Here is a 57,671-nt window from a genome sequence, read left to right on the forward strand (position 1 = left end):
ACGGAAATGCGCAAGGTGCGCACCAAGGCTGAAGACCAGGCCGAAGACCGCATCCTCGAGATCCTGCTGCCAAGCGCGCGGCCGGTCGGATTCGGCGCCAGTTCGAGCCCCGCCGACACCGTCGACGAAGGCAGCACGACCCGCCAGACCTTCCGCAAGCGCCTGCGCGAAGGCCTGCTCGACGACAAGGAAATCGAGCTCGACGTCGAGCAGCCGCAAGCGGGCATGGACATCATGGGTCCTCCGGGCATGGAAGACATGACCGAGCAGATCCGGTCGATGTTCGCCAATCTCGGCGGCGGCAAGAAGACCCGCCGCAAGCTCAAGGTGAAGGAAGCGTTGAAGCTGCTGACCGACGAGGAAGCGTCGAAGATGCTCAACGACGAGGAAGTGAAAACCAAGGCGGTGCAGAACGTCGAGCAGAACGGCATCGTGTTTCTCGATGAAATCGACAAGATCGCCTCGCGCAGCGAAGCCGGCGGCGGCGAGGTCTCACGTCAGGGAGTGCAGCGCGATTTGCTGCCGCTCGTCGAAGGCACGACGATCAATACCAAGTACGGGATGGTCAAGACCGATCACATCCTGTTTATCGCCAGCGGGGCGTTTCATCTCGCGAAGCCGAGCGATCTGATCCCCGAGTTGCAGGGCCGTTTCCCGATTCGCGTCGAGCTGGATTCGCTGTCCGTGAACGACTTCGAATCGATCCTCGTCTCCACCGACGCGAGCCTCGTGAAGCAATACCAGGCTTTGCTCGCCACGGAAGACGTGCATCTCGACTTCGCCGAAGACGGCATTCGCCGCCTGGCGGAGATCGCCTTCTCGGTGAACGAGAAGACCGAGAATATCGGTGCACGCCGGCTGTACACGGTGATCGAAAAGCTGCTCGAAGAGGTGTCGTTTGCGGCCGGCAATCATGCCGGCACCAACGTGCGGATCGATGCGGCCTATGTCGACCGCGCGCTGAACGAAGTCGCGGATGACGAAGATCTGTCGCGCTACGTGCTGTAACGCCGCAGCGCTTGCAGGACGGCTTTGCGCATGATGTGCCTGGCGGACCTCCGCTCCGGCAAAAGCGCAACGCAATAAAAGACGGGCGGTCTCTCGCGAGGCCGCCCGTTTTTCATTGAAGCGGTGTGACCACGGGCGACGCATCGCCCATGGCTGCACTGACTGACTACTCGCGCGGCAACGCCTACTGCTTCACCGGCCGTTTCGCCAGCTTGCGTTGCAACGTGCGCCGGTGCATGTTCAACGCACGAGCGGTTGCGGAAATATTGCCGCCATGCTCGGCCAGCACCCGCTGGATGTGCTCCCATTCGAGGCGCGCCACCGAAAGCGGCGTGGGATGCTCGATTGCCTCCTCCGCCTGCAGCGCACTCGCTTCGCTTTGGAGTGCCGAGAGAATTGTCTCCACGTTGGCCGGCTTGGCCAGATAGTTATCGGCGCCGTCCTTCACCGCCTGAACAGCCGTCGCGATACTCGCATAACCGGTCAGCACCAGCATCCGCGCGTCCGGTTGCAGTTCGCGCAGCGGCGCCACCAGCGTGAGGCCCGAATCGTTGCCCAGGTGCAAGTCCACCGTGATCTGGCCGAACTTCTGCTGATTCGCGAGCTTGATCGCTTCCTCGGCGTTATGCGCTTCGGCCACCGTAAAACCGCGCCGCGTCAGACCGCGCGCGAGGATGCCGGAGAACACTTCGTCGTCGTCGATCACCAGAAAATTCATGTCGCTCATGCCTGTTTCTCCGTATTGGATGGCGCGGCGCCTGTAGGGCCCACACCGGATGATTGTCGACCCGCCACGGGCAGCCGCAGCACTGCACGCGTGCCGCGCGGTCTGGTCTCCTTGACGTCGGTCAGCTCGATCGAACCGCGAAGCCGTGCCGCCGCCGAAAACGCCAGATACAGGCCCACGCCATGGCCGCCTTGGGTGCTGTCGACCGGCATCGCCCCAAGCGAGCCGCGCAACGACGCCGGAATACCCGGCCCGGCGTCGCAAACTTCAAATTCGATCCGCTCGTCCTGCTGCGACAGCGTGGCCGCCAGCGTCACGTGATCACGGCTCGCTCGCGCTGCATTGTCCAGCAGGATCGTGAGAATCTGGCTGACCGCGACCGTATCGTCAAGGTCGACTCCGGCCGGCGGCGTACCCAGGCGCTCGAATTTGACGTGCGGATGGCGCAAACGCCACTGCTGCGCGAACGACTCGAGCCATTCGCCGACCGGCTGCCGGCTCCCGGGCGTCGATGCGCGCGAGCGTAGGCGTGCCAGCGCCGACGTGCACAGCGTCATCTGCTGCTCGAGCAATTCCAGGTCGGCGCTATAGGGGGCAAGGCCCGCGTCGCTGCGCGCCGCATCGCGCAACTCTTCGGACAGCATAGCAATGGTCGACAACGGCGTACCGATCTCGTGGGCGACCGTCGCCGCCTGCACGCCGAGGGCCACCGCGCGTTCGTCGCGCAGCAGGCGTTGCTGGGCGTCGCCGAGCGCTGCGTCACGTTGACGCAGCGCTCGCGACATCCGCGCGACGAACCATGCAATCAGGCCGACACTCACCGTGAAGTTCACCCACATGCCGGCGCGGTAGTAGTCGAACAGGTTGGCGGGATTGTCGAGATTCAGCGGCACGGAATCGAAGCCGAGCACGGCATAGCAGGCCACCGCGAAGCCGGCGAGCCACAACATCAGGTGCCACGGCAGCACGGCGGCGGCGATCGCCAGCGAGGGCAGATAAAGCGAGACGAACGGATTGGTCGTGCCGCCCGAGAGAAACAGCAGTGCCGACAGCGCGCCGAGATCGACCCAGAGTTGGCCGAACAATTCGAGATTGGACTCGGGCCGTTGCTTCGAGACGCGCAGCCAGGTGAGGCCGTTGAATACCGTTTCGAGGCCGATGACGAGCAGCATGGCCGGCAGCGGCAAATGCACGCCGACAAAGGTCTGCACGACCGCGATGGTCACCAGTTGGCCGATAATCGCGAGACTGCGCAGCCAGAACAGATGTCCCAGGTTGACCCGGCCGGTGTTGGTTATACGATGCATGACGCCAGTTTACCTGTTCGGAGTTGTCCGACCCACTGCGTTGGGGTTCGACGGTACCATCGACCGCTTGACAAAAAATCGCGACAGCGCCTGGACCGATTCATGCCGCCTATGATTTCCGACTCCGGCCACCCTGCGTGGCCCGCGTTTCTCACTTTCCTGCAGCGTGCCGCGCTGGCACAGCACAACGGCCAGGCCGAAGCGCGCGCTATCTGGCTCGAAGCCGCGGCGCTCCTGCAAGCCGTCGACCACGACGCGACCGAGCGCATCACCCGCGGTTTGCTTGAGCAACGCCGGCATGAGGACGCCGTCGCATTCGCCGCCATTATTGCGCAACTGCGGCCCGATGAAGCCATCGCCAGCTTCCGCCTCGGCTACGCGCTGCAGTTGGCGAACCGGCACCGCGACGCACTCGCGCCGTATCGCCATGCGCTCGCTCTCGATCCACAACTGCCGCAACTGCGCACCAATCTGGCTGGCGCGCTCTCGCTTGCCGGAGGCGACCTCACCGAGCAGGTCGCGCTGCTGGAAAGCGCGCTCCAGGCCGACCCGCTCGACAGCAACGCCTGGACCAATCTCGCCCAGGCGAGCCGCTTCGCGATGGACTTGCCGCGCGCGCTGGAAGCGGGCGCCCGCGCCGTCGAACTGGCGCCCGACAGTCCGCTCGCGCTGAACAACTATGCGCTGGCGCTCAAGGAAGCGCAACGCTGGGACGAGGCCGTCGGGCACACGCAAGCCGCCTGCGAGCACGCCCCTGGCGACCCCACGATGCGCTCGAACCTGGCAATGCTGCAGCTCGTGCGTGGCGACTACGTCAATGGCTGGCCGGCTCACGAAGCGCGCTGGCAGGGTTCTCAGGAACTGGGCGGCAACCGGCCGGCAATGCCGGCGCCGCAATGGCAGGGCGAGCCGCTCGCCGGCAAGACACTGCTGGTGTGGGGCGAACAGGGCATGGGCGATCTCCTGCAGTGCTGCCGCTACATCCCACTGCTGGCGGCGCGCGTGCATGCGCAAGGGGGCCGTGTCGTCTGGAACTCGTTCCCGCAGATGGGGGCGCTCCTCGCGCGCAGCCTCGGCGGCCACGTGGACGATTACTCGGCGGGCGGCGGCGTCGAGACGCTGCCCGCATTCGACTACGAGATCCCGCTGATGAGCGTGCCGCTCGTGCTCGGCACGCTCGACGACACCCTTCCCGGCATGGTGCCCTACCTGCAGCCGGATGCCGCCGCCAGCGCCGCCTGGCAGGCGCGCCTCGCCGGCGAAAAGCGGCTCAAGGTGGGACTGGCGTGGACCGGCAGCCTCAATCACCAGCGCAATCCGTTCCGGGCGGTGGGCTGGGAGCGCTTTGCAACGGCCTTTCGTGGCATCGGCGGCGCGGCGTTCTATTCGCTGCAGCCGGGCGCCACGGCCGATGTGGCCGCCGCGCAAACAGCCGGCCTGCCGATGATCGATTACACCGCCGAGCTGAAAAGTTTCGACGACACCGCGGCCTTCGTCAGCGCGCTCGATCTGGTGATTACGGTCTGCACCTCGGTCGCCCATCTGGGTGGCGCGATCGGCCAGCGCACCTGGGTGCTGCTCGACGTCAATCCGCACTGGACATGGCTGCTGGAACGGCGCGACAACCCGTGGTATCCCACCGCGACGCTGTACCGCCAGCGCCAGTTCGGCGAGTGGGCGCCGGTGCTGGACGAGGTGACGCGCGATCTGGCGGCGCTCGCCGGCCAGCCTCGGTAGGGCCGAGCGGTACATGGTGCCGCGTTAGTGCCAGCAACGAAGCACGCGACGCGCCGACCGGCATAGGCAAAGCGCAGGCAAACTCACGCCGGGCCTCGCGCCCCTCAGGCCCTTCACGTCCCTTAAGCCCCTCAGCCCGCTTCACCCCCAACCACACGTCCCGCCTGCACGCGGGCAATCTCAGCCGCAAGGCACTCCGGGCACAGGCAGCGGCCGCCCGGCTCCAGCCGGTCTGCGGGCAACGCCGGCATCGCCTTGCACCAGCAGTCGAACGGCTGCCCGTGCATGGCGCAGTCGAACACACTGGCGCAACGCGGGCAGCGCGCGCTCGTCGCATGCGTCGGGTCAACGGGCGGATTCATGGCACATCCCGAATGGAGTTACCGGACATCCGGTCAGGAAATAATGCCACGTCTGGCGAGCCGCCTGAAAGCGCGGTCTCGCCGCCGGCGGCACACCCCTGCAAATACCCCGCAAATGCCCTCGGAACCGCCTCCAAAGTGGCGTGCGCGCAACGTCCATTGCGCAGTGCGGAAGCGCGGCGGCACTCGTCGCCGGAACGCATATGGAAAACCCTGTTGCAGCGCGCCAGTCCTGTACAATTCGCCGTGTTTCAACTGTTCCGTGCCTGAGCCCTGCCGCCATGTCCGAAATTCCCGACCTTTCGCAGATCGCCCCCACCCTGAAGGCTGAAATTCTGGCCGAGGCGCTGCCTTATATTCGCCAGTATCACGGCAAGACCGTGGTCATCAAATACGGCGGCAACGCAATGACCGAGGAGCGTCTGAAGCAAGGCTTCGCGCGCGACGTCATTCTGCTGAAGCTGGTCGGTATCAATCCGGTCATCGTGCACGGCGGCGGTCCCCAGATCGACCAGGCGCTCAAGAAAATCGGCAAGCAGGGCACCTTCATCCAGGGCATGCGCGTCACGGACGAAGAGACGATGGAAGTCGTCGAATGGGTGCTCGGCGGCGAAGTCCAGCAGGACATCGTCACGCTGATCAATCACTTCGGCGGTCACGCCGTGGGTCTCACCGGCAAGGACGGCGGCCTGATCCACGCCCGCAAGATGCTGATGCCGGATCGCGAGAACCCCGGCCAGTATGTCGACATCGGCCAGGTCGGCGAAGTCGAGGCGATCAACCCGGCGGTCGTGAAGGCACTGCAGGACGACGCGTTCATTCCGGTGATCTCGCCGATCGGCTTCGGCGAAGACGGCCTGTCGTACAACATCAACGCGGATCTGGTCGCGGGCAAGCTGGCGGTCGTGCTGAACGCCGAAAAGCTCGTCATGATGACCAACATCCCCGGCGTGATGGACAAGGAAGGCAATCTGCTGACCGACCTGTCCGCGCGCGAGATCGACTCGCTGTTCGCCGACGGCACCATCTCCGGCGGCATGCTGCCGAAGATCTCCTCCGCGCTTGACGCGGCGAAGAGCGGCGTGCGCTCGGTGCACATCATCGACGGCCGTATCGAACACTCGGTACTGCTGGAAATCCTGACCGAACAGCCGTTCGGCACGATGATCCGCTCGCACTAAGCATGTTTGGCCAGGCAGCGCGTCCCGTGGATGAGCTGCCTGTTTCGCCTGGCAGGCTACCGCCTGGCGCTTCGCTTGACCTCACCACAGCAGTCTCGGCATCAGGCGCCAGGCCCCGCATCCGCCGTGGCGCCCTGCCCTTCCTTTTTTCTCCCGCCGCACGCATGATGGACCGCAGGCCACCGCTCGTTCATTGCAAACCGCGGCGGCACGAACCCGGTCCGGTTTCCCGTCATCATGCGCACCTTCCCCTCGAGCCACGCTAAACGCCGCCGGCCCCACATCGCAGGCGGCAGTCCGGTGTGGCTGTTCGATCTCGACAACACGCTGCACCACGCATCGCACTCGATCTTTCCGCAGATCAACCGGGCGATGACGCAGTACATCATCGACACCCTGCAGGTGGACCGCGACGAAGCCAACCGCATGCGCGTCGGCTACACCGAACGCTACGGCGCGACGCTGCTCGGTCTCGCCCGTCACACCCCGATCGACCCGCATGACTTCCTGAAGGTCGTGCACACCTTCGCCGACCTGCCGTCGATGGTACACAGCGAACGCGGCCTCGCCCGCCTGGTCGCCGCCCTGCCCGGCCGCAAGATCGTGCTGACCAACGCCCCGGAACAATACGCGCGGGCGGTGCTGGCCGAACTGCGCGTCGAGCGGCTGTTCGAGCGCGTGATCGCCATCGAACACATGCGCGACCGGCGCGGCTGGCGCGCCAAGCCCGACGCCGGCATGCTGCGCCGGGCAATGCGCGACGCCCACGTGCCGCTGGCGGACGCCATCCTGGTCGAAGACACGCGCTCGCATCTGAAGAACTACCGCAGGCTCGGCATCCGCACCGTGTGGATCGTCGGTCATCTGCCGGGCCACACGGGCGCCAGCGGCATTCCGGGCCGCTTGCCGGGCACGGGCCGGCCGCACTATGTCGACAAGCGCATCCGTTCGTTAAAATCACTCCGATTGGGCACCCGCTCAGTGCGACTGAAGGGACGACAGACATGCAACCGATTCACAAGCATGACGAAGCCGTAACCGAAGAACCGCCAGCCACGGGCAGTACCCGCGCGGCCCGCCTGAAACCGGGCGAACGCCGCGTGCATATCCTCCAGACTCTCGCCACCATGCTGGAGGCGCCGAAGAACGAGAAGATCACCACCGCGGCGCTCGCCGCGCGGCTCGGCGTCTCGGAAGCCGCGCTGTACCGGCATTTCGCCAGCAAGGCGCAAATGTTCGAAGCCCTGATCGAATTCATCGAGCAATCCATCTTCGGGCTGATCAACCAGATCGCAACGAAAGAGCCCAATGGCGTGCTGCAGGCACGAACCATCGCCTTGATGCTGCTCAACTTTTCCGCGAAAAATCCCGGCATGACGCGCGTGCTGACCTGCGAGGCGCTGGTGGGCGAGCATGAACGGCTAACCGAGCGCGTCAACCAGATGCTCGAACGGGTCGAAGCGTCGCTCAAGCAATGCCTGCGGCTCGCCCTGATGGACGCCAATGTGCAGAGCGAGGCACACGCGCACAATCCGGCAACCGTGCCGCTGCCGGCCGACTACGACCCCGCCGTGCGGGCCAACCTGCTGCTCAGCTATATCGTCGGGCGCTGGCACCGCTATGTGCGCAGCGGCTTTGCCCGCAATCCGGCCGAACATGCCGACGCTCAGTTAAGACTGATTCTTCAGTAGTCCAAGGCAGTCGTACACATCGCGCAGGTGGCGGCACGTCGTGTCGAAACTCCGAATACCACGGTAAGCGCTGTGCGGGACGCCCTTGCGTTCGTATACGGCGTGCGCAGCGGCGGTTCACGCACCGGGCCGCGCCCCGGCGCGCCCGGCGTTGCCACGCTGAATTTTCCGCTATACTTTGCGCCTGACTGTTGTCACCAACGGTCGTAGACGCGCCGATTTGCTGACTCGATTGCGGGCGCGCGAACCTGCCGGAATTCCATCCGGCGGTTCACTATAAATGCGGCTAAAGAGGTCGTCAGCCGCGCACATCGTCCTTTTCCGTGCCTTGCCGACACCATTTAGCCGTCCCTGTTGAAGGCGGAATGAATGGATTCAATCGGTATCGTCGCTCCCCAGAAAATGCATTTCTCCGAGCCGCTGCTCATGCAGAACGGTAGCTCGTTGGCCGGTTTCGACCTGATGGTGGAAACCTACGGCACGCTCAACGCTGCGCGCAGCAATGCCGTGCTGGTCTGTCACGCGCTGAACGCCTCGCACCATGTGGCGGGCGTCTATGCGGACGACCCGAAGAATGTGGGCTGGTGGGACAATATGGTGGGCCCGGGCAAGCCGCTCGACACGAACAGGTTCTTCGTCATTGGCGTGAACAACCTCGGTTCGTGTTTCGGCTCGACCGGTCCGATGAGCCTCAATCCCGCCACGGGCGTTCCGTACGGCGCGAGCTTCCCGGTCGTCACCGTGGAAGACTGGGTGAACGCGCAGACGCGCGTCGCCGACGCGTTCGGCATCGAGCGTTTCGCCGCGGTGATGGGCGGCAGCCTCGGCGGCATGCAGGCGCTCGCGTGGAGCATGATGTATCCGGAGCGCGTCGGCCATTGCATCGTGGTGGCATCCACGCCGAAGCTGTCCGCGCAGAACATCGCGTTCAACGAGGTGGCGCGCTCGGCGATCCTCTCCGATCCCGACTTCCACGGCGGCAACTACTACGCGCATGGCGTAAAGCCGAAGCGCGGGCTGCGCGTGGCGCGCATGATCGGCCACATCACGTATCTGTCGGACGACGACATGGCGGAGAAATTCGGCCGCTCGCTGCGTCGCGCGGAAGGCGCCGTCGATGCCTACAACTTCAACTTCGACGTCGAATTCGAAGTGGAATCGTATCTGCGCTATCAGGGCGACAAGTTCGCCGATTACTTCGACGCCAACACCTATCTGCTGATCACGCGCGCGCTCGACTATTTCGATCCGGCCAAGGCCTTCGACGGCGACCTGACGAAAGCCGTCGCCCACACCACGGCGAAATACCTGATCGCCAGCTTCACGACCGACTGGCGTTTTGCGCCAGCACGCTCGCGCGAACTGGTGAAGGCGCTGCTCGATCACAAACGCACGGTGACCTACGCGGAAATCGACGCGCCGCACGGCCACGACGCCTTCCTGCTCGACGACGCGCGTTATCACAACCTGATGCGCGCCTATTACGAACGTATTGCCACCGAGGTGAACGCATGAACCAGCGCGCTCTCGATTATCTTGCGCTGCGCCCCGACTTCCGCGCCATCGCCCGCTGGGTCGAACCGCGCGCGACGGTGCTCGATCTGGGCTGCGGCGACGGCTCGCTGCTCTCGACGCTGACCGAGGAGCTCGAAGTGTCGGGCTACGGCATCGAGATCAACGACGCCGGAGTGCTGGCCGCCACGAAGAACGGCGTGAACGTGATCCAGCAGAATCTCGAAGACGGCCTGCGCCTGTTCGAAGACGGCAGTTTCGACTTCGCCATCCTCTCGCAGACACTGCAGACCATCCACCAGACCGCCGCGATCCTGCGCGAGACGGTGCGGGTCGGCAAGGAATGCATCGTCTCGTTCCCGAACTTCGGCTACTGGGCCCACCGGCTTTCGGTCTTGCGAGGCCGCATGCCGGTGTCGAAATCGCTGCCGTATCAGTGGCACAACACGCCGAACGTGCGGGTGCTGACCATCAAGGATTTCGAGGCGCTGGCGCCGGAGGTGGGCATCGAGATTCTCGACCGGGTCGTGCTGCATGGCGGCCAGGCGGTGCGGTGGGGGGTGAACTGGCGTGGTAGTCTTGCGGTCTATCGCGTCAAGAAAAGCTAACGCCACTCACCCAAATGTCGAACCCGCCGCACGAGGCGCCCGCACTTACCGCTCACGTCGAACACACCGGCTGGCGCGCGTTTCTCAACACGCATATGCTGATCTGCGTCTTTCTCGGCTTTACGTCGGGATTGCCGCTCTTCACGCTCGTCTATCTGGTGCAGGCATGGCTGCGGTCCGAAGGCGTCAATCTGAAGGAAATCGGCCTGTTTGCGCTGATCCAGTTTCCCTATACGTGGAAATTCGTCTGGGCGCCGCTGATGGACCGCTACGTGCCGCGCCTGCCGGGCTGGCGGCCGGGACGCCGGCGCGGCTGGATGCTGGTCACGCAAGTCCTGGTGGCCGGCGCGATCGCCGCGCTCGGTTTCGTGTCGCCGCGCGATTCGATCTGGACGGTCGCGGCGCTCACCGCGCTGGTGGCGTTTTTCGGCGCCAGCCAGGACATTTCCATTGATGCCTACCGGCGCGAGTTGCTCACCGATACCGAGCAGGGTCTCGGCAACGCGGTGCATGTCAACGCTTACAAGATTGCGGCGCTGGTGCCGGGCTCGCTCGCACTGATTCTGTCCGACCATTTGCCGTGGACCACCGTCTTCATGGTGACGGCCGCGTTCATGGTGCCGGGCATGATCATGACGCTCGTGGTGCGCGAACCGAAGGTGCACGGCGCGCCGCCGCGCAACCTGCGTGAAGCGATCGTCGAACCGTTCCGCGAATTCATCCTGCGCGACGGCTGGCGCGGCGCACTGTTCGTGCTCGGCTTTATCTTCCTGTACAAGCTCGGCGACACGATGGCGACCAACCTGTCGACGTCGTTCTTTCTGGACATCGGCTACTCGCGCACGCAGATCGGCGTGATCGCCAAGACCACCGCGTTCGGCGCGAGCCTCGCGGGGGGGATCGTCGGCGGACTCTGGATGATGCGCATCGGCATCGGCCGCGGGCTGTGGGTGTTCGGCGTGCTGCAGATGGTGTCGACGCTCGGCTTTGCCTGGCTTGCGCATCTCGGACCGGCGTCGCCGGGACTCACGGCCATCTACGATTTCGCCGTGTTCGCGAGCCACGCCGTGACGCGGCTGCTGTCCGTGTTCGGCATCGACTGGACGGTGCTGCTTGATCCACGCTCGGTCGCGCTTGCGCTCGTCTACGGCCTCGAAACCTTTGCGACCGGCCTGACGATGGCGGCATTCACCGCGTACATCGCCAGTACCACCGATCCGCGCTACACCGCCACCCAGTTCGCGCTCTTCACGAGTCTTGCTTCGGTGCCGCGCACGCTGGCCTCTGCGGCAAGCGGCTACGTGGTCGCGCAGATCGGCTGGTTCGACTACTTCCTCGCCTGTACCGCACTGGCGCTGCCCGGCATGCTGCTGTTGCTGCGCATCGCGCCGTGGAGGCTGCGCTCGTGAGCGGGCCTGCGGCACGGCACAAGGCCGCTGCGAAACCGCCCCACGGGATCGCGGCCGCCGCGCGTCGCGCACTGCGTGCGGCGCTCGCGTTGCTCTGCGCGGGCAGTGTGCTTGCGGCGCCATGGAGCGCCTACGCGAGCGCAATGCCTGCCGCGCAGGCGAGCAGCGCGGCCACGCCGGCGAGCGCGCCCGCCGCGAAGTCGGCACCGGCCGCGGCGCCGGCTGCAGCGCCTGCCGAAAGCCCCTCTGCCGCGACATCAGGCGCTGCGAGTGCAGCGAGCGGAGCCAGCGCCGGCAGCACGCCCGTCGCCCCCTCCAGCCCGACCGCACCGCAGAGTCCATCCGCGACCACCGGACAGCCGCCACACACCGCCAACCAGGCCGCAGCGCCGTCCGTGCCGCCGCCCTACTCGCCGCCCCCTCAGCAGCTGCATTTCGGCAGCTATGCGGTGTTCCGCAATCTGATTCCCTCACCGGCACTGGAAGCGCAGGCCGCCGACGAATTCGAACAGATCGTCTACGGCGCCCAGCACGCCGACCGCCTCTACCCCGCCAGCGACGCACGGGTGATCCGCGTGCGCTCGATCGTCGACAAGCTGATTCCGTATTCGCTGAAGTGGAACGAACGGGCGAAGAACTGGAAGTGGACCATCGCGGTGATCCGTTCGCCGGATATCCGCATGTACTGTCTGCCGGGCGGCAAGATCGTGATCTACAGCGGCATCCTCGATCGCGTGCGTCTGAACGACAACGAACTGGCCATGCTGCTCGGCCACGAGATCGCCCATGCGCTGCGCGAGCACGCCCGCGAGCGTCTCGGCGAACAGCAGGCGGCGCAACTCGATTCGTCCGGCACGATTCCGCAGTTATTCGGGTTGGCCGATCTGGGCGCGACGGTGCTCGGCATCGGCTCGCAACTGCTCGAGATGAAGTACACGCCCACCGACGAAACTGAGGCCGACGTGATCGGCAGCGACATCGCCTCACGCGCAGGTTACGATCCGCGCGCCGCGATCACGCTGTGGGACAAGCTGGCGGCGGCGACGCACAGCAATCGCAATCAGGACTACATCTACGGCCATCCGTACACGGCCGCACGCCGCCAGGACATCGTGAAACGGCTGCCGGACATGCTGCAGCTCTACGCGAAAGCTATCGGCAAGACCGTCGACGAGCTGCCCGACTATGCGGGTATCGGCCGCCCGCGGCGCGTTCCGGTTCGCGGCGACTGAAGCGCTGAAGCACCCCGCACAAGCGGGGCACCTGACGCCCGCTTACTTCTTGACCTTGTGGTCGTAGTCGACGGTCAACGGCGCGTGGTCGCTGAACTTGATGTCGCGGAACACGTCGGTGCGCTTTGCCTTGCCGGCAATGCCTGCCGTGGCGATCTGATAATCGATCCGCCACCCGACGTTCTTCGCATACGCCTGACCGCGATTGCTCCACCACGTGTACTGCTCGGGCCGTTGATCGAGCGTACGGAACACGTCGACGTAACCCACTTCGTCGAACAGCCTGGTCAGCCACGCGCGCTCTTCCGGCAGGCAACCTGAATTCTTCTGGTTGCTCTTCCAGTTCTTGATGTCGATTTCCTTATGGACGATGTTGACGTCGCCGCACACGATCACTTCGCGTTCCTGGCTCAGTTCGGCGAGATGCGGCATGAACTCGTCCATGAAGCGGAACTTGGCCTGCTGACGGTCTTCGCCGCTCGAACCGGACGGCACATACACCGACACCACCGAGAGCTTGCCGAAACGCAGTTCGACATAGCGTCCTTCGGGATCGAACTCTTCGCTGCCGAAGCCGATCACCACCTCGTCCGGCTCATGACGCGTATACACCCCCGCGCCGCTATAGCCCTTCTTCACCGCATGCTGAAAGTAGCCGGTGAAGTTGTGCGGGGCGAGAAACTCGGGGGTCATGTCGTCCTGCGAGCATTTGATTTCCTGCACGCAGAGAATGTCCGCTTTCTGTTCGCCGAACCATTCGAAAAAGCCCTTCTTGGCCGCAGAGCGGATGCCGTTCAGGTTGGCGGTAATCACACGCAACATGTCGTTCCTTTATTGTTGATCCGTTGGGGGTTCATGGCTCAGGGTTCGACTCCATCCGGAGCGGAAACCATGGCTCACGTCATTCGACTTTCACGCCCTTGAGCGATTCCTTCGCCGGCGGATACTCGAGCTTCAGGCCTTCGAAGCTGCGCAGCAGCAACTCGGCGACCATCACGTTGCGATGGGTCTTCGAGTCGGCCGGGATGATGTACCACGGCGCGTAGGGCGTCGAGGTCGCCGCCAGCGCGTCGTGATACGCCGTCTGATACTGATCCCACTGTTTGCGCGCCTCCAGATCCGAGACGTCGAACTTCCAGTGCTTGGTGGGATCGTCAATGCGAGCCTGCAGGCGCGCACGCTGCGCGTCCTTCGAAATGTGCAGCATGCATTTGATGATGGTCGTGCCGTTCTCCGCCAGCATCGCTTCGAAATCGCGAATCTGCCGGTAACGCTGCTCGCAGGTAGCCTTGTCCAGTTGACCCAATACGACCGGCACCAGCACGTCCTCATACTGACTGCGGTTGAACACCGTCAGTTCGCCGGCCGCCGGCACCTGCGAATGCACGCGCCACAGGAAGTCGTGCGCCTGTTCGACAGGCGTCGGCGCCTTGAACGGCACAATGCGCAAGCCGAGCGGATCGACGTCGTGGAACACCGCGCGCACCGTACCGTCCTTGCCGCTCGTATCCATGCCCTGCAGCACCAGCAGCACGCGCTGCAAACGCTGGGCATGCAGGCGCTCCTGCAACGCGTCCAGCTCAGCACCGATTGCCGCCAGACGGTCGCGATCGCCGTCCTTCGTGCCTGTTGAAAACGGCTTCGCGGCCGGGTCGAAATCGGCGAGCGCGAATTTTGCGATCTTCTTGCCGTCGTCGAAATACGGCACGCGGAAATCGTCGAGTTCCGGCTTTTTTGCCATACGTTGGCTCCCATGTTCGCCACGTCTGCTACAAGCGCGCTGCAGCAAAACGAAACGGGCCGCTGCCCTACTTTCGTCCGGCAACAGCCCGTTAGTACCGAAGCCGCGCACTTATACATGCACGCGCAACGGCCACTCCATCACTTCGTTCAGGACAGCTTTTTCTTCAGCAGTTCGTTGACCTGCTGCGGATTCGCTTTGCCCTTGGTGGCCTTCATCGCCTGGCCGATCAGCGCGTTAAACGCCTTTTCCTTGCCGGCGCGGAATTCCTCGACCGACTTCTGGTTGGCCGCAAGCACCTCGTCGATGATCGCTTCCAGCTCGCCCGTGTCGGAGATCTGCTTGAGCCCCTTCGCTTCGATGATACGGTCGGCCGCGGCTTCGTCGGTGGCCTTTTCGTCCCAGATCGCCACGAAGATTTCCTTCGCGATCTTGTTCGAAATCGTGCCGTCCGCGATGCGTTGCAGCAGCAGCGCCAACTGCGTTGCGGAGACCGGGCTGTCGACGATGTCGAGACCTTCGCGGTTCAACAGCGACGACACTTCGCCCATCATCCAGTTCGCCGCGACCTTCGCCTGCGCCGCGCCGAGCTTCGCCACCAGCGCTTCGTAGTACGCGGCCATCGCCTTGCTCGAGGTCAGCACGACCGCGTCATAAGGCGTGAGGCCGTACTGGTCCACGAGGCGCTGCTGGATCGCGACGGGCAGTTCGGGCATTTCGGCCTTCACGCGCTCGACCCATTCCCGCTCGATCACCAGCGGCATCAGATCCGGGTCCGGGAAATAGCGGTAATCGTGCGCGTCTTCCTTGCTGCGCATGGAACGCGTCTCGCGCTTGTCCGGATCGTAGAGACGCGTTTCCTGCACCACCGTGCCGCCGTCTTCGATCAGTTCGATCTGACGGCGCACTTCGTACTGGATCGCCTCTTCGAGGAAGCGGAACGAGTTCAGGTTCTTGATCTCGGCACGCGTGCCAAACTCCGCTTGCCCAACCGGCCGCACCGACACGTTCGCATCGCAGCGGAACGAGCCTTCCTGCATGTTGCCGTCGCAGATGCCGAGCCACGTGACGAGCGTATGCAGCGTCTTCGCATAGGCCACCGCTTCGGCGGCGCTGCGCATTTCCGGCTCGGTGACGATTTCGAGCAGCGGCGTGCCGGCGCGGTTCAGATCGATGCCCGTCATGCCCGCGAAGTCTTCGTGCAGCGACTTGCCGGCGTCTTCTTCAAGGTGAGCGCGCGTCAGGTTGATGGTCTTGACGTACGCTTCCTTGCCGGCTTTCTCGTTGGCCGGCACCTGGATCGTGACCGTGCCGCCTTGCACCACCGGAATTTCGTACTGGCTGATCTGATAGCCCTTCGGCAGATCGGGGTAGAAATAATTCTTGCGGGCGAAGATGCTGCGCGGCGCGATAGTCGCACCGATGGCAAGGCCGAATTCGATCGCGCGCTGCACGGCGCCGCGGTTCATCACCGGCAGCGAGCCCGGCAAAGCGAGGTCCACGGGGCAGGCTTGCGTGTTGGGTTCGGCACCGAACTGCGTGGCGGCGCCCGAGAAAATCTTCGAGACGGTCGACAGTTGCGTGTGCGTCTCGAGACCGATCACGACTTCCCATTGTTTGGTCATGTGTTCACACTCCTGCCGGTGCCTGGCGATGCCAGCCGGTTGCGCGCTGGAACGCATCCGCAACCTGCAGCATGCGAGCTTCGTTGAAATAGTTGCCGATGATCTGCAGACCGACCGGACGCTGCGCATTCGCGCCCGCGCCGAAGCCGCACGGCACGCTCATGCCGGGCAAGCCGGCGAGGCTCACCGACAGCGTGTAGATATCGGCGAGATACATCTGCACCGGATCGTCGCCCTTCGCCCCCAGGTCCCACGCCACCGACGGCGCCACCGGCCCCATGATCACGTCGCACTGCTTGAACGCCTGCTGGAAGTCGTTCGCGATGATGCGGCGAATCTTCTGCGCCTGCAGGTAGTACGCGTCGTAGTAGCCGTGCGACAGCACGTAGGCGCCCACCAGAATGCGGCGCTTCACTTCCGGGCCGAAGCCTTCGGCGCGCGACTTCTTGTACATGTCGAGCAGATCGCGGTACTCGGCGGCACGGTGGCCGTAGCGCACGCCGTCGAAACGCGACAGGTTCGACGAGGCTTCCGCCGGGGCGATCACGTAGTACACGGGGATCGACAGCTCGGTTTTCGGCAGCGTGACCTCGACCAGCGTAGCGCCGAGGGCTTCGTATTGCTTCAGTGCAGCATCGATGGCGGCGCGCACGTCGTCGGCGAGGCCTGCGCCGAAGTATTCCTTCGGCAGGCCGATGCGCAGGCCGGCGAGCGGCCTGGCCGCCGCGCCGTCGGCGGACCAGCTCTGGCCGAGATAGCGCGTGTAGTCTTCGTCGTCGCGCACGAGGCTGGTCGAATCGCGCTCGTCGAAACCGTGCATGGCGTTGAGCAGCAGCGCGCAGTCCGAGGCGCTCTGCGCCATCGGGCCGCCCTGATCGAGCGACGAGGCGAACGCGATCATGCCGTAGCGCGACACGCGCCCATACGTAGGCTTGATGCCCGTAATGCCCGAGAACGAGGCCGGCTGGCGGATCGAGCCGCCGGTATCCGTACCGGTTGCAGCGGGCGCAAGACGCGCGGCCACGGCTGCGGCGGAACCGCCCGACGAACCGCCGGGCACCGCCTTCGTGTCCCACGGGTTCTGCACCGGGCCGAAGTACGAGTTCTCATTGGACGAGCCCATCGCGAACTCGTCCATGTTGGTCTTGCCGACGCACACCATGCCGGCGCGCTTCAGACGCTCGACCACCGTTGCGTCGAACGGGCTCGTGTAATTGGCGAGCATCTTCGAGCCGGCGGTGGCGCGCCAGCCGCGCGTCACGAACACGTCCTTGTGGGCGATCGGCAGGCCGACCAGCGGACCGGCGTGGCCGGTGTGAAGCAACGCGTCGGCGGCTTTGGCCTGCTCGAGCGTCAGATCGGCGTCGACCTGCACGAAGGCGTTCAGGCTTTTGGCTGCGTCGATCCGCTTCAGATAGAGCTGCGCCAGTTCGACTGCGGAGCATTCCTTCGCAGCGAGGGCGGCACGCAGTTCGGTCAAGCTTTTTTCATGCATTGCGTTTTTCCTGAAGAACGGGACGCGCAGCCCCCAGGGCACTGCGCGCCGGATCCATATTCTTATTCAATGACCTTCGGCACCAGGTACAGCCCGTCCTGCACGGCAGGCGCAGGGCGCTGGAATTCGTCGCGCTGCACGATTTCCGTCACGGCGTCTTCGCGCAGACGCAGTGCAACATCTTCGATCTGCTCGATCGGATGGGCGAGCGGTTCAATGCCCTTGGTGTCGACGGCCTGCATCTGCTCGACAAGGCCGAAAAAATCATTGAGCTGGGCGAGCGTATGCTCAGCTTCGGCGTCGGCCAGTTCGAGCCGCGCAAGATGCGCGATGCGCTTAACATCGGTCAGGGTCAGAGCCATGCAGTCACCGGAAAATGTGGTGGACCGTCACAGGGTGGGAAAAACAATGCTGTGACAGCGGGTTACGACACTGGAGGAGCCCCTCGAAAAAGGGGCCAGCGGAGGCAAAAAGTGCCATCCGTTTCCTTCAAATCATTCAAAATTATAAGGTATCATTACGCGTTCGACCCAAACCCGGACCGACTTACCAAGGGCTTTCTGGTCATTTGCAGCAAATGATCCAGAGATAGATGCCTGACCATGTTCCGGCCTCCGGTAGATTCCCTCGCAGCTTCAAGCCTCTGTGGCGCAGCATCCGCCCGGTTGAAGCTGTTATTTTTTCCGCTGCCGCCCTGCGCATTCGGTGCGATGCGAGGCCAGGCCCCAAGCGAGACAGGATTTTGAATGTTCGGTTTTTTGCGCAGCTACTTCTCCAACGATCTGGCGATTGACCTCGGAACCGCCAACACGCTCATCTACATGCGTGGCAAAGGTATCGTTCTCGACGAACCGTCAGTGGTGTCGATCCGCCAGGAAGGCGGTCCCAACGGCAAGAAGACCATCCAGGCAGTCGGCAAGGAAGCCAAGCAGATGCTTGGCAAGGTGCCCGGTAACATCGAGGCCATCCGCCCGATGAAAGACGGCGTGATCGCCGACTTCACCGTCACTGAGCAGATGATCAAGCAGTTCATCAAGACAGCTCACGAATCGCGCATGTTCTCGCCGTCGCCGCGCATCATCATCTGCGTGCCGTGCGGCTCCACCCAGGTGGAACGCCGCGCCATCAAGGAAGCGGCTCACGGCGCAGGCGCCTCGCAGGTTTACCTCATCGAAGAACCCATGGCCGCCGCAATCGGCGCCGGCCTGCCGGTGTCGGAAGCCACCGGCTCGATGGTGGTCGACATCGGCGGCGGCACCACGGAAGTCGGCGTGATCTCGCTCGGCGGCATCGTGTACAAAGGCTCGGTGCGCGTCGGCGGCGACAAGTTCGACGAAGCCATCGTCAACTACATCCGCCGTAACTACGGCATGCTGATCGGCGAACAAACCGCTGAAGCGATCAAGAAGGAAATCGGCTCCGCGTTCCCGGGCTCGGAAGTCAAGGAAATGGAAGTGAAGGGCCGCAACCTGTCGGAAGGCATTCCGCGCAGCTTCACGATCTCCAGCAACGAAATCCTCGAAGCCCTCACCGATCCGCTGAACCAGATCGTGTCGTCGGTGAAGATCGCACTCGAACAGACGCCGCCGGAACTCGGCGCGGACATCGCCGAGCGCGGCATGATGTTGACGGGCGGCGGCGCACTGCTGCGCGACCTGGATCGTCTGCTCGCCGAAGAAACCGGCTTGCCGGTGCTCGTCGCCGAAGACCCGCTGACGTGCGTCGTGCGCGGCTCGGGCATGGCGCTCGAGCGCATGGACAAGCTCGGCAGCATCTTCTCGTACGAGTAAGCGAGAGCTTATCTCCATGTCAGCAGCGCGGATCGGACGGCCAGCCTTCTTCGGGGTGGCCTGTCTTGGGCTGGTTCATCCAGCTGCCGCGCGCTGAGTACGCGTTTCCGCGCCGAAGTCAGACCAACCGCTCACGCCCCCGGCGCCGACCATGGAATACAGTCCGCCGCCTCTGTTCAAGCAAGGCCCCTCCGCACTCGCACGGCTGATTTTCTTCGTGCTGCTGGCGCTCGCCCTGCTGATCTCGGATGCGCGTTTCAGGACGCTCGAAATCGTTCGCGGTGTCCTCGGAGCGGGTCTATATCCGTTGCAGCGCGCCGCGCTCGTACCGCGCGACATGTTCATGGGCGCCGCGGATCTGGCCGTCACCAGCGCCACGCTGCGCGGTCAGAACGACACCCTGCGCAAGAAGAACCTGCAACTCTCGCTGCAGGCCAACACGGCGGCCGAACTGGGCGCCGAGAACGAACATCTGCGCCTGCTGCTGCAACTCTCGCAGCGCATGACCACGCAATCGATCCCCGCTGAAATCCAGTACGACACGCGCGACCCGTTCACCCAGAAGGTCATCATTGGCCGTGGCGCGCAGCAGGGCATCCAGGACGGCTCGCCGGTCGTCAACGAAGACGGCGTGATCGGCCAGGTCACGCGGGTATTCCCGATGCAGGCGGAAGTCACGCTGCTGACCGACAAGGATCAGGCCGTGCCGGTGCAGGTGGTGCGCACAGGTCTGCGCAGCGTGATTTACGGCACGCCGAAGGGCGATTCGCTCGACCTGCGCTTCGTGCCGATCAGCGCAGACCTGCAGGCCGGCGACGAACTGGTGACGAGCGGCCTCGACGGCACCTATCCGCCGGGCTTGCCGGTGGCCAAGGTGGTGCGGGTCGACAAGCAGGCCGATACGGCATTCGCGCGCGTAGTGTGCCTGCCGGTTGCGCCGGTGCGCGGCGCTCGCGAGCTGCTGGTGTTGCACTATCAGAACACGGTGCCGCCGCGTCCGGCGGACGAACCCGATGCCGCCAGCTCCGCAAAGGAAGCGAAGGCGAAGAAGGGGGCGAAATCCGCGGAGAAGGCGCCGGAGAAGAACGCCAAAGCGGCGGCGCCCGCATCCGCCGCTACTGCGGCGGCAGCCAGGCCGAGTTCGGCAACGGCAACGGCAGCGGCAGCAACGGAAAAGAAGGCCGCTCCCGAGAAGAAGCCCGTGGGCGAGAAAAAGCCGGCTGGCGAGAAGAAAGCCGACGGCCGGCCGCCCGTAGAAAAACCGGCAACGGGAGGGATCGACGAGTGAACCGCCCTCAATACATCCTGCAGCCGGTTAACCCGTACTTCATCGCCTTCAGCCTGGCAGCAGCCTTCCTGCTGAACCTGATGCCGTGGGGACGCCTGATCGGCGTGCCCGACTTCGTCGCACTCGTGCTGCTGTTCTGGAACGTGCACCAGCCGCGCAAGGTCGGCATGGGCATCGCGTTCCTGCTCGGCATCCTGATGGACGTGCACAACGCCAGCCTGCTCGGCGAGCATGCGCTGGCCTATACGCTGCTGTCGTACGGTGCGATCACCATCCACCGGCGGGTACTGTGGATGCCGATGGGCGTGCAGACCTTCGCGGTAATGCCCCTGTTCGTGGTCGCGCAGCTCGTGCCGTTCGTGATCCGGCTGCTGATGGGCGCGGCGTTTCCCGGCTGGGGTTACCTGATCGACGGGTTCATCGAAGCCGCGCTTTGGCCCATCGCGAGTGCGCTGCTGCTGATGCCGCAGCGCCGTCCGGCCGATCCGGACGACACCCGGCCCATTTAGCGCAGTGCGCGCACCGAGCCCCTCCTTGAACCCGCGAAACACGCGCTCCCCCGGCCGGCTCGGCCCACACCGCTCTTGCCTCCCGGTCACGGCCGGCGGCTCATTCACCGTTTACGGCCGCTCCGCGGCCTTTTGACCAAAAGCATGGCAGCCGAATTCAAGGACACTCAGCAACAGCTCTCGAAGTTCCGCCTGCGGGTCGCGGCGGCGGGCCTGTTCGTGTTCGTCTGCTTCGGGCTGATCGTTTTCCGCTTCCTGTTCCTGCAGGTCTGGCACTACAGCAAGTATTCGCTGCAGGCCGACGAGAACCGCATCTCGGTGGCGCCGATCGTGCCGAACCGCGGCATCATCACGGATCGTAACGGCGTCGTGCTGGCGAAGAACTACTCCGCCTACACGCTGGAAATCACGCCTTCGAAGCTCAACGACACGCTCGACAACGTCATCGACAATCTCGCGACCGTCATTACGATCGACGCACGCGACCGGCGCAACTTCAAGAAGCTGCAGGAAGACTCGAAGAACTTCGAGAGCCTGCCGATCCGCACCCGCCTGACCGACGACGAAGTCGCGCGCTTCACCGCGCAGCGCTTCCGCTTCCCGGGCGTCGAGGTGCGTGCGCGGCTGTTCCGTCAGTACCCGCTAGGGGCGACGGCCGCGCACGTGATCGGTTACATCGGGCGCATTTCGCAGCGCGATCAGGACCGCATCGACGAAGCCAGCGACCAGAACGACAGCGATCCGGATCACTACGATCCGCGCCTCGATGCGAACAACTACAAGGGCACCGACTACATCGGCAAGATCGGTGTGGAGCAGAGCTACGAGACCGAACTGCACGGCCAGACCGGCTTCGAGGAAGTCGAGGTGACCGCAGGCGGACGGCCGGTGCGGACCTTGTCGCGCACTCAGGCGACGCCGGGCAACAACCTCGTGCTGTCGCTCGACATCGGCCTGCAGCAGGTCGCCGAACAGGCATTTGCCGGCAAGCGCGGCGCGCTGGTGGCGATCGAACCGTCGAGTGGAGACGTGCTCGCCTTCGTGTCGGCGCCGAGCTTCGATCCGAATTCGTTTGTGGACGGCATCGACCAGCAGACCTGGGACGACCTGAACAACTCGCCCGACCACCCGCTGCTGAACCGGCCGCTGCACGGCACTTATCCGCCGGGCTCCACCTACAAGCCGTTCATGGCGCTCGCCGCACTGACGCTGCACAAGCGCACGCCGGGTTGGGGCTTCCAGGATCCGGGCTACTACACGTTCGGCGGCCACACGTTCCGCAACGACGTGCGCTCGGGCCAGGGCTGGGTCGACCTGAACCGCGCCATCGTGGTGTCGAACGACACGTATTTCTTCATGCTGGCGCATGATCTCGGCGTCAATGCGATCGCCAATTTCATGAAGCCGTGGGGCTTCGGCCAGATCACCGGCATCGATATTGCCGGTGAAGCGAAGGGCATTCTTCCTTCCACCGAATGGAAGCGCAAAGCCTACCGCAAGCCCGAACAGCAGCGCTGGTACGAAGGCGAGACGATCAGTCTCGGGATCGGCCAGGGCTACAACTCGTTCACGATCCTGCAGCTTGCCCATGCGGTCGCCACGCTCGCCAACAACGGCATCGTGATGAAGCCTCACCTGGTGAAGGAAATCGAAAATCCGATCACCAAGGACGAGCGTCTGACCGTGCCGAAGGACGACGGCCGCATCAACGTGTCGCAGACCGATATTGATGTCGTCAAGCGTGCGATGGTCGGTGTCGTGACCAACGGCACGGCGTCGAAGGTCTTCATCGGCGCACCCTATCAAGCCGCGGGCAAGACCGGTACCGCGCAGGTCTATTCGCTGCAGGGCGCGAACTACAAGGGCCACGCGATTCCAGAAAATCTGCGTGACCACGCGCTCTTTATCGCCTTCGCGCCGGCAGACAATCCGAAGATCGCGCTCGCACTGATCGTCGAAAACGGTGGCTGGGGTGCGGAAGTGGCGGGCCCGATCGCGCGCCGCGTGCTCGACTACTACCTCGTTGACCGGAACAAGCCGGGCGCGGAAGCGGCGGCCGTCGCTGCGGCGGCTTCGGCAACCGCGGAGGCGTCGGCGCCGGTGATCGGCTCGGCGCCGACTGCTGTCGAAATCATGCAGCCGGCTTCCGTCGCTGCGGGCTTCACTGCCTTGCCGATGCCCGGCGCCGCATCGAATGCAGCGGGGGCGTCGGCACCGGCTGCGGCGTCGGCGGCTTCGGATGTTGCACCTGCGGCGCCGGTTGGCCCTGTCGTCGCAGCGCCGGACGGCAAGGGCGCCGATAAGAACGCAGCTAATCGGGCGGCAACGGGTGCAGATCGGTCAGGCGCTACGGCAAACGACGCCTCGGCTCCGTTCGTCGCCACCACCGTGCTGGCGGACCCAGCCTCGGCCCCCACCAGGACACTGGTGCCGCGCAAATCCGGTCCGCACCATCCACGCCCGGCCAGCGAACCGTCGCCCACCGCCGCTGCGCCATCGCGCGACGATAGCATTCAGCCCACGTCACCCCGCCAGCCGGTTTCCGGCGGCATCGACGAGTAAGGAGAAAGGCATGCAATTCGACAAGCGCGCCTGGCTCGATCGCATCAAGAAGATGTTCATCGGCTTCGACCGCCCGCTCGCACTCGCGGTGTTTCTGCTGATGTGCGTCGGTATCGTCACGCTGTACAGCGCCACGCTCGACATGCCGGGTAAGGTGGAAGACCAGTTGCGCAACATCATGCTGACCTTCGTGCTGATGTGGGCGCTCGCGAATGTGCCGCCCACCACGCTGATGCGCTTCGCCGTCCCGCTGTATACCTTCGGCATTGCGCTACTGGTAGCGGTGGCGCTATTCGGTCTCACGCGCAAGGGGGCCAAGCGCTGGATCAACGTCGGCGTGGTGATCCAGCCGTCGGAGATCATGAAAATCGCCACACCCTTGATGCTCGCGTGGTACTACCAGCGCCGCGAAGGCGTGATGCGCTGGTACGACTATCTGGTCGGCCTGATCATTCTGGCCGTGCCGGTGGGCCTGATCGCCAAGCAGCCGGACCTCGGCACCGCCGTGCTGGTGTTCGCGGCGGGTCTGTTCGTCATCTACTTCGCGGGCCTGAGTTTCAAGCTGATCGTGCCGGTGCTGATTGCCGCGGCGATCGCGGTCACCTCCATTGCGGTGTTTCAGGACAAGATCTGCCAGCCTGAAGTGCAGTGGCCGCTGATGCACGACTATCAGAAGCACCGTATCTGCACCTTGCTCGACCCCACCTCCGATCCGCTCGGCAAGGGCTTCCACACCATCCAGGCGGTGATTGCGATCGGCTCGGGTGGCCCGCTCGGCAAGGGCTGGCTGAAGGGCACGCAGGCCCACCTGGAATTCATTCCCGAGAAGCACACCGACTTCATTTTCGCGGTGTTTTCCGAGGAGTTCGGGCTCGCCGGCGGGGTGGTGCTGCTGTTCCTGTATATGTGTCTGATCGCGCGCGGGCTATACATCGCGGCGAATGGCGCCACACTCTTCGGCCGGCTATTGGCGGGCTCGCTGACCATGGCCTTCTTCACCTATGCGTTCGTCAATATCGGCATGGTGAGCGGAATCTTGCCGGTGGTCGGCGTGCCGCTGCCCTTCATGAGTTATGGAGGCACGGCGCTGATTACGCTGGGAATCGCGACGGGCCTGATCATGAGCGTCGGGCGACAGAAGCGGCTGATGCAGAGTTAATCCAGAGCGGATGCACGGCTCGCGATACGAAAAGGGGCGCATCTTGAACTGCGCCCCTTTTCAATTGAACGGCCTCATTCGCCTATTCGCGCGCTTTACTGCGGTTTGGCCTCGTGCTCATCGCGCAATTGGGCGCTCAGTTGCAGATACTTCAGCTTGGCCGCCGGATCGCCCTGCGCCGCGGCAGCCGCATAGTAAGCACGCGCCACGTTCAGGTTCTTGTCCACGCCGTCGCCGCCGCGTTCGTAGAATGAGCCGGCCACGTACTGCGCGGTCATGTCGCCGCCTTCCGCGGCCTTCTTGTACCAGACGAACGCCTGGCGATTGTCGCGCGCCGTGCCGCGGCCATCCAGAAACTGGTTCGCCAGCGCCAGCTCAGCTTGCACGTGCCCCTGCTGCGCCGCCTTCAGAAACCAGCGGTGCGCTTCCACCGGATCGCGGTCGACGAACTCGCCATCGTCGTACATCTTGCCGTAGACATACTGCGCGTGCGACATGTTCGCGTCGGCGGCCTTGCGCAGCCACTTCTTGCCCTCATCCACGTTGGCCGTCGTGCCTTCGCCGGTGAGCAACATCATCGCGTAGTTGAATTCGGCGAGCCGGTTGCCGCGCAGCGCCGCCTTGTGAAATTCGACGAGCGCCGAGCTCAGGTTGCCCGCGTTGTAATCGGCGACCGCTGTCTGCGTCTCCGGATCGTCGGCTTTGGACGGCTTGTCCTGTGCATTGACCGTCGCCGATGCCGCCACCGCCAATGCGGCACATGCGGCAAACCCCACCGCCACACGCACGACGTACTGCGAAAAACCCTTCATGACCGCACCTCCTGCAGCGCTTGACGCGTCGCGCGCAGCAGCCACATAACGTCGCTTGCCAGCGCGATAAAACGAAAACCGGCGTCGCGATACTGTCGCGCGCCGGCGGAATCCATGGCAAAAATGCCGGTTGCGATGCCGGCATTGTCGGCCGCCGCGACGACGTGGCTCATCGCCGCCTGCACCTCGGGATGCTTCGAATCGCCCAGATGGCCGAGGCTCGCGGCGAGATCGGCGGGTCCGATGAACAGGCAATCGACGCCCGGCGTCGCCGCAATCTTCTCCACCTCATGCACGGCGGATGCCGACTCGATCTGCACGATCGTCGCAATCTGCGCGTTCGCCGTCTGCACGTAGTCGCGCCGCATGCCGTACGACCCCGCACGCACGGCGCCCGCGACGCCACGCAAGCCGTCGAGCGCCTCGGGCGTCGGATACTGGGTCAGACGCACGGCATGCGCGGCCTCTTCAGCCGACTCGATATTCGGGAACATCAGCGTGCGCGCGCCCGCATCGAGCACGCGCTTGACGAGCCACGCTTCGCTCGCCGGCACGCGCACCGCGGGCTCGCTCGGCAGGTGCGCTGCAGCAATCGCGCGCAACTGGTTGGTGACGTCCGCGCTGTCGATCGGCGCGTGCTCCATATCGATCAGCAACCAGTCGAAGCCGGCATGCGCGAGCGCCTCGGCGGCGCTTTCGCAGCCAAGCGAGAGCCACACGCCAAAGAGCGCCTCAGTTTCCTTGAGACGTTGTTTGAGGGGATTGGTGAAGGTGCTCATCGCCGCACTCCGCGGCAACGCACAACGTCGCCTGAAGCACGGGAGAGGCGGCAGGCGCCGCGGGCCTCGCGCCCGCTTTGATGTGCGGTGACCGGCATGTCTCGCTCCGAGTGGTTATCGAAACGATCATACCGTGACAATAACGCGGACGCTGAGGTACGACTCGCAGCGCGCAAGGTTGCGGCGTAGATGCAGCGCCGGTGGCCCGCTTGCGACTCAGTCGCGGACCACGTCGGCCCAGCAATTCGGCGTCTCGTAGAGACGCACCTTGTGCAGACGCAGATTCACGCCGTAGTGGGCGTCGTAGACATTCGCGAGCAGGTCGAACGCGACCGCCGCGAGATTCTCAACGGTGGGAATGCGATCGAGCACGACCGTCTTGTGGCCCGGCATGGAATCGAGAAAGCCGCGCACGTGCGTGTCGCCTTCGTAGACGAGAAACGCGTGATCCCACTTGTCGACGAGGTGTTCGACGGCGAGCGACTTCACGTCCGCGAAGTCCATCACCATGCCGCGATCCGGCGCGCCTTCCGTATCGACCAGATCGCCTTGCAGCGTGATTTCCAGCACATAGCGATGCCCGTGCAGATTCCGGCACTGGCTGCGGTGATCGGGGATGCGGTGGCCCGCGTCGAATTCGAGTTTTCGGGTAATCGTCAGCACGGCAAATCAGGGAATGTTCAGATACTTGTGGGTCTGCATCGACAGGCGCCATTGCGGATGGCGTTTGCACCAGTCGATCGCGAGTTTCGTGTTGATGTCGCGCGACGGGCCGTCCATGGGCTGGACGAGGAAATATTCGAAGTCGAGCGCCGCGTACTCCGACAGGCGCTGGTTGTCCTGCGGAATCACGACTTTCAGTTCGTTGCCTTTGGTGACCACCAACGGTGCGTCGGCCTTCGGGCTCACGCAGATCCAGTCGATCGTCTCGAGCACCGGCAGCGAGCCGTTGGTCTCGATGGCGATTTCAAAACCGGCGGCGTGCAGCGCGTCGACGAAGGGCTGATCCATCTGCAACATCGGCTCGCCGCCGGTACAGACGACAAAGCGCTCGCCCTCGCCTTCCGGCCATTGCGCGGCGATCATCGCCACCAGGTCTGCGGCGCTGCGGTACTTGCCGCCGTTCTCGCCGTCCGTGCCGACAAAGTCCGTATCGCAGAAGCGGCACACCGCCTCTGCACGGTCTTCCTCGCGGCCCGACCACAGATTGCAGCCGGCGAACCGGCAAAACACCGCCGGGCGGCCGGCATTCGCGCCTTCGCCCTGCAATGTGTAGAAGATTTCCTTGACCGCGTACGTCATGCTGCTTTCTGCCTGGCACAGCGTGCCTGATTAAAGTTGCCGCCGCCCCACGGATCACCCGGGGGCGCACGGTTCAAACCGGTGCTTCCGTGACGTTCTCGCCGGCGAGATAGGCCTCGTAGCCGCGCTTGCGCAAGCGGCACGCCGGACATTCGCCGCAGCCGAAACCCCACGCATGCAACTCGGCACGCTCGCCGAGATAGCACGTATGCGTCTCGACCCGCACCAGCTCGACCAGCTCGTCGCCGCCCAGTTCGTGCGCGAGGCGCCACGTATCGGCCTTGTCGAGCCACATCAGCGGCGTTTCCAGCGCGAAGCGGCTGTCCATGCCGAGATTGAGCGCCACCTGCAGCGCCTTCATCGTGTCGTCGCGGCAGTCGGGATAGCCCGAAAAGTCCGTTTCGCACATGCCGCCTACCAGCACCTGCAAGCCGCGCCGATAGGCAATCGCCGCGGCGATCGTCATGAACATCAGGTTGCGGCCCGGCACAAAGGTATTCGGCAAACCACTGGCCGCGGCTTCGATCTGGATCTCGCGCGTCATGGCGGTATCGCTGATCGAACCGAGCACCGACAGGTCGATCATGTGATCGTCGCCGAGGCGCGCGGCCCACGCCGGAAAAGCCCGGGCGACGGCGTCGCGAAAGCCTTCACGGCACTCCAGTTCGACCCGGTGCCGCTGCCCGTAGTCGAAGCCGAGTGTCTCGACCGTTTCATATCGTTCGAGCGCCCAGGCGAGGCACGTGGCCGAGTCCTGACCGCCGGAAAACAGCACTAGAGCGCTACTTTTAGCGTCTTTGCGGATCACCGTGAAACTCCGTGAATGATGAGTGCCACGTCGCGCTGCGCGGTGTGCGCCATGCAGCAACGCGGCGCGACGCGTGCCGGCGTGACAGCCGGCTCAAGCAGTATAGGCCGCGCCTTCCGCGTGCAGAGTCGCTGGCGCTTATACCGCTGATCGTCGGACGCAGGGGTGGTTGCGCGGTGCCGCGCCGCCGGAAAGTAGCCGGCGCTCCCCCCGAAAAACGACAAAGGACTTGTCAGGCGAACGCAGCAAGTCCTTGAACTGGCGCGATTTTATCATGCGACGCCCAATGCCGCCGCGTAGCGCTGCGAACCGGCGCCGCATGCATCGACGACAACCGCAACGCCCGGCACCCGTCAGAAAAGGAAAAGCCCCAGGAATCTTGCGAGTTCCTGGGGCTGAATCCTGGTGGCCTGGGACGGAATCGAACCATCGACACGCGGATTTTCAATCCGCTGCTCTACCAACTGAGCTACCGGGCCAACGAAGAAGCGAGAGTATATCAAAGGGTTTTCGACTGCTCAAGCCCCCTTCTCAAAATTTTTGCCTGGCGGAATGGGACACCTTTTGGGGAGTCCGGGTCCGCCAGCGCGTTACTCCCCTTTGTTCTTGCCGAGATCGACGCCGAGCTGCTTCAGCTTGCGGTACAGGTGCGTGCGTTCGAGCCCCGTCTTTTCGGCGACGCGCGTCATGCTGCCGTTCTCGCGCGCGAGGTGATACTCGAAGTACGCGCGCTCGAAGGCGTCGCGTGCGTCGCGCAACGGGATGTCGAACGAGATCGACGCCGTCTGCGCCGCCAGCGCACCACTGCCGATATTGTCGTTAGCGAGCATCGGCAACGACGCAGCCGAAGCCACCGCCGCCGAACTCACCGGCTGCGCCGGCTTCGGCGCAGCGCCCGGCGCTGCGGGCGCGGGGTTGCCGCGCGCGAGACCCTGTTCGACCGCCTTCAGCAGCTTCTGCAACGCAATCGGCTTCTCGAGAAAATTGAGCGCGCCGATCTTGGTGGCTTCGACTGCGGTGTCGATGGTCGCATGGCCGGACATCATGATCACCGGCATCGTCAACAGGCCCTGCGCGGCCCATTCCTTGAGCAGCGTGACGCCATCGGTGTCGGGCATCCAGATGTCGAGCAGCACCAGGTCGGGGGCCTGGCGCAGCCGGAACTCACGCGCTTCCTGCGCGTTCTCCGCGGCCTCCACGACGTGCCCTTCGTCGCTCAGGATCTCCGAGAGCAATTCCCGGATGCCCATTTCATCATCTACCACCAGGATGGTTGCCATTTACGCTGCCCTTGTCTGCACTGTTGCTTTTGTCGTTCCCTGCGACGCGTTGCCATGCGCCGCTCGCGGCCCTGCCCCAGGCGCCGCTACATCATCGTCTGCCAATTGAAGAAAGAGGATCGAAATCTGCGCACCCTCGATCACATCGCCCGCTTTCAAACGGTTGCGAATGTCGATTCGCGCGCCGTGTTCGTCGACGATCTTCTTGACCATCGCGAGACCGAGCCCTGTTCCTTTGGCCTTGGTCGTCACGTAAGGTTCGAATGCACGCGTCAGGATGCGTGCGGGGAAGCCCGGTCCGTTATCCGATACGGTCAGACGCACCGCGACGCGCACTTTGCCTTCCGCGTCGGGATCGCCATATTCTACTGTCCTCGTCTCGAGCAGCACACGTGGCTGCCCCGCCTCTGCCACTGCATCCTGCGCATTCTGCAGCAGGTTGTGGATCACCTGGCGCAATTGCGTGGCGTCGCCGCGAATCACCGGCAGCGCGGCGAGCTCCACGTGGATCGCACTCTTGCCCTCTTCAATGCCGTAGAGCGTGAGTACTTCACTCACCAGCTCATTCAACTGCAGGTTGGCAAGCACCGCCGGCGGCGTGCGTGCGTAGTCGCGAAAACTGTCGACCATCTGCTTCATCGCCGCGACCTGATTGACGATGGTGGTCGCGCCGCGCTTCAGCACATCGGCGTCGGACGGTGTGAGCTTGTCGGCCAGCTTCATCTGCAGGCGCTCGGCCGACAACTGGATCGGCGTGAGCGGATTCTTGATCTCATGCGCGAGACGCCGCGCCACTTCACCCCAGGCGATCGAGCGCTGCGCCGAGATCACGTCCGAGATGTCGTCGAACACCACCACGTAGCCGGAAGTCTGCATGTCCTCAGCGTCGCGATCCGTGGCGGAGACGAGCCGCGCGCCGCGTACCAGCAGCGTCAGCGGTTCGGTCTCGCCCGACACCTGCACCGAGAACTGCTGTTGCCAGTGACCGCGGTCGTCGTGACCGTCGCCGCTCGCCGCCTCGCGATCCGCAAACGCCTTGCGCACCATCGCGCCGAAATCGCTCAGCACGGTGATGCGGTCGAGCGCCGCACCGAGCGCCGACTGGAACTGCTGGCGGAAGATCCGCTCGGCGCCGCGGTTCGCCGTGGTGAGGCGGAACTGCCGGTCGAACACGAACACGCCGGCGGTCAGGTTGGCGAGAATGCTTTCCAGATAGGCCTTGGAATGCTCGAGCGCGATGCGGTTGTTTTCCACGGCGGCACGCGCCTCGGAGAGTTGCCGCGTCATCGCATTGAACGACTGCGTAAGAAAGCCCAGCTCGTCGCGCGACTTGATTTCGCGCTTCGGCGTGTAGTCGCCCTCGGTCACTTCCTTCGTGCCCTGCGCCAGCAGGAACAGCGGCCGCGCCAGCTGATTGCCGAGCGCGAGCGCCAGCATCATCGCAATGAAGGTGGCGAGGAAGAGCGCGAGCGTCAACGTGCCGATATACATCTTGCGCAGACCCGTGCGGCCGAGCGCCTTTTCCTGGTACTCGCGATACGCGCGCTGCACGGCGTCGGCATTGCGGGCGAGCGACGGCGACACCGGCTGCGTCAGTTGCAGGAAGCGCTCCGTGGGCTGCAGCAACGACGCGTTCGAATCCGGAATGCGCTGCACGATCCGCAGCCGCAACACGCCCTTGCCGCCGTTCGCGTTCGGATCGCCGTCCACCTCACCTTCGATCGCGGCAAAACCGTGGCCGCGCGCCTGATCGATCATCATCGGCGTGGGCAAGTCGTTGGGCACGAGCGTCACGTAGTTACCCGAGGCCTGCGCCACCACGTGCATCTCAGGCGCCGCGCCGGACATGCTGCGCACCGGTTCGACGATCGTCGCATCCTGCACGCCGAACTGATCGCGCAAGCGCAGCAGCGTGAGCGTCGTTCCAGCGGCGTCCGCACTGGCCAACTGCTCGGCCATCAGACGGCCCTTGGTTTGCAGGTCCGACAGCGATGCGTCGAGCATGCCACGCCCGAGGTTCAGCCCGGACGTGAGCGCGGTCTCGACGTTCACGTCGAACCACGACTCGATGCTGCGCGAGACGAACTGATACGACACGACGTAGATGATCCCGCCCGGCACCACGCCGACCAGCGCCATGAAGAAGGCGAGCTTGGCCAGGAGCCGCGTGCCGAACTTACCCTTGCGCAGCCGGTAGATGATGATCAGGACTAGCGCCGTCACGACCATCAGGAAGATCAGCGCGACGGCCACGTTGGCCGCGTACAGCCATTGATAGTAACGGTCGAAGAACTCGGTGTTGGCGCTTGCCGCAGCGAGCAACACCAGCAGCAGGACGGCCGTGACCGCCACCGTCGACACCAGCACGCGAACGACGATGCTGCTGACGCTGGTGGTGCCGCGTACTTTATTTAGCACGTTCGGTCACCGTGAAAGTAAAACGCTTCCAGTCGGAAGAGAGATTCCAGTCGCGGTTGTTCACAGCGTCGATCTGGAATGGCTTGGGCATCAGTGCGATGTCGAGCTGCATGCGCACGGAGGCGGAATAGGTCTCGCCGTTCTGCACCTGATTGCGGTCGATCACGTGCCACGACGTCACATGCTGGATCACCGCGAGCGCGTCTTTCAGGGTGCTGAAGCCGAGCTGCAAACCGCCCGTCGACACGCGGTACTCGCGCGTGAGCGGCTGAAACGACAGGCGGATGCTCTGCGACACGCTCACCGGCTGCTCGTCGAACCAGTACCAGCGTGGCCGGCTCAGTTCGAAATCGGTCGTGAAGTAGAGCGGAATACCTTTGTTGACGGCATCTTCGAGGTTGCTGTTCAGCTCGAAGTCAAAACGCGCATCGAGACTCCAGCCGCCGCCGTCCGACTGCAGGGAGGCGCGCTGCACCGCGATCGAATCGGCATACGCCACGCCCGGCGCGCTCAGCCAAAAGGCCAGCACAATCCAGAGCACGGCCACGAGCCGAAGCGAAAAGAAGCGTTTGATGGTCACCGTTTCTGAAAGCGCGCGTAGAAAAATCCGTCGTGATCTGGGTTCGAGCCGGTGCCGGTGTCGGCTCCGGCATGGGAACCCTCCGGGGCGTCGGCAGGCGCGCGGGCCGCTGTGGGCAACAGTTGCCCCGGCGCGTCCAATCGTACCGCATCCTGGTACTTGTCTCCAAACCACTGCGCCTGCAATTCGCCTTCTTCGGGAAAGATCGAGCACGTAACGTAGAGCAATTCGCCGCCTGGCTTCACGAGCGGCCAAAGTGCCGCCAGAATCCGCCGCTGTTCGGCGACGAGCGCGGGGATGTCGGCGGCGCGCCGCAACCAGCGGATATCCGGGTGACGCCGGACGATGCCCGACGCCGAACACGGCACGTCGGCCAGAATGCGGTCGAAGGGGCGGTCCAGCGGGTCGTGCCACTTCGCCGGCGCGCCGGCGTCGCCGATGCGAACCTCGGCCGTGAGGCCGAGCCGCTGCAGGTTTTCGCCGATGCGGCGGGCGCGTGTCGCGTCGCTTTCCAGCGCGACGAGTTCGAGATTGGCCCGCTCGAGCAGATGCCCCGTCTTGCCGCCAGGTGCCGCGCAGGCGTCCAGCACGCGCATGCCGTCGCGCGCACCGAGCCACTGCGCGGCGAGTTGGGCGCCGGCGTCCTGCACCGAGACCACGCCGTCGTCGAAGCCGGGGATGCGGTCCACCGGCATGGGCGTGGCGAGGCGCACAGCGTCGTCGCCAGCGCGTGTGGCGTCGATATGGTGATCGTGCAGCACCTGCAGATAGGCATCGACCGTGGAGCGGCGCGCGTTGACACGCAGCGTCAGCGGTCCTTGCGTGTTGCCGGTTGCAAGCAGGTTCTGCCAGCGGTCGGGCCAGGCGCGGCGTACCGCGTCGATCCACCAGGCCGGGTAGTTCCAGCGCGCGACCTCGTCGTCCCGTACTGCGCTCAACAGCGTCTCGCGCTCGCGCAGGAAGCTGCGCAGCACGGCATTGACGAGGCCTTTGGCGAACGCGAGCTCACGGCGCGCGGCAATCGCGTTGACGGCCTGGTCGACGACGGTGAACGGCGCGTAAGCGGCGTCCTCTTCGGTGTCGACGAGCAAGGCCAGCGCGCAGGCGAGCAGGTTGGCGACGTGCGGCGGCGGCGCTTTTTTCACCAGCTTCGCGATCAGCCAGTCGGCCGTGGCCAGACGCCGCATGGTCCGGTATGAGATGTCCTGCACGGCCCCGCGCGCCGCGGCAGCGCTACCTTCGGGGGCGGAGACGAAGACCGACTGCAGCGCGGCGGGGAGCGCCGAGCCAACGCGCACCGCACCCACCGCCTGGGCCGCGCAGTCGAGCGCAAAACCCAGCGACTCGGGCGCGAGATGCAGCGTCGACAGACGTGATTCACGCGGACGCGACGACGGTGAAACGGAACGCGCGGAAGGCTTTGAAGTCATGAAGAAGGTAAAAGCAGGCCGCACGGTACGCGCGGCGCAAACAGCACACATTGTAGCTTGGGTGGGTAGGCGGGCCGCCGAGTGGTGCCGGAGTGGATGCCCCAACAAAAAGAGCGAACCCGTTGGAGCTCGCCCTTCCCGATCGCTCATTGGCCTGGTAGCCGCACCCAGGCCCGCTTACTCGAAGCGCCCCGTGCGCGCCATTTCCATCAGGCGCGCGATGCGCTCTTCCGTGGCCGGGTGCGTCGAAAAGAGATTCGCAATACCGCCGCCCGCGAGCGGATTCATGATCATCATCTGCGCGGTTGACGGATGTGCCTCAGCCGTGGGGAACGGAATGCCGCTCGCGTAACGATGGATTTTGTCGAGCGCCGCCGCGAGCGCCTGCGGGTCGCCGGAAATCTGCGCGCCGCCACGGTCCGCTTCGAACTCACGCGCGCGGGAGATGGCCATCTGAATCAGCGCACCGGCAATCGGCGCGAGCAATGCCACCGCGATGCTCGCGATCGGATTCGCCGGGCGGCCATTTTCGTCGCGCCCGCCGAAGAACATCGCGAAGTTCGCCAGCGCGGAAATCGCGCCCGCCATCGTGGCGGAGACGGTGGAAATCAGGATATCGCGGTGCTTCACGTGCGCCAGTTCGTGCGCCATCACACCGCGCATCTCGCGCTCGGACAGCACGCGCAGGATGCCGGTGGTCGCGGCGACGGCCGCATGCTCCGGATTGCGGCCGGTGGCAAACGCGTTCGGCGCGTCTTCGTTGATCAGGTAGACGCGCGGCATAGGCAGGCTGGCGCGGGTGGCCAGCTCACGCACCATGCGATAGAACTGCGGCGCACTGTTTTCGTCCACTTCCTGCGCGTTGTACATGCGCAGAACCATCTTGTCCGAAAACCAGTAGGAGAAGAAATTCATCCCGAGTGCGATCACCAGCGCGATCATCATGCCGCGCGAGCCGCCGATCATCCCGCCGATCACGATGAATAGGGCCGTGATCGCGGCCATCAACATCGCGGTTTTGACCCAGTTAAACATGTTCACCACTCCTTGCCCCGAATGCGGGTTCATATCCAATACCGCCTGCCGGCGGCGAAACTGTCTGTAAGCTTATTGTTAGATATGGGCAGACAAGGAAAATTCAATTAGCGCGATGCTGTGGCGAGCTTGATGCCGAGTCCGACGAATGCACTGCCGACGCCGCGATCCAGCCACCGCTTCACGCCGGGTTTGCCGGAAAAACGTTGTGTGACGCTGCCCGCGATCCACGCGACAAAACTGTTCCACACCGTGCTCATGACGAGGAAGACGACGCCAAGCGTCAGGAAAGCCAGCGCCTTGTGATCGCTGCCGGTGGTGACGAACTGCGGGAAGAAGGACACGAAGAACAGCACCACCTTCGGGTTCAGGACGTTGGTCCAGAAGCCCTGCAGGAACAATTGGCGCAGCGACTTCGGCGCACCGGTTGCGCGGGCAGCGCCTGCTGTCTCGGCTGCGGCGGGTTTGGCGAAAACCAGACGCACGCCAAGATAGATCAGATACAGCGCGCCCACGAACTTGATCACCGTGAACGCGGTTGCCGACGCGGCCAGCAGCGCGGTCAAGCCGAACGCGCAGGCAAGCGAATGCACGCAGCAGCCGGCGGAAATGCCCAGCGCCGACACGAGGCCCGCGCCACGTCCTTGCGCGACGCTACGCCCGACGATATAGGCCGTGTCCGGCCCTGGCGTGACGTTGAGCAGGAAGACCGCGACGACGAAAAATCCGAAATGGGTGATACCGAACATCCAATCCTCTCTGGAAAACGCTGAGCAACCGTACGTTTTTCACCCCGCAGGAAGTCCCCTCGGGCGCCTCGCGCGAAGCACCGGGTTTCGGGTGGCGGGCGCCTGGAAACAGGCACGTTGCATGGGCGATTCTAACGCGCCGAGAGCATGCGGCGGGAGTCGGCCGAACGGTCTATAGCGAGCGTGACGGGACGCCTGTTACTGTACTTCCGGTAGCAGGAAACGCTGTCCCGAGACGAGCGTCGAGCCGGCCAGGAATTCCCGTACCGGCAAGCGCTTACCGCCAGGCTTCTGCAGTTGCGTGAGACGCAGCGCGCCCTCACCGCAGGCCACCACGACGCCCTCCGGCGAAACGTCGAGGATCGTCCCCGCTTCCACGTTGCCCGCGGCTTCAACGGGCACAGCGGACCAGATTTTCAGGGAGGTACCGTCAAGCGTGGCCACGCCACCTGGGAACGGGTCGAACGCGCGAACCTGACGTGCCAGAACAACGGCAGGGCGCCGCCAGTCGAGCGCGGCTTCGTGCTTGCCGATTTTCTCGGCATAGGTGAAGCCTTCCGAGGGCTGCGGTGTTGCCACGAGTTTCCCGCTGCGTTCGAGTTCGACCAGCGCCTCGACGATCAGGCGCGCGCCCGACTCTGCCAGACGGTCGTGCAGCGTCGCGGTGGTGTCGTCGTCGTGAATCGGCGTGCGCGCTTCGGAGATCATCGCGCCCGTATCGAGGCCGGCGTCCATCTGCATCAGCGTGATGCCGGTTTCGGTGTCGCCCGCTTCGATGGCACGGTGAATCGGGGCGGCGCCGCGCCAGCGCGGCAACAACGACGCGTGAATGTTGATGCAGCCGTGCGGCGCGATATCGAGCACTTCCTGCGGCAACAACAGGCCGTAGGCGGCGACCACCATCACGTCGTGCGGGGTGGTGCGCAGCAGGTCGATCGCAGCCGTCGCTTCAACCGGATACTTGCCATTACGGCGCAGAGACGGCGGCTGCGCGACCGCGAGAGCGTGCTCTTCGGCGTAGCGCTTCACCGGACTGGCCTGCAGTTTCATGCCGCGCCCGGCCGGGCGGTCGGGCTGCGTAAGCACAAGCGGCACGGGAAAACCGGCTTCGTGGATAGCGGCTAGCGCCGCCGCGGCGAACTCCGGCGTACCGGCAAAGATGACGCGCAACGAATGGCTCATGTACGGGGGCGGTAGGCGATGTGGGCGCGCATTACATCGCGTGGGCGAGCTTCTTCATCTTGTTCTTGATACGCGTTTGCTTGAGCGAAGACAGGTACTCGACGAACACACGGCCCATCAGGTGATCCATCTCGTGCTGGATGCACACGGCGAGCAGGCCTTCGCAGTCCAGTTCGAAGGTTTCGCCTTTTTCGTTGAGCGCGCGCACCCGCACTTTCTCAGCGCGTTCGACGTTGTCGTAAATGCCCGGCACCGACAGGCAACCCTCTTCGTTGATCATCTTCTCGTCGCTCGACCAGATGATCTCGGGGTTGATGAAGGCGTGCAGTTCGTCGTGCGCGTCCGACACGTCGATCACGATGACACGCTCATGCACGTCCACCTGGGTGGCCGCGAGGCCGACGCCGGGTGCCGCGTACATCGTCTCGGCCATGTCCGCGACGAGCTTGCGGATACGGTCGTTGACCGCTTCGACCGGCTTGGCAATCTTGTGCAGCCGCTTGTCCGGGTAATTGATGATGTTCAGTAAAGCCATGATCTTGATTTGGTTTTAGGCGCCGCTCACGGGTGGAAAGTCGCGACGCTGGCCATTCGGCCAGCTTGTGGGGCCGTCGCGATACGCCGAGGATAGGTGGTGTCGAACCGGTTCGATTCAACGCGCCAATCACGCGCCAACGACGAGCCCGCGCGGGTAGGCGCGGCGCTGCAGTTATTTCGGATGATGAAAATTTTAGCATGGCGGCCGCCTGCCCGCTGGCCGTGCTGGAGGATTGACACGCAATGCACACCCTGCCTACAACCGACAACGAACTCGCCGCCTGGCTGCGGCTTTCGATAGCGCCGGGGCTCAGACCCGGCGCGCTACGCGCGATGCTCAACGCGTTCGGCCTGCCGGAGGCCATCCTCGGGCAGCCGTTCGCACTGCTCGCCGCCGCCACCGACGAAGCCTCGGCACGCGCCGCGCTGACCCCGCCCGGCGCCGACTTCGCGCGCCATCTGGATACCGTACTCATGTGGCGCGAGCAGGAAGGCAACGCGATCGTGACGCTCGACGACCCGGTCTACCCGCCCGCCCTCCTGACCATGCCCGACCCGCCCTCGCTGCTATATATAAAAGGCCGGCTCGATCTGTTGCATGCAAAGGGGATCGCTGTGGTCGGCAGTCGCAGCGCCACGCCGCAGGGAGTGGAGGACGCCGAGCGCTTCAGCCGCGCGCTCTCGGAAGCGGGGCTCGTGGTCGTCTCGGGGCTCGCGCTGGGCATCGACGGTGCGGCGCATCGTGGGGCACTGGCGGGCCGCGGCGGCACGATTGCGGTGATCGGAACCGGCGCCGACCTCGTCTACCCGGCCGCCCATCAGCCGCTCGCGCGGCAAATCGCGACCACCGGCACGATCATCTCCGAATGGCCGCTCGGCACGCCCGCGCGCGCCGCCAACTTTCCGCAGCGCAACCGCCTGATCGCCGGACTGGTAGGGGGGGTGCTGGTAGTCGAGGCGGCAATGCGCTCCGGCTCGCTGATCACCGCGCGGCTCGCCAACGAAATGGGGCGAGACGTCTTCGCTTTGCCGGGCTCGATCCACGCGCCACTGTCGCGTGGATGCCACAGAATGCTGAAGCAAGGCGCCAAACTCGTGGAGACGCCGGAGGAAATCCTCGAAGAACTGGGTTTTGTGCCGCCGCCGGCCCGTGCGGCCGGGCCTATGCCGTGGGACAGCATTCCGGCAAAACCGGGGCCTAACGGCACGTCTCGGGGTGCGGCCGGGACAGCGGTTGGTACTGCGGCTGGGACTGCCACCGGGACACCGTCCAGAGCCGCACCGGAGGCCGCGTCCCCTCATCAAACCGTTGCCGAAGCCGATCTCGGCCCGGAAGCGCAAACGCTGCTCGCCGCCCTCGGCCACGCGCCAGCGACGCTTGAAATTCTTGCCGCCCGCACCGACATGCAGGACGCCACGTTACAAAGCACGTTGCTGCAACTCGAACTGGCCGGCCGTCTGACGGTCCTACCCGGCGGCCGTTTTGCGCGAGTAACTCACCGTTAAGCGCGAGCCGCGGCTGAGCATGGTCAATCCCGACAGGCGACGGGCCATGCTACATTCGCGCCAAAGCACCTGACAAAGTACGCAAGGAACCCACATGCCCGCGCTGAACCTCGACACCGACCAAGACCGGATCGCCGAGCGCGTCAACGACCACGAAACGCTTTTCGTGGCCTGCCTGTGCGCGGAGTGGTGCGGGACCTGCCGGGAATATCGGGATGCGTTCGACCGGCTGGCGGACAAGCATCCGGAAATCTGTTTCGCGTGGATCGATATTGAGACCCACGCGGATCGCTTTGACGACCTGGACGTAGAAAATTTTCCTACGATCCTGATAGAGGACGGTGTGACCACGCGCTTTTTTGGCACGGTACTGCCGCAGGCGGCCATCGTCGACCGGATGCTGGCCGATCTGACCGCGCTACCCGGCGTGACCGGTGCGCCCAAGCTGCGGCCGGCTCTCGCGGTCGCCTAAGCGGCGTATTTTTGGCAGCGCTTTAGCCGCGCTGCCCTGCGGCACGGGCGTTGCAGGCATGCTGCAGGGCGTCCGCCGCCGCTTGCTCAATATATAGACACGCATTTATGATGGCCCGCTTTTTATGGCACTTGACACGCCCGCACGGCGCCGTGTGCTATAAAGCGGTCGTTAATGGGTCGCAAACCTAGGGGTCGCAAACCCAGGGCCTAAACCCGGATCCACCAACTCAAATCCAGTCATGTCCAAAGCACTGATCATCGCCGAAAAGCCTTCCGTCGCGAACGACATCGCGCGGGCTTTGGGCGGTTTTACCAAGCATGACGAATACTACGAAAGTGACGATTACGTCCTTTCCTCGGCAGTCGGCCACTTGCTGGAAATCGCCGCGCCCGAAGAATACGAAGTCAAGCGTGGCAAATGGAGCTTCGCCAATCTGCCCGTCATCCCCCCGCATTTCGACCTCAACCCCATCGCAAAGAGCGAGTCGCGGCTGAAAGTGCTGACCAAGCTGCTCAAGCGCAAGGACGTCGAACGGCTGATCAACGCATGTGACGCGGGGCGCGAAGGCGAGCTGATTTTCCGCCTGATCGCGCAGCACGCGAAGGCCAAACAGCCAGTCCAGCGCCTGTGGCTGCAGTCGATGACCCCCGCCGCCATCCGCGACGGCTTTGCCCGTCTGCGCAGCGACGAGGAAATGCAACCGCTCGCCGACGCAGCCCGCTGCCGGTCCGAAGCCGACTGGCTGGTCGGCATCAACGGTACGCGCGCCATGACGGCGTTCAACAGCAAGGGTGGCGGCTTCTTCCTGACCACGGTTGGCCGGGTGCAGACGCCGACGCTGTCGATCGTGGTCGAGCGCGAAGAGAAGATTCGCCGCTTCGTGCCGCGCGACTACTGGGAAGTGAAAGCGGAATTCGTCTGCGCCGCCGGCTTCTACGAAGGCCGCTGGTTCGACCCGAAATTCAAGCGCGACGAGTTCGACCCGGAAAAACGCGATTCGCGCCTGTGGGCGTTGCCCGCCGCCGAAACGATCGTCGCGGCTTGCCGCGGCCAGATCGGCACGGTGACGGAAGAATCGAAGCCGACCACGCAACTGTCGCCGGCACTGTTCGACCTGACCAGCTTGCAGCGCGAGGCCAACGGCCGCTTCGGCTTTTCCGCGAAGAACACGCTGGGTCTGGCCCAGGCACTGTACGAACGGCACAAGGTGCTGACGTACCCGCGTACCGACGCCCGTGCGCTGCCTGAAGACTATATGGACACGGTCAAGCAGACGCTTGGCATGCTCAAGGAAAGCAACAACTACTTGCCGTTCGCCAAGCAGGTGCTCGACAAGGGCTGGGTGAAGCCGAACAAACGCATCTTCGACAACTCGAAGATCAGCGATCACTTCGCAATCATCCCCACGCTGCAGGCGCCGAAGAATCTGTCGGAGCCGGAACAGAAGCTCTACGACCTGGTCGTGAAGCGGTTCCTGTCGGTGTTCTTCCCCGCCGCCGAATACCGGGTGACCACGCGGATCACGGAAGTGGTCGGCCATCACTTCAAGACGGAAGGCAAGGTGCTGGTCGAGCCGGGCTGGCTGCAGGTCTACGGCCGCGAGATCAGCGGTGAAGACGCCAACCTCGTTCCGGTGCAGAAGGACGAGAAGGTCAAAACGGACAAGATCGCCGCCCAGCAACTCGTCACCAAGCCACCGGCGCGCTACAACGAAGCCACCTTGCTGTCGGCCATGGAAGGCGCGGGCAAGCTGGTCGAAGACGACGAGTTGCGCGAAGCCATGGCCGCGAAGGGTCTCGGCACGCCGGCGACACGCGCGGCGATCATCGAAGGTCTGCTCGGCGAAAAGTATCTGATCCGCGAAGGCCGTGATCTGATCCCCACCGCCAAGGCATTCCAGTTGATGACGCTGCTGCGCGGCCTCGGCGTCAAGGAACTGACCGCGCCCGAGCTGACCGGCGAATGGGAATACAAGCTCTCGCAGATGGAGCGCGGCAACCTGCCACGCGACGCGTTCATGCAGGAAATCGCCCGCATGACGCAGACCATCGTCAAGCGCGCGAAGGAATACGACTCGGATACCATCCCGGGCGATTACGCGACGCTCGAAACGCCGTGTCCGAATTGCGGCGGTCAGGTGAAGGAAAACTACCGCCGCTTCGCGTGCTCGAAGTGCGAGTTCTCCATCTCGAAGATTCCGGGTGGCCGTCAGTTCGAAATTCCGGAAGTCGAAGAACTGCTGCAGAACAAGACCATCGGACCGCTGTCCGGCTTCCGCAGCAAGATGGGCCGGCCGTTCTCGGCGATCCTGAAGCTGTCGCTCGACGACGAGATCAAGAACTACAAGCTCGAATTCGACTTCGGTCAGGATTCCGGCGGCGAAGACGGCGAAGTGCCGGACTTCTCCGAACAGCAAACGGTGGGCGCGTGCCCGAAATGCCAGGCGCGTGTGTACGAACACGGCATGAGCTACGTCTGCGAGAACTCGGTTGCCAATCCGAAGACCTGCGACTTCCGCTCAGGCAAGGTGATCCTCCAGCAGGAAATCACGCGCGAGCAGATGGGCAAGCTGCTGGAAGAAGGACGCACCGATCTGCTGACGAACTTCAAGTCGTCGCGCACCGGCCGCAACTTCAAGGCGTTCCTCGTCAAGCAGAGCGACGGCAAGATCGGCTTCGAGTTCGAGAAGAAAGAGCCGTCGGCGAAAACCGCAGCCAAAACGGCGGCGGCCAAAGCTGCAGCCAAAGCCGCACCGGAAGCGGACGATGAAGACGAAGGGGACGGCGGCGTAGCGCAGAAGACCGTGCCGGCCAAGAAGGTTGCAGCGAAGAAGGCGCCAGCCGCGAAAAAGGCAGCCGCCAAGAAAGCGCCTGCAAAGAAGGCCGCGGTTCGCAAGACCGGCTCGTAACCCCACGCCGTGACGGGGCGGGGCCGCTTGCTCGAGCGCCCTCTGCCCGCACGACCGTCACGGCAGAACAGAAAAGGCGTAGCCGCTTCAGTGGGCCGCGCCTTTTTTTGCCGACTAGAACCGGGCTATCGGTCAAAGCCAAAAACGAGGCACGTTCACCGCATCGAAACAAAAGGCGCTGCCATTTTTAAAGTGGCAGCGCCTTTTTTACTAGCGGCTCGTCCGGCACGCGGTACAAACCACCGCGCCATTGAATCAAGACATCAAAGCGGCGACAACGCAGCCGGCCGTGCCCGCGACGACGGCGCCTTTGCAGGCAGCTTCGGCGACAGCTCGCTATCCAGCAACCGCGACAGCGGCTCCGCGCCATCGAACGCTTCGGGCGGCGCGATGTCCGATGAATCCAGACCGGACGCCAAACCAGGGCGCGGCTGACCGTCCTTGATCCATTGCTCACCAAGGAGGCTGTTCGGGGTCTGGCTGAAATGCTCGACCAGATGATCGATGAACGTGCGCACCTTGGCCGGCAAGTGACGGCGGCTCGGGTACGCAATGTTGATTTCGACCTGCGGCAAACGGTACTCGCCAAGCAGACGCACCAGCCGGCCACGCGTCATATCGCGGCCAATCAGATAGCTCGGCAGGATCGCAATGCCCATCCCGAGCAGCGAGAACTGACGCAGCATTTCGGTGTTGTTCGCGACGATCACGTTGGTGGGCCGCACCCGCACTTCGCCTTCCGGACCTGTGAAGACCCGCTCGTCGCCCCAGTATTCGGACGGCAAGGACAGACACGGATGCTCCAGCAGATGCTCAGGGCGCGTCGGCGTGCCGTGCTTCTCCAGATACGCGGGCGTCGCGCACACCGTCATGCAGCCCGTTGTCAGGCGCCGCGTGACGATGCTCGCACTGCGCATCTGCCGCGCGATGACAACGCCCACATCGAAACCTTCTTCGACCAGATCGACCTGGCGGTCAACCAGCGTCACGTCGGGAATGACTTTCGGATAGCGCTCGGCGTAGGTCTGCAACACCGGCGCAAGATTGTGTAGCCCGAACACCACCGGCGCGACAATGCGCAGCGTGCCGACGGGTTCGTGATTGCGCGCCACCACCATCTGCTCGACGTCTTCCAGTTCGTCGAGAATCTGGCGGGCGCGTTCCAGATAAACCTGGCCTGACTCAGTCAGCGAAAGGCTGCGGGTTGTGCGATTGAGCAGGCGGGTACCGAGACGGCCTTCGAGATCGGCTACATGGCGGGTGGCCACTGCGTTGGAAATATCCATTGCGCTGGCCGCGCGGGCAAAACTGCCGAGATCCGCCACGCGGACGAAAACTCGCATCGATTGCAAATGATCCATAAGACAACTCCTGCCGTGTTACAGCTTCCTGACAAACCGGTTTGGCCAGTGAAGCGAACTGCGAATTCTCCTACGACTCCCCAAATCGTGCAGAAGTTGCTCAAGAATGGTTAATTTTCATAGATTTCGTATCACCGTACTTCCCAGTGTCGTGCCCGAGAGTCCATTGTTCCTGTTAGGGAAACAATATGGTGCGCTGCAGCTAGCACTGTGTTCATTGCCGGAACAGAGAGCGGTGTCGCAGTTGCGTCGAAAATGTGCGCGACAGGCTCAGCGTATCGCAGAAAGCAAAAGACCGCCCGGAGGCGGTCTTGTTTAACGGAGTGAGCACTCACATGATCAGGTAGCGAGTCGCCCTTCCAGGGCCGTTTTGGCCTCGCGCAGCGCCGGCGGCAGGTTTTGCTGCAGTGTGTCGAAGAGCTCCGCGTGCAAGGCGAGTTCTGCGCGCCAAGCCGCGTCGTCGACAGAGATCACCGTGTCGAACTGCGCCCGGGTGAAATCGAGGCCGCTCCAGTCGATATCCTCGTAATGCGGCGAGACGCCGAACGCGTGCTCTTCACCTTGGGCTACGCCTTCGATGCGGCCCACCATCCAGCTCAGCACCCGCATGTTTTCGCCGAAGCCCGGCCAGACGAACTTGCCGTCCGCGCCTTTGCGGAACCAGTTCACGCAGAAGATCTTCGGCAGCTTCGCGTTCAGTTGTTCAAGCCGCTCGCCGGTTTTCAGCCAGTGCGCGAAGTAGTCGCTCATGTTGTAGCCGCAGAACGGCAGCATGGCGAACGGGTCGCGCCGCACCACGCCCTGCTGGCCGGCGGCCGCGGCGGTGGTCTCCGAGCCCATGGTCGCGGCCATATAAACCCCTTCGACCCAGTTGCGCGCTTCGGTGACGAGCGGCACGGTGGTCGAACGTCGGCCGCCGAAGATGAACGCGTCGATAGGTACGCCGGCCGGGTTCTCCCAATCCGCGTCGATCGACGGACATTGCGAGGCCGGCGCCGTGAAGCGCGCATTCGGATGAGCCGCCTTGCGGCCGGCTTCCTTCGCGATGGCCGGCGTCCAGTCCTTGCCTTGCCAGTCGGTCAGATGCGCCGGTGCTTCGTCGGTCATGCCTTCCCACCAGACATCGCCGTCGTCGGTCAGAGCGACGTTGGTGAAGATGACGTTTTCCTTGAGCGTCGCCATGGCGTTGAAGTTGGTCTTTTCGCTGGTGCCGGGCGCCACGCCGAAGTAGCCGGCCTCCGGGTTGATCGCGTAGAGGCGGCCGTCCTTGCCCGGTTTGATCCACGCGATGTCGTCGCCGATCGTCGAAATCTTCCAGCCGTTCAGGCCCTCCGGCGGAATCAGCATGGCGAAGTTGGTCTTGCCGCAGGCCGACGGAAACGCCGCCGCCACATGATGCTTGCGCCCTTCCGGCGAGGTGACGCCGAGGATCAGCATATGCTCGGCGAGCCAGCCTTCGGCGCGGCCCATCGTGGAAGCGATTCGCAGCGCGAAGCATTTCTTGCCGAGCAGGGCGTTGCCGCCGTAGCCCGAGCCATAGCTCCAGATCTCGCGCTGCTCGGGGAAATGGACGATGTATTTGGTGTCGTTGCACGGCCACGGCACGTCTTGCGCCCCCTCGGCGAGCGGTGCGCCCACCGAATGCACGCACGGCACAAAGTCGCCGTCGGCGCCGAGCACGTCGTACACCTGGCGGCCCATGCGCGTCATGATGCGCATGTTGGTCACCACGTACGGGCTGTCGCTCAGTTCCACGCCGATATGCGCGATGGGCGAGCCGAGCGGACCCATCGAAAACGGCACGACGTACATCGTGCGGCCACGCATGGCGCCGTCGAACAGGTCGTCGAGCGTCGTGCGCATGTCCGCCGGCGCGATCCAGTTGTTAGTGGGGCCAGCGTCTTCGCGACGCTGCGAGCAGATAAACGTGCGGTCTTCGACGCGCGCCACATCCGACGGATCGGACCAGGCGAGATACGAGTTCGGACGTTTGGCCGGATTGAGCTTTCTTAGCGTGCCGGCCGCGACCATCTGGGCGCAAAGCCGGTCGTATTCTTCCTCCGAGCCGTCGCACCAGACGATCCGATCGGGCTTGGTCAACGCAGCGACGCGTTCGACCCAGTCGATCAGCTTGCGGTTTTTGACCCAGGCGGGAGCCTCAATGGCGGAAATTCCGGCAAAGGCGGGATGATTCATCGAGCTGTCTCCGTTTCGTTTGTGTAAGCAAAAAGAAAAACGGTACGAGCCCAGCGACGCTGCTGCGAGAGGCGGCAATCCAGTCGCGCCAGCCTGGGCTGGCGCACGATTGTGCAGGTCGTGATGGGCCATACAGCCTGTTGCCTGGCACCCTCCGCCAGCAGCCCTTGCAACCGTCTGTAAAGCGGCTTGCATCGAGCGGCAACAAACTGTTAAAAACGTTCTCAACTCATGCCGTTTGCGTGGTCATGCCGTCTGTGCGGCACTTTCTACGATAAGGCATCCATCCAAACCAGCGTGTGATCTACCTCACATGGTGGGACAGCAAGCTTAACACTCCGTTCCGCACCGTCATGGTGCGTCGCAAAACACCAATACTATGAAGATTGCCATCCTCGACGATTACCAGGACGCCGTCCGCAAGCTCGACTGTTTTCAGTTGCTCGCCGACCATGACGTCAAGGTGTTCAACAACACCGTGCGCGGCCTCGGTCAGTTGGCCAGCCGTCTGTCGGAGGTCGATGCGCTGGTGCTCATCCGCGAACGCACCCGTATCAACTCGCAACTGCTCGATAAACTCCCGCATCTGCGCATGATCAGCCAGACCGGCAAGGTATCGAGCCATATCGATCTGGCCGCTTGTACCGAGCGCGGCATCGCCGTGCTGGAAGGCAGCGGCTCGCCGATCGCGCCGGCCGAGCTGACCTGGGCACTCATCATGGCCGCGCAACGGCGCATCCCGCAATACGTAGCAAACCTTAAGCAAGGAGCCTGGCAGCAGTCGGGGCTGAAGACGTCGGCCCTGCCGCCGAACTTCGGCCTGGGCCAGGTGTTGCGTGGTCAGACCCTGGGTATCTGGGGCTACGGCAAGATCGGTCGTCTGGTGGCGGGGTACGGCAAGGCGTTTGGCATGGACGTGCTGGTGTGGGGCCGTGGCACGACGCTCGAAGCGGCGCGCGCCGACGGCTATGGCGTGGCCGAGAGCCGTGAAGCGCTGTTCGAGCAGAGCGACGTGCTGTCCTTGCATCTGCGCCTGCACGACGACACGCGCGGCATCGTCAAGCAGGAAGACCTGCTGCGGATGAAGCCCACGGCGCTGCTCGTAAATACGAGCCGGGCTGAGCTGCTGGAAGAGAACGCGCTGGTGAATGCGCTGGCGCGCAACCGGCCTGGGATGGTGGCGATCGATGTCTTCGAAAGCGAACCGATCTTGCAGGGCTACAGCCTGCTGCGCATGGAAAACGTGATCTGCACGCCGCACATCGGCTATGTGGAGCGCGAGAGCTACGAGCTGTATTTCAGCGCGGCGTTCAAGAACATTCTGGCGTTCGACGGTGGGGATACGTCAAGCGTGGCGAATCCGGAAGCGCTGCAGGGTGGGCGTCGGCGGTAGCGGTTTGTGGGGCTGGGGCGGGGCTGAGGCTGAGGCAACGCACGCTCAGCTTTGATGCACGCAGATGAAGGTGACGGTCACGGTTGAGGCGCCGGGCGGGATGTGCCTTAGCCGTCGGTCGGTCGGTCGCAGTCAGTCGTGCACCGCCAGTTCGAGCAACTGGGGGATCCGCTGCAAGAACTGCTCGCCGTCCGCGCGACCGAGGTTGTACGCGTGCTGCATCTGCGACGGGCTGGTGTAATCCCAGCTCGAAATGGGCACCTTGCGCGACGGCTGCACGTACAGGCGTTGCTGCGCGCCATGCGGCACGACGAACATCTGCGGCCGCGGATAAAGACGCGTGACCATCACGAGGACGTTGCCGGGCGTTTCATCGAGCGCGCCGACCGGCACGTTGTCGACCATCCCGCCATCCAGCACCGGTCGGCCGTTGCGCCGCAAAACCGGCGTGAACGGCGGCGTCGAGGACGATTGCAGGATCAGGTCCGCGAGGTCCTCGACCGTGGCGCAATCCTGCGCCCGCACGAATTCCGGATGGAAGCCGAGCGTCTGACCCAGCGTCGGATGCAGCGTCTTGCGCACGTACTTTTCGATGTTGTACGCGATCAGGCCCGCCGCGACAGCGCTGCGAGCGCCGAGCCAGCGCGGCAGATGCGATACGCCGATACGGATCTCGGGCGCCTGGGCGAGGCTCGCGAACTTGTCGCCGTAGATGTCGAGCAGTGCCTTGCGGTAGATGCGGTAGTGAGGAAACACCGATTCGCCGCGCAGCAGATTGCCCCAGTACGCGTTCTTGGTATTGTGGCGCAGCGCCTCTTCGTAATAGCGCATGACCCAGTCGGAATCGCGCGTGTAGAGCATGCACGCGGTGGCTGCGCCCGCCGAAATGCCGGTGATCACGCGCGGCCGGATTTTCAGTTCCGGCTGCACGATGTCCCAGAATCCCGCCTGCCACCAGCAGCGATTGCCGCCGCCCGCGAATACGACCTGATCGAACATTGTTCCTTTCCCTTGGAATGCGACTTGCCGCGCTTACGAGAGCAGCGCGTAAGTGGTGGTGGCGTGGACCGCCATCTTGCCGTCCTCATCGAACAGCTCCACTTCGCCGAACGCCAGATTGCGGCCCATGCGCAGCACGCGGGCGGTGATCAGCACGTCGCCCTTGCGCACCGCGCGCATGAAGCTGATGTTTAGCGACACCGTGGTCATGGGCTTGAAGCCGTCGAGCGCCGCGGAAATGGCGACGATCATCGCCGTATCGGCCGCCGCCATGAAGACCTGGCCGCAGATCACGCCGCCCGAGTGACGCAGTTCACCGGAGAACGGCAGCCGCATGGTGGCGCTCTCCTCATCGACTTTCACCGGGGTCAGCGCAAGCGTGCGGACCCACGGGGCCAGCACGCGGTCGAGCAGTTCAGCTATCGCTTTGTCATCCATCGTCGGTCCCCGGTAAGCCACGTGAGGCGTCTCGCGGCATGGTGTGGCGACATGATACCGGCACGGTAGAAATTGCGCGGTTTTGGGGACTTCAGGGGGCGCGTGGAGGTCTGTCATCAGGGCGACACGAATTTTTTTAAGAAATCTGCGAACGGGGGCTTGGCAAGTTAAAAAAACTTCTGCATAATTCGCAGTCTGTTGGGGGCGTTAGCTCAGTTGGTAGAGCAGCGGACTCTTAATCCGTAGGTCGAGTGTTCGAGTCACTCACGCCCCACCAAAGAATCATGTAAAAAGCCCGGTCCTCGTGACTGGGCTTTTTGCTTTCTTACGGCCGTGTTGGCACCCTTCAGACAAATTCTGGTCGATACGTCGACGCAACTGCGTTGCGTTCATGCGCGAGCTTTTTGGCGCCGGCGATGTTCCGCGTCCAGAAACGGCCTGATCTTTCGACTCCCTTCTTTCAACGTCGCGGTTTCTTCGCTCTGCGGTTTCGTTACACGCGACCGACGGCCAGCCGTCATGCCAAATTCGCTACGCCTCGTTCCCATCTGGTCAAACGCAGAATTCACAATCGCTAAGTACTGCGATTGAGATGGAAAGCAATTTCCGCTTGACTCAACACGTTGTCAAATCTTGACAATTCGTATGACGAATACGGTGTAGCCTCCTGGAGGACATCGCGTCAGGTCTCGAAGATGAGCCCCAACTGGTGAGCGTCCTCGCCAGTTTTACGAGACGTGCATCTCCGATCCGATCTCACCATTTGCGATGACGTTTTCACGCGCGTGTCCACTCGCGTCGCTTTAGCGTTTGTGTCTTTCCGGCACGTCATACCTGCTGAGGAAAATGCATTTCATGAAATCGATGGTTTTGCCGTCTCAGGCTTACGAGGTCAAGCTCGCGCCGCATCCGGCGCCGTTCTCGGTATTCAGGTTTGAAGGCGAGGAAGCGCTCAGCCGGCTGTACAGGTACGAGATCGAGTTCACGAGTCCTGTGGCTGATATCCCGATGGATCAGGTACTGGGTAGGCCCGCGAAGTTCATCATCGATCCCATCGATCCGGATGCCGACTATCTGCGCAGGATGTTTGGTGAGAATGCGGAGAAGTTCAGCGACAAGCCGCCGGCGTGCACGATCCACGGCATCGTGACGGACTTCGACGAGCTGGAGACGTCGGCAGATGAGACACGCTACAGGCTGGTGATCAGGCCGCGCACCGCTGACCTCGACCGCGCGACCACGAGCCGTCTGTTCCAGAAGCAGTCGGTGCAGGAGATCGTCGCCGACACGTTGCGTCACTACGGCTTTCGCGAAGGCGTTGATTTCAGGTTCAACCTGCGGGCGAAGTACAGGCGCCACGAGTACATCACCCAGTACGACGAAACCACGTTCGCGTTCATCCAGCGCATCTGTGCCGATGAGGGTGTCTGGTTTCGATTCGAACAGGCAAAGGACCGCGAGGTGATCGTCTTCGGTGACGACCTCGATGCTTACCTGCGCAATCAGCGCACCGTGCCGTTCCGGCGTGATGCCGGGCTGAACAGCGTCGGGGCCGAGGCCGTCAAGTCGCTCAGGCGTCACATGCAGCGTGTGCCTGAAGCGGTGCAGGTGAACGATTACAACCATCGTCGGGCGGACGTGTCACTGCTTGCCGAAGAGAACGCGGCGCGCGACGACAGGACCACGAACGCGGTGGATTGCCGCTGGGGTGAGCACTACGAAACGCCGGAAGAAGGCAGGCGCATTGCCCGGCTTCGGCATGAGGCGCATCTGGCGCAGCAGGTCGCTTACACGGGCAAGGGCAACGCTTTTGCTATCGAAGCAGGTGAGGTACTTCGACTAGACCGCAATCCCAAGGACGCGCCGCATGGTCTATTTATCACCTCGGTTTCTTCAAGCGGTGGGCGGCGTGAAACGTATTCGAACACCTTCACCGCGATTCCGTCGGACCGTGTCTGGCGTACGCCGGTTGATCCGTGGGCGCAGCCGGTCATCAGCGGCATCCTGCCGGCGCGTGTCACATCGCCCGGGGACTACACCCGCGCCTATCTGACGCCGGAAGGCTGGTATGTGATCAAGCTGCCGTTCGACCTTGACGAGTGGAGTCCGGGCGGTACCAGCCGACCCGTGCGCTTCGCGAAGCCGTACAGCGGTGACAACTACGGACACCACTTCCCGCTGATCGACGGGGCGGAAGTCGCGATCACCTTTACGCAGGGGAATCCGGACAGGCCCGTCATTATCGGCGCGATGCATGACAGCCTGCATCCGGATCTGGTGAACAACCTGAACCACACCCGGAACCTTATCCGCACCGCGGCGCAGAACGAGATGCGCATGGAGGACAAGGAAGGCAACGAGCATATCCACCTGACCACGCCATTCCAGACCAGTGAGCTGAACCTTGGACATATGGTTGATGCCGGCCGCAAGGAGCGGGGACAGGGAGCGGAACTGCGCACGGATGGGCACGTCGCCGTGCGAGGTAAAAAGGGCGTACTGATCTCGGCGGATGCGCAGTCCTCGGCAAGCGGCAAACAGCTCGATATGCAGGCGGCCGTCCAGGAGTTGGAACAGGCGATGCAACAGATGCGCGCATTGGACGACGCAGCGAAAGCCGCACAGGCACTCGCAGCCGATATGGCCGGGCAGCAGGCACTACTGGACGACACGCTCAAGGGACTGGCGCGCGCGGGCGTGCTGATGAGCGCTCCTGAAGGCATTGCCATGGTCTCGGGCCATCACCTGCAACTGACGTCGCAAAGGAGTCTGTTTTTTACAGCCGGTGGCAGCATGGACATCGGAGTACTAAAGAAATTGACGGTCGCGGCCGGTGAAGCGGTGTCGCTGTTCGCGCAGAAACTCGGAATGAAGCTCTTCGCGTCGAAGGGTAAGGTGGAGATTCAGGCGCAAGGCGATGAAATGGCGCTGGCGGCACTGAAGGACGTCACGATCACCAGCACTGAGGGCAGGCTGGTACTGAGTGCGAAAAACGAAGTCTGGATTGGCGCAGGTGGGTCGTATATCCAGATCAACGCCAATCACATCGAAAGCGGTACCCCTGGCGATATCTACGAGAAGTGCGCGTTCTGGGGCAAGCAGGGCGCGGCATCCATGCAGCCGACTTTTCCCATCATGCCTGACGGCAATCTCTACGAGCAGGACTTCAAGCTGGTCAACCACGCCGATGGCAGTCCACTTGCAGGTGCCGCGTATCAGATTACGACGGCGAGCGGCAGACGGTTTTCCGGGACGGCCTCAGAAGCCGGCGTGACCAAGCTGGTCGTCACTAGCCCGGCAGAACGACTTCAGGTGAAGGCTGCCGGCACGGCGATTGACGATTACCACCTGCACTATTGCGACGGTCGTGGAAACCAGGTCTGCGATGGTGACAACACCATTAACCGCATCGACTGACACGTATTTCTTCAAGGACAGACATGGGATCTCGCCCTCCAAAACGTGCCGAAGAACCGCAGTATGGTGGTGACCAGACGCGGCCTGAGGCCACCACGCCGGTGGCGCCGCTCGCCAACCCGCTCGATAAGGGCTACCTCTGCGGCAAGTGCTGCCCTGCGCTCCTTGAGCCGATGACCAATCGCCGCGGCTATCCCATGTATCAGCGCACGGTGACCCGCTCGATATGGGATGACAACCGGCTCAAGAAGCAATACTGGCGATACAAGGGTGAGGTGGGTTACGACATGACGAAGAGGCCACCCGCCCCGATCATGTCGGCCAGCGAAGAAACCCGGCCAAGCACCTTTCCGCTGTCGGCGTTGCAGTCGATTAACCGGGCCGCTCGGGTCGCGGCGGAGGAGGCCGCCGATGCAGCCGGCGATCCGCTTACGCGGCGGGAGCTGGAAACAGCCGGCGGCAAGCGTCTGCGTATTCCCGATGTGATAGTGCTCAGATGCCCGCCCGAACTGTTGGCTGAACTGAAGGCTGGGGCTGCCGATATCCGGCACTTCATTCCGGTGCAGCAGAACATTGAGCGCATTGTAGAAATCAAATTCGAAGGGGATTCTCTCGACGAGTTGCAAGCGCGGGCATATGCAAAAATTGCTGGCGAGGGCGAATTCAACCAGCTACAACCTGAGCACTCGGATCCCGAATTGAGTTGCAAGTGCCGCGAGAAGCGGCGGCGCCCCGGACAGGTTGCTGCCCCCGTTCCGGTCCGTGCGCCCGCACGTATGACCTCAAGGCGTTCAGCTCCGATCCAACCTCAGCCTGCACCGTATCCGCAAGGAATGCGTCCAATTGGTGAAACGCTGGAGGCAACACCGACCAGCCAAGTACATGGGTGGCCAGTCGTGCTGGCCGGCGTGCTTGTCGTTCTCGCGATTGCCGCCGCTCCCGAAACCGGTGGCGCTTCGCTAGTGCTACTCGCCGCCCCCTGATCCGAGGTTATCCATGACACCCGAAGAGCTTTCCGATTACGCCTATGACTGCGACTACGTCGCCCCAGACAGCCCGGAGCCTGACTATCGCTACGTTGTCAAACTGGTACTGCGCGCCACGCTATCGTTCCGCGACGGGCATACGCCGGCGATCCGACAGGCGCTCAGGGCATGCTTTGACGACTACTTCGCTGCTTTCGGCAAGGGACTGCAATGGGGCTGGGACCCACAGCCTACTGGAGGTAAGCCGACCCCGTGGTATTTCGATGAACGTCTGATCGAGGTCACCCGCGAAGCTTTCGCCGACGTCAAGGAAGACGATGGCATGGTCCTTGGCTTCATGAGCGGTCTGAATCCCGATTACATAGGTGACTACGGGATCAAATGCCTAACGGTCCCAGACTGGGAGCAGGCCATGGGCGATGATGGTTCTTATCTCAGTTTCTGGGTGGCGTGTGACACGGTTCAGAATGGGCAATGGGATGGCGGCAAATTCCCGCTGCATGACTTTCTGCTCACGTGCTGCAACCGACTCAACGCGACGCACGGCTATGCCGGTTTTGCGCTTGCTCTGCCCCATGAATTTGCCCGTTGGGAGCCATACGAGCTGAAACTTGCGCAACGGTACTACGGGCTGGAAATCGACAAGACAGTAGCTACTGCCCTGATGACAGAAGGCTGGAAAGGCATCAAGGGGGTGAACTGGTACACAGTGCTCGGCGGACATTACGTCGAGAAGCTGGGCGGCAATCAGGCGATCCGTTCGCACCTCACCGATCCGGCATTCCGGTTCTACGATTTCGCGGGTGGAGGGCTGGTGATCCGAGCAGGCGATGGCCCGGAAATGGGACCGGTTGCCCATGGCGCTCCGCCGCTGTACGTCGCCGTCAACCAGGTCGTCCGCGACGTCAGGACGACGGTAATCCGTTCGATGGGCCTAGGCTCAAACGCTGGCGAGCTGCGTTTTAACCGCCACCTGACCGACCTATGGCTGCGCCGATTCGATGCCCCCGGCATCTGGCCGCCGCATCAACCCTGACGACTATGCCGAGATGCGTTATGGCTCGCCTCTCCCTGATCTAACGTTATCCATGACACTCACCGAGCTTTCCGATTACGCCTATGACTGCGACTACGTCGCCCCAGACAGCCCGGAGCCTGACTATCGCTACGTTGTCAAACTGGTACTGCGCGCCACGCTATCGTTCCGCGACGGGCATACGCCGGCGATCCGACAGGCGCTCAGGGCATGCTTTGACGACTACTTCGCTGCTTTCGGCAAGGGACTGCAATGGGGCTGGGACCCACAGCCTACTGGAGGTAAGCCGACCCCGTGGTATTTCGATGAACGTCTGATCGAGGTCACACGTGATGCTTTCACCAACGTTAAAGCCGATGACGAATTGGAGCTCGGCTTTATGGGGAGCTTTAACCAGAACTACGTTGGCGACCATGCAATCGAGTGCTTAACGGTCCCAGACTGGCAGCAGACCATGGGTGATGATGGTTCTTATCTCAGCTTCTGGGTCGCGTGCGACGCGGCTCAGAAGGGACAGTGGGATAGCGGCAAATTTGCCCTTCATGACTTTCTGCTCAAGTGCTGCAACCGGCTCAACGCGACGCATGGATACGCAGGTCTTGCGCTTGCGCTGCCCCATGAATTCGCCCGTTGGGAGCCTTACGAATTGAAGCTTGCGCAGCAGTACTACGGGCTGGAAATCGACGATCCAGTCTCTACTGGCCTAATGACGGAAGGCTGGAAAGGCATAAAGGGCGTGAACTGGTACACGGTGCTGGGTGGGCATTACGTCGAGAAGCTGGGCGGCAATCAGGCGATCCGTTCGCACCTCACCGATCCGGCATTCCGGTTCTACGATTTCGCGGGTGGAGGGCTGGTGATCCGAGCAGGCGATGGCCCGGAAATGGGACCGGTTGCCCATGGCGCTCCGCCGCTGTACGTCGCCGTCAACCAGGTCGTCCGCGACGTCAGGACGACGGTAATCCGTTCGATGGGCCTAGGCTCAAACGCTGGCGAGCTACGCTTTAACCGCCACCTGACCGACCTATGGCTACGCCGCTTCGACGCCCCCGGCATCTGGCCGCCGCATCAACCCTGAATCACACAAAAACTAGCTTCCGAGGAAGACGAGTCCCACCGTTCGTCTGCACGCCCTACCCGCGAACCGCTCGCCCGCATAACCTCCAAACAACCCCGCCACCACCCCAAATCTCCAATCCCCTTGCATCCCACCAAAATACTGTATAAATTTACATGTGTATGCATATACAGGGTCCGCCATGAACCACCTCATACGCATCTTGAACGACGATGACAGCGAAACGCTTGCCTGGCTGTGCAAGCACGTTGGGGACGTACGCGTGGCGAGTGCCGCGCGGCATCTGGGAGGTCACGGCAAGCCGTATCTGTCCGCGGTGTGCCGCTATCTGGGGGTGCGGCCGCCGGCGCCCAATCAGCGCAGCCGTCCTGTAGAAGACTGCACGGTCGGCGATAGCTACCTCGCCCAGATCCGTCAGTTGCTCGCGCAGCGTGGCGAGACACCGTTAAAGCGTCACGTTTGACGCAATCCGTTGCCCAGCCTTTTGACGAAAACAACATCATGATCAACGCCACTGCACTCGAAACAGAATCCGGTAACGTCAATCAAGTCGCCCTGGAACGTGAACTGCGAGCCGCCTCGCTTGACCTCCAGCAGGTCATCGTCACGGTGGCGAAGCGTCATATCGGCAGTGGCCGGCGCGCCTATCCGAGCGGCTCGGGGTCGCCCACCTGGCGCACGCTGCAAACCATAGACGAGCAAGTGTTCGAGAATCCGGGCTTCCGGGCACGGAACAAAGAAACCATCCGAATGATGTTCGCCAGGTTTGACGACAGTCGCCTGTGCAGTGGCGATCTCGACGAGCCCGTCGACTGGCGGCGCGACGATGACGACCTGCCGGCGGTGTATCTGATCGTGCGAGAGTTAGTGCAGTCCGAGGCAACCAGCACGGCGATGTCTGACTAACGAAATCATGATGCGCCGAAGTTCGGCGCATCAGAATAGATTTGTCCAGGTGGCGAGTGCCACCTGGACGCGTGTTCGCGCATCGCCATCAACCAGCGCAAACGCGCCCACGCCCCAAAAAACTAAGCAACCCGAATCAATCCACATCCGGCCCGTGCCCACCGGGCAGCACATGGTGCATTTCATAAAACCGAACACCTGCTCTGGACGGCAACGTGAACGGCGGCGTGAAGGAAACGAAGTCCAGCAGCTCATAAAATTTCCGGGCAGTCTCTCTCGCGGTACACCAGGCCAGTCTCCCGCCTTCCTTTTGAACGTGATCGAGACACAGCTTGACCAGTAAGCGGCCAAGTCCATATCCGCGCAACCCTTCCTCCACGGCAATGCCGCGCAAGCGCCATTCGGCGTCGCTAACCGAACCGCTTAGCGCTTCGCGACACACCGTCGCCACCGCAACGATTCGTTCATCCTGATAAACCGCGAGGTGTAGGGTCGACGCCTCATCGTCTCCGCGAAAGCGGCACGAATCGGATCGCCCCTCCAATAAGACGGCGCTGCGTAGCGGATAAACCCATTCAGCCGGAACGGAGCAAACCGAGAAAAGCGTGCGATGCTGGGACATGGTTCGAGAATATCCACGCTGCAAGGTGGAGCAGTTGAGTGACCGATAGCCATCTAGTGCATGGCGAAATTTTCACCTGCCGGCATCGAATGAAATAACCCGAGCGAACTTACCGGGTCCGCTTCAACAGCGCAATACCGTCCAACAAACTTCAGCAGCCGCATCGGGCCATCCTGTCAGGGCTGACAGGTTCGCTTGATCACGCCATACGTTACGCTTGGCTCGTCTCAAATTTGTCCTATAAGAAATTCAACTGAGATCTCAGATGCTGGAAAACGCCCCATCCGATACGCAAGCCGCATACGCCCAGATCCGCTCACGCATTCTGGATGGCAGGCTCGCGCCTGATCAACCGGTATCGCCACGGAGCATCGCAGACGAACTGATGCTCGGGCATACGCCGGTGCGTTCTGCGATACAACGTCTGGTTGTCGAAGGACTGGTGAAGGTGGTTCCGCGCAAAGGCACCTACGTCGCCGCGCCGGACACGAACGA

At 63.4% G+C, this 57,671-nt stretch carries 51 protein-coding genes and 2 tRNA genes (2 of these 53 only partly in view); 26 read left to right on the forward strand and 27 right to left on the reverse strand.

The window, feature by feature from the left end; genetic code table 11:
* Positions 1 to 1,008, forward strand: the 3' portion of a protein-coding gene (hslU, locus tag BUS12_RS30615) for an ATP-dependent protease ATPase subunit HslU (protein WP_074301084.1). The gene continues 339 nt to the left of window position 1, outside the view; only the last 1,008 of its 1,347 coding nucleotides appear in the window; the start codon falls outside the window, past its left edge; it ends in the stop codon at positions 1,006 to 1,008.
* A gap of 184 nt (positions 1,009 to 1,192) precedes the next feature.
* Here hslU and BUS12_RS30620 read toward each other — a convergent pair whose 3' ends face one another.
* Positions 1,193 to 1,735 carry a response regulator transcription factor gene (locus tag BUS12_RS30620; RefSeq protein ID WP_074301085.1) on the reverse strand — a complete coding sequence of 181 codons (543 nt, stop codon included), beginning with the start codon at positions 1,733 to 1,735 and terminating at the stop codon, positions 1,193 to 1,195.
* On the reverse strand, positions 1,732 to 3,042 hold the full coding sequence (locus BUS12_RS30625) for an ATP-binding protein (RefSeq protein ID WP_074301086.1): 1,311 nt from the start codon (positions 3,040 to 3,042) through the stop codon (positions 1,732 to 1,734). Before BUS12_RS30625 ends, BUS12_RS30620 begins: the two co-directional genes overlap by 4 nt.
* A 102-nt stretch (positions 3,043 to 3,144) precedes the next feature.
* On the opposite strand from BUS12_RS30625, the gene BUS12_RS30630 reads away from it, so the two are divergent.
* Positions 3,145 to 4,779 (forward strand): tetratricopeptide repeat protein, encoded by a 1,635-nt coding sequence (locus BUS12_RS30630; RefSeq protein WP_074301087.1) that lies wholly within the window; start codon positions 3,145 to 3,147, stop codon positions 4,777 to 4,779.
* Positions 4,780 to 4,910: 131 nt separating this feature from the next.
* Here BUS12_RS30630 and BUS12_RS30635 read toward each other — a convergent pair whose 3' ends face one another.
* The gene (locus BUS12_RS30635) at positions 4,911 to 5,141 is read right to left on the reverse strand and encodes a cysteine-rich CWC family protein (RefSeq protein ID WP_074301088.1); all 231 of its coding nucleotides are present in this window, start codon (positions 5,139 to 5,141) and stop codon (positions 4,911 to 4,913) included.
* A gap of 281 nt (positions 5,142 to 5,422) precedes the next feature.
* Here BUS12_RS30635 and argB point away from each other — a divergent pair, with 281 nt between their 5' ends.
* The 7 genes from argB to BUS12_RS30670 all read left to right on the forward strand — a co-directional run bounded on the left by argB (position 5,423) and on the right by BUS12_RS30670 (position 12,774).
* Positions 5,423 to 6,322 carry an acetylglutamate kinase gene (argB, locus tag BUS12_RS30640; protein ID WP_074301089.1) on the forward strand — a complete coding sequence of 300 codons (900 nt, stop codon included), beginning with the start codon at positions 5,423 to 5,425 and terminating at the stop codon, positions 6,320 to 6,322.
* A 237-nt stretch (positions 6,323 to 6,559) separates the two neighbouring features.
* On the forward strand, positions 6,560 to 7,360 hold the full coding sequence (locus tag BUS12_RS30645) for a pyrimidine 5'-nucleotidase (protein WP_074301090.1): 801 nt from the start codon (positions 6,560 to 6,562) through the stop codon (positions 7,358 to 7,360).
* A complete protein-coding gene (gene slmA / locus BUS12_RS30650) occupies positions 7,327 to 8,013 on the forward strand; it encodes a nucleoid occlusion factor SlmA (RefSeq protein ID WP_074301091.1) in 687 nt (228 codons plus the stop codon). Before BUS12_RS30645 ends, slmA begins: the two co-directional genes overlap by 34 nt.
* Before the next feature lie 369 nt (positions 8,014 to 8,382).
* Positions 8,383 to 9,528 (forward strand): homoserine O-succinyltransferase MetX, encoded by a 1,146-nt coding sequence (gene metX / locus BUS12_RS30655; protein ID WP_074301092.1) that lies wholly within the window; start codon positions 8,383 to 8,385, stop codon positions 9,526 to 9,528.
* A complete protein-coding gene (gene metW / locus BUS12_RS30660; RefSeq protein WP_074301093.1) occupies positions 9,525 to 10,133 on the forward strand; it encodes a methionine biosynthesis protein MetW in 609 nt (202 codons plus the stop codon). The genes metX and metW overlap by 4 nt, the downstream gene beginning before the upstream one ends.
* Positions 10,134 to 10,147: 14 nt before the next feature.
* Positions 10,148 to 11,542, forward strand: coding sequence for an AmpG family muropeptide MFS transporter (locus BUS12_RS30665; protein ID WP_074301094.1), 1,395 nt, complete (start codon positions 10,148 to 10,150; stop codon positions 11,540 to 11,542).
* The gene (locus tag BUS12_RS30670; RefSeq protein ID WP_074301789.1) at positions 11,539 to 12,774 is read left to right on the forward strand and encodes a M48 family metallopeptidase; all 1,236 of its coding nucleotides are present in this window, start codon (positions 11,539 to 11,541) and stop codon (positions 12,772 to 12,774) included. Before BUS12_RS30665 ends, BUS12_RS30670 begins: the two co-directional genes overlap by 4 nt.
* Positions 12,775 to 12,816: 42 nt before the next feature.
* Here the strand turns inward: BUS12_RS30670 and BUS12_RS30675 are convergent, their stop codons facing one another.
* The 5 genes from BUS12_RS30675 to gatC all read right to left on the reverse strand — a co-directional run bounded on the left by BUS12_RS30675 (position 12,817) and on the right by gatC (position 17,997).
* Entirely contained in the window at positions 12,817 to 13,596 is a 780-nt protein-coding gene (locus BUS12_RS30675; protein ID WP_074301095.1) for an exodeoxyribonuclease III, read from the reverse strand.
* A gap of 79 nt (positions 13,597 to 13,675) precedes the next feature.
* Positions 13,676 to 14,515: a PPK2 family polyphosphate kinase gene (locus BUS12_RS30680; protein WP_074301096.1), complete on the reverse strand. Its 840-nt coding sequence runs from the start codon at positions 14,513 to 14,515 to the stop codon at positions 13,676 to 13,678.
* Positions 14,516 to 14,664: 149 nt separating this feature from the next.
* A complete protein-coding gene (gene gatB, locus BUS12_RS30685) occupies positions 14,665 to 16,140 on the reverse strand; it encodes an Asp-tRNA(Asn)/Glu-tRNA(Gln) amidotransferase subunit GatB (protein WP_074301097.1) in 1,476 nt (491 codons plus the stop codon).
* A gap of 4 nt (positions 16,141 to 16,144) precedes the next feature.
* On the reverse strand, positions 16,145 to 17,635 hold the full coding sequence (gene gatA, locus BUS12_RS30690; protein ID WP_074301098.1) for an Asp-tRNA(Asn)/Glu-tRNA(Gln) amidotransferase subunit GatA: 1,491 nt from the start codon (positions 17,633 to 17,635) through the stop codon (positions 16,145 to 16,147).
* 62 nt (positions 17,636 to 17,697) lie between these two features.
* Positions 17,698 to 17,997 (reverse strand): Asp-tRNA(Asn)/Glu-tRNA(Gln) amidotransferase subunit GatC, encoded by a 300-nt coding sequence (gatC, locus tag BUS12_RS30695; RefSeq protein ID WP_074301099.1) that lies wholly within the window; start codon positions 17,995 to 17,997, stop codon positions 17,698 to 17,700.
* A 384-nt stretch (positions 17,998 to 18,381) separates the two neighbouring features.
* Between gatC and BUS12_RS30700 the strand changes: the two genes are divergently transcribed.
* The 5 genes from BUS12_RS30700 (at position 18,382) to rodA (ending at position 24,943) form a co-directional block, all read left to right on the forward strand.
* The gene (locus tag BUS12_RS30700) at positions 18,382 to 19,425 is read left to right on the forward strand and encodes a rod shape-determining protein (protein WP_004189550.1); all 1,044 of its coding nucleotides are present in this window, start codon (positions 18,382 to 18,384) and stop codon (positions 19,423 to 19,425) included.
* 151 nt (positions 19,426 to 19,576) lie between these two features.
* A complete protein-coding gene (gene mreC / locus BUS12_RS30705) occupies positions 19,577 to 20,713 on the forward strand; it encodes a rod shape-determining protein MreC (RefSeq protein WP_074301100.1) in 1,137 nt (378 codons plus the stop codon).
* Positions 20,710 to 21,222 (forward strand): rod shape-determining protein MreD, encoded by a 513-nt coding sequence (mreD, locus tag BUS12_RS30710; RefSeq protein ID WP_074301101.1) that lies wholly within the window; start codon positions 20,710 to 20,712, stop codon positions 21,220 to 21,222. Before mreC ends, mreD begins: the two co-directional genes overlap by 4 nt.
* Before the next feature lie 144 nt (positions 21,223 to 21,366).
* Complete coding sequence (mrdA, locus tag BUS12_RS30715; RefSeq protein ID WP_074301102.1) at positions 21,367 to 23,784, forward strand: penicillin-binding protein 2; 2,418 nt, start codon at positions 21,367 to 21,369, stop codon at positions 23,782 to 23,784.
* A 10-nt stretch (positions 23,785 to 23,794) separates the two neighbouring features.
* Positions 23,795 to 24,943 carry a rod shape-determining protein RodA gene (gene rodA / locus BUS12_RS30720; RefSeq protein ID WP_074301103.1) on the forward strand — a complete coding sequence of 383 codons (1,149 nt, stop codon included), beginning with the start codon at positions 23,795 to 23,797 and terminating at the stop codon, positions 24,941 to 24,943.
* Between the two features lie 95 nt (positions 24,944 to 25,038).
* Here the strand turns inward: rodA and BUS12_RS30725 are convergent, their stop codons facing one another.
* The 14 genes from BUS12_RS30725 to def all read right to left on the reverse strand — a co-directional run bounded on the left by BUS12_RS30725 (position 25,039) and on the right by def (position 37,853).
* Positions 25,039 to 25,755 carry a tetratricopeptide repeat protein gene (locus BUS12_RS30725; RefSeq protein ID WP_074301104.1) on the reverse strand — a complete coding sequence of 239 codons (717 nt, stop codon included), beginning with the start codon at positions 25,753 to 25,755 and terminating at the stop codon, positions 25,039 to 25,041.
* Complete coding sequence (locus BUS12_RS30730) at positions 25,752 to 26,534, reverse strand: HpcH/HpaI aldolase family protein (protein WP_074301105.1); 783 nt, start codon at positions 26,532 to 26,534, stop codon at positions 25,752 to 25,754. The genes BUS12_RS30725 and BUS12_RS30730 overlap by 4 nt, the downstream gene beginning before the upstream one ends.
* A 216-nt stretch (positions 26,535 to 26,750) precedes the next feature.
* Positions 26,751 to 27,194, reverse strand: a complete 444-nt coding sequence (gene queD / locus BUS12_RS30735; RefSeq protein WP_143788563.1) for a 6-carboxytetrahydropterin synthase QueD — start codon at positions 27,192 to 27,194, stop codon at positions 26,751 to 26,753.
* Between the two features lie 9 nt (positions 27,195 to 27,203).
* Complete coding sequence (gene queE, locus BUS12_RS30740) at positions 27,204 to 27,836, reverse strand: 7-carboxy-7-deazaguanine synthase (protein ID WP_074301107.1); 633 nt, start codon at positions 27,834 to 27,836, stop codon at positions 27,204 to 27,206.
* A 73-nt stretch (positions 27,837 to 27,909) separates the two neighbouring features.
* Entirely contained in the window at positions 27,910 to 28,644 is a 735-nt protein-coding gene (queC, locus tag BUS12_RS30745; protein WP_074301108.1) for a 7-cyano-7-deazaguanine synthase QueC, read from the reverse strand.
* A 403-nt stretch (positions 28,645 to 29,047) separates the two neighbouring features.
* Positions 29,048 to 29,123, reverse strand: a tRNA-Phe gene (locus BUS12_RS30750).
* A gap of 111 nt (positions 29,124 to 29,234) precedes the next feature.
* A complete protein-coding gene (gene esaR, locus BUS12_RS30755; protein WP_074301109.1) occupies positions 29,235 to 29,924 on the reverse strand; it encodes a response regulator transcription factor EsaR in 690 nt (229 codons plus the stop codon).
* A complete protein-coding gene (locus tag BUS12_RS30760) occupies positions 29,925 to 32,342 on the reverse strand; it encodes a sensor histidine kinase (RefSeq protein ID WP_074301110.1) in 2,418 nt (805 codons plus the stop codon).
* Positions 32,332 to 32,922: a DUF4390 domain-containing protein gene (locus tag BUS12_RS30765; protein WP_074301111.1), complete on the reverse strand. Its 591-nt coding sequence runs from the start codon at positions 32,920 to 32,922 to the stop codon at positions 32,332 to 32,334. Before BUS12_RS30765 ends, BUS12_RS30760 begins: the two co-directional genes overlap by 11 nt.
* A complete protein-coding gene (rsmB, locus tag BUS12_RS30770; protein ID WP_074301112.1) occupies positions 32,919 to 34,352 on the reverse strand; it encodes a 16S rRNA (cytosine(967)-C(5))-methyltransferase RsmB in 1,434 nt (477 codons plus the stop codon). The genes BUS12_RS30765 and rsmB overlap by 4 nt, the downstream gene beginning before the upstream one ends.
* A gap of 177 nt (positions 34,353 to 34,529) precedes the next feature.
* Complete coding sequence (gene htpX / locus BUS12_RS30775; RefSeq protein WP_074301113.1) at positions 34,530 to 35,387, reverse strand: zinc metalloprotease HtpX; 858 nt, start codon at positions 35,385 to 35,387, stop codon at positions 34,530 to 34,532.
* Positions 35,388 to 35,494: 107 nt separating this feature from the next.
* Positions 35,495 to 36,136: a LysE family translocator gene (locus tag BUS12_RS30780; RefSeq protein WP_074301114.1), complete on the reverse strand. Its 642-nt coding sequence runs from the start codon at positions 36,134 to 36,136 to the stop codon at positions 35,495 to 35,497.
* Positions 36,137 to 36,334: 198 nt separating this feature from the next.
* Entirely contained in the window at positions 36,335 to 37,318 is a 984-nt protein-coding gene (gene fmt / locus BUS12_RS30785; protein WP_074301115.1) for a methionyl-tRNA formyltransferase, read from the reverse strand.
* Between the two features lie 31 nt (positions 37,319 to 37,349).
* Positions 37,350 to 37,853 carry a peptide deformylase gene (gene def, locus BUS12_RS30790; protein ID WP_074301116.1) on the reverse strand — a complete coding sequence of 168 codons (504 nt, stop codon included), beginning with the start codon at positions 37,851 to 37,853 and terminating at the stop codon, positions 37,350 to 37,352.
* 245 nt (positions 37,854 to 38,098) lie between these two features.
* On the opposite strand from def, the gene dprA reads away from it, so the two are divergent.
* The 3 genes from dprA (at position 38,099) to BUS12_RS30805 (ending at position 42,744) form a co-directional block, all read left to right on the forward strand.
* A complete protein-coding gene (dprA, locus tag BUS12_RS30795) occupies positions 38,099 to 39,361 on the forward strand; it encodes a DNA-processing protein DprA (RefSeq protein WP_074301117.1) in 1,263 nt (420 codons plus the stop codon).
* Positions 39,362 to 39,455: 94 nt separating this feature from the next.
* Positions 39,456 to 39,833 carry a thioredoxin family protein gene (locus BUS12_RS30800; protein ID WP_074301118.1) on the forward strand — a complete coding sequence of 126 codons (378 nt, stop codon included), beginning with the start codon at positions 39,456 to 39,458 and terminating at the stop codon, positions 39,831 to 39,833.
* Between the two features lie 241 nt (positions 39,834 to 40,074).
* Positions 40,075 to 42,744, forward strand: a complete 2,670-nt coding sequence (locus BUS12_RS30805; RefSeq protein ID WP_074301119.1) for a DNA topoisomerase III — start codon at positions 40,075 to 40,077, stop codon at positions 42,742 to 42,744.
* Between the two features lie 263 nt (positions 42,745 to 43,007).
* Here BUS12_RS30805 and BUS12_RS30810 read toward each other — a convergent pair whose 3' ends face one another.
* Entirely contained in the window at positions 43,008 to 44,105 is a 1,098-nt protein-coding gene (locus BUS12_RS30810; protein WP_074301120.1) for a LysR family transcriptional regulator, read from the reverse strand.
* A 339-nt stretch (positions 44,106 to 44,444) separates the two neighbouring features.
* Complete coding sequence (locus BUS12_RS30815) at positions 44,445 to 46,301, reverse strand: phosphoenolpyruvate carboxykinase (GTP) (protein WP_074301121.1); 1,857 nt, start codon at positions 46,299 to 46,301, stop codon at positions 44,445 to 44,447.
* A 379-nt stretch (positions 46,302 to 46,680) separates the two neighbouring features.
* On the opposite strand from BUS12_RS30815, the gene BUS12_RS30820 reads away from it, so the two are divergent.
* Complete coding sequence (locus BUS12_RS30820; protein WP_074301122.1) at positions 46,681 to 47,694, forward strand: D-2-hydroxyacid dehydrogenase family protein; 1,014 nt, start codon at positions 46,681 to 46,683, stop codon at positions 47,692 to 47,694.
* A 132-nt stretch (positions 47,695 to 47,826) separates the two neighbouring features.
* Here BUS12_RS30820 and BUS12_RS30825 read toward each other — a convergent pair whose 3' ends face one another.
* Together BUS12_RS30825 and BUS12_RS30830 are read right to left on the reverse strand one after the other, a co-directional pair.
* Positions 47,827 to 48,693 (reverse strand): patatin-like phospholipase family protein, encoded by an 867-nt coding sequence (locus BUS12_RS30825; RefSeq protein ID WP_074301123.1) that lies wholly within the window; start codon positions 48,691 to 48,693, stop codon positions 47,827 to 47,829.
* 33 nt (positions 48,694 to 48,726) lie between these two features.
* Positions 48,727 to 49,131, reverse strand: a complete 405-nt coding sequence (locus tag BUS12_RS30830) for a PaaI family thioesterase (protein WP_074301124.1) — start codon at positions 49,129 to 49,131, stop codon at positions 48,727 to 48,729.
* 201 nt (positions 49,132 to 49,332) lie between these two features.
* On the opposite strand from BUS12_RS30830, the gene BUS12_RS30835 reads away from it, so the two are divergent.
* From BUS12_RS30835 to BUS12_RS30865, 7 genes are all read left to right on the forward strand, one after another.
* A tRNA-Lys gene (locus BUS12_RS30835) sits at positions 49,333 to 49,408 on the forward strand.
* Between the two features lie 578 nt (positions 49,409 to 49,986).
* Positions 49,987 to 52,548 (forward strand): type VI secretion system Vgr family protein, encoded by a 2,562-nt coding sequence (locus BUS12_RS30840; protein ID WP_253190289.1) that lies wholly within the window; start codon positions 49,987 to 49,989, stop codon positions 52,546 to 52,548.
* A gap of 23 nt (positions 52,549 to 52,571) precedes the next feature.
* A complete protein-coding gene (locus BUS12_RS30845; protein WP_143788498.1) occupies positions 52,572 to 53,531 on the forward strand; it encodes a VRR-NUC domain-containing protein in 960 nt (319 codons plus the stop codon).
* Positions 53,532 to 53,544: 13 nt separating this feature from the next.
* Entirely contained in the window at positions 53,545 to 54,570 is a 1,026-nt protein-coding gene (locus tag BUS12_RS30850; RefSeq protein ID WP_074301126.1) for a type VI immunity family protein, read from the forward strand.
* A gap of 52 nt (positions 54,571 to 54,622) precedes the next feature.
* Entirely contained in the window at positions 54,623 to 55,648 is a 1,026-nt protein-coding gene (locus BUS12_RS30855) for a type VI immunity family protein (RefSeq protein ID WP_171991733.1), read from the forward strand.
* A 181-nt stretch (positions 55,649 to 55,829) separates the two neighbouring features.
* Complete coding sequence (locus tag BUS12_RS30860) at positions 55,830 to 56,111, forward strand: CppA family protein (protein WP_074301128.1); 282 nt, start codon at positions 55,830 to 55,832, stop codon at positions 56,109 to 56,111.
* Entirely contained in the window at positions 56,108 to 56,554 is a 447-nt protein-coding gene (locus tag BUS12_RS30865) for a DUF2471 domain-containing protein (protein ID WP_253190234.1), read from the forward strand. The genes BUS12_RS30860 and BUS12_RS30865 overlap by 4 nt, the downstream gene beginning before the upstream one ends.
* 136 nt (positions 56,555 to 56,690) lie before the next feature.
* On the opposite strand, the gene BUS12_RS30870 is transcribed toward BUS12_RS30865, so the two are convergent.
* Positions 56,691 to 57,176: a GNAT family N-acetyltransferase gene (locus tag BUS12_RS30870; RefSeq protein WP_074301129.1), complete on the reverse strand. Its 486-nt coding sequence runs from the start codon at positions 57,174 to 57,176 to the stop codon at positions 56,691 to 56,693.
* 268 nt (positions 57,177 to 57,444) lie between these two features.
* Here BUS12_RS30870 and BUS12_RS30875 point away from each other — a divergent pair, with 268 nt between their 5' ends.
* On the forward strand, positions 57,445 to 57,671 hold the 5' end (the start) of the coding sequence (locus BUS12_RS30875; RefSeq protein ID WP_171991758.1) for a GntR family transcriptional regulator. 436 nt of this gene lie beyond the right edge of the window; 227 of the gene's 663 nt are visible here — the first part of the coding sequence; the start codon lies at positions 57,445 to 57,447; its stop codon lies off the right edge, out of view.

The sequence above is a fragment of the Paraburkholderia phenazinium genome, from assembly GCF_900142845.1.
In the GTDB taxonomy this organism is placed as follows: Bacteria; Pseudomonadota; Gammaproteobacteria; order Burkholderiales; family Burkholderiaceae; genus Paraburkholderia; species Paraburkholderia phenazinium_A.

Bases quoted from the DNA above. Each gene is read 5' to 3' on its own strand.
- BUS12_RS30620 (WP_074301085.1), bottom strand. From the start codon at position 1,735: ATGAGCGACATGAATTTTCTGGTGATCGACGACGACGAAGTGTTCTCC.
- BUS12_RS30625 (WP_074301086.1), bottom strand. From the start codon at position 3,042: ATGCATCGTATAACCAACACCGGCCGGGTCAACCTGGGACATCTGTTC.
- BUS12_RS30630 (WP_074301087.1), top strand. From the start codon at position 3,145: ATGCCGCCTATGATTTCCGACTCCGGCCACCCTGCGTGGCCCGCGTTT.
- BUS12_RS30635 (WP_074301088.1), bottom strand. From the start codon at position 5,141: ATGAATCCGCCCGTTGACCCGACGCATGCGACGAGCGCGCGCTGCCCG.
- argB (WP_074301089.1), top strand. From the start codon at position 5,423: ATGTCCGAAATTCCCGACCTTTCGCAGATCGCCCCCACCCTGAAGGCT.
- BUS12_RS30645 (WP_074301090.1), top strand. From the start codon at position 6,560: ATGCGCACCTTCCCCTCGAGCCACGCTAAACGCCGCCGGCCCCACATC.
- slmA (WP_074301091.1), top strand. From the start codon at position 7,327: ATGCAACCGATTCACAAGCATGACGAAGCCGTAACCGAAGAACCGCCA.
- metX (WP_074301092.1), top strand. From the start codon at position 8,383: ATGGATTCAATCGGTATCGTCGCTCCCCAGAAAATGCATTTCTCCGAG.
- metW (WP_074301093.1), top strand. From the start codon at position 9,525: ATGAACCAGCGCGCTCTCGATTATCTTGCGCTGCGCCCCGACTTCCGC.
- BUS12_RS30665 (WP_074301094.1), top strand. From the start codon at position 10,148: ATGTCGAACCCGCCGCACGAGGCGCCCGCACTTACCGCTCACGTCGAA.
- BUS12_RS30675 (WP_074301095.1), bottom strand. From the start codon at position 13,596: ATGTTGCGTGTGATTACCGCCAACCTGAACGGCATCCGCTCTGCGGCC.
- BUS12_RS30680 (WP_074301096.1), bottom strand. From the start codon at position 14,515: ATGGCAAAAAAGCCGGAACTCGACGATTTCCGCGTGCCGTATTTCGAC.
- gatB (WP_074301097.1), bottom strand. From the start codon at position 16,140: ATGACCAAACAATGGGAAGTCGTGATCGGTCTCGAGACGCACACGCAA.
- gatA (WP_074301098.1), bottom strand. From the start codon at position 17,635: ATGCATGAAAAAAGCTTGACCGAACTGCGTGCCGCCCTCGCTGCGAAG.
- gatC (WP_074301099.1), bottom strand. From the start codon at position 17,997: ATGGCTCTGACCCTGACCGATGTTAAGCGCATCGCGCATCTTGCGCGG.
- BUS12_RS30700 (WP_004189550.1), top strand. From the start codon at position 18,382: ATGTTCGGTTTTTTGCGCAGCTACTTCTCCAACGATCTGGCGATTGAC.
- mreC (WP_074301100.1), top strand. From the start codon at position 19,577: ATGGAATACAGTCCGCCGCCTCTGTTCAAGCAAGGCCCCTCCGCACTC.
- mrdA (WP_074301102.1), top strand. From the start codon at position 21,367: ATGGCAGCCGAATTCAAGGACACTCAGCAACAGCTCTCGAAGTTCCGC.
- rodA (WP_074301103.1), top strand. From the start codon at position 23,795: ATGCAATTCGACAAGCGCGCCTGGCTCGATCGCATCAAGAAGATGTTC.
- BUS12_RS30725 (WP_074301104.1), bottom strand. From the start codon at position 25,755: ATGAAGGGTTTTTCGCAGTACGTCGTGCGTGTGGCGGTGGGGTTTGCC.
- BUS12_RS30730 (WP_074301105.1), bottom strand. From the start codon at position 26,534: ATGAGCACCTTCACCAATCCCCTCAAACAACGTCTCAAGGAAACTGAG.
- queE (WP_074301107.1), bottom strand. From the start codon at position 27,836: ATGACGTACGCGGTCAAGGAAATCTTCTACACATTGCAGGGCGAAGGC.
- esaR (WP_074301109.1), bottom strand. From the start codon at position 29,924: ATGGCAACCATCCTGGTGGTAGATGATGAAATGGGCATCCGGGAATTG.
- rsmB (WP_074301112.1), bottom strand. From the start codon at position 34,352: ATGACTTCAAAGCCTTCCGCGCGTTCCGTTTCACCGTCGTCGCGTCCG.
- htpX (WP_074301113.1), bottom strand. From the start codon at position 35,387: ATGTTTAACTGGGTCAAAACCGCGATGTTGATGGCCGCGATCACGGCC.
- BUS12_RS30780 (WP_074301114.1), bottom strand. From the start codon at position 36,136: ATGTTCGGTATCACCCATTTCGGATTTTTCGTCGTCGCGGTCTTCCTG.
- fmt (WP_074301115.1), bottom strand. From the start codon at position 37,318: ATGAGCCATTCGTTGCGCGTCATCTTTGCCGGTACGCCGGAGTTCGCC.
- def (WP_074301116.1), bottom strand. From the start codon at position 37,853: ATGGCTTTACTGAACATCATCAATTACCCGGACAAGCGGCTGCACAAG.
- dprA (WP_074301117.1), top strand. From the start codon at position 38,099: ATGCACACCCTGCCTACAACCGACAACGAACTCGCCGCCTGGCTGCGG.
- BUS12_RS30800 (WP_074301118.1), top strand. From the start codon at position 39,456: ATGCCCGCGCTGAACCTCGACACCGACCAAGACCGGATCGCCGAGCGC.
- BUS12_RS30805 (WP_074301119.1), top strand. From the start codon at position 40,075: ATGTCCAAAGCACTGATCATCGCCGAAAAGCCTTCCGTCGCGAACGAC.
- BUS12_RS30810 (WP_074301120.1), bottom strand. From the start codon at position 44,105: ATGGATCATTTGCAATCGATGCGAGTTTTCGTCCGCGTGGCGGATCTC.
- BUS12_RS30815 (WP_074301121.1), bottom strand. From the start codon at position 46,301: ATGAATCATCCCGCCTTTGCCGGAATTTCCGCCATTGAGGCTCCCGCC.
- BUS12_RS30820 (WP_074301122.1), top strand. From the start codon at position 46,681: ATGAAGATTGCCATCCTCGACGATTACCAGGACGCCGTCCGCAAGCTC.
- BUS12_RS30825 (WP_074301123.1), bottom strand. From the start codon at position 48,693: ATGTTCGATCAGGTCGTATTCGCGGGCGGCGGCAATCGCTGCTGGTGG.
- BUS12_RS30830 (WP_074301124.1), bottom strand. From the start codon at position 49,131: ATGGATGACAAAGCGATAGCTGAACTGCTCGACCGCGTGCTGGCCCCG.
- BUS12_RS30840 (WP_253190289.1), top strand. From the start codon at position 49,987: ATGAAATCGATGGTTTTGCCGTCTCAGGCTTACGAGGTCAAGCTCGCG.
- BUS12_RS30845 (WP_143788498.1), top strand. From the start codon at position 52,572: ATGGGATCTCGCCCTCCAAAACGTGCCGAAGAACCGCAGTATGGTGGT.
- BUS12_RS30850 (WP_074301126.1), top strand. From the start codon at position 53,545: ATGACACCCGAAGAGCTTTCCGATTACGCCTATGACTGCGACTACGTC.
- BUS12_RS30855 (WP_171991733.1), top strand. From the start codon at position 54,623: ATGACACTCACCGAGCTTTCCGATTACGCCTATGACTGCGACTACGTC.
- BUS12_RS30860 (WP_074301128.1), top strand. From the start codon at position 55,830: ATGAACCACCTCATACGCATCTTGAACGACGATGACAGCGAAACGCTT.
- BUS12_RS30870 (WP_074301129.1), bottom strand. From the start codon at position 57,176: ATGTCCCAGCATCGCACGCTTTTCTCGGTTTGCTCCGTTCCGGCTGAA.